Origin of the sequence: uncultured Roseibium sp. (assembly GCF_947494555.1) — a bacterium.
In the GTDB taxonomy this organism is placed as follows: Bacteria; Pseudomonadota; Alphaproteobacteria; order Rhizobiales; family Stappiaceae; genus Roseibium.
In genome coordinates this window covers 286,439-343,367 of sequence record NZ_CANLVF010000007.1, presented here as the reverse complement: position 1 = coordinate 343,367, position 56,929 = coordinate 286,439, and the positions used below count along the sequence as shown (strand labels likewise).

55 protein-coding genes (2 of these 55 cut by a window edge) are annotated in these 56,929 nt (G+C 57.0%); 35 read left to right on the top strand and 20 right to left on the bottom strand.

Annotated features, from left to right (window positions below; translation table 11 throughout):
- From Q0915_RS28915 to Q0915_RS28885, 7 genes are all read left to right on the top strand, one after another.
- Positions 1-438: the 3' end of an alpha/beta fold hydrolase gene (locus Q0915_RS28915; protein ID WP_299482477.1), read on the top strand. The gene continues 1,209 nt to the left of window position 1, outside the view; 438 of the gene's 1,647 nt are visible here — the last part of the coding sequence; the start codon falls outside the window, past its left edge; the stop codon is at positions 436-438.
- A gap of 184 nt (positions 439-622) precedes the next feature.
- The gene (locus Q0915_RS28910) at positions 623-1,996 is read left to right on the top strand and encodes a VWA domain-containing protein (RefSeq protein ID WP_299482480.1); all 1,374 of its coding nucleotides are present in this window, start codon (positions 623-625) and stop codon (positions 1,994-1,996) included.
- Complete coding sequence (locus Q0915_RS28905) at positions 1,993-2,931, top strand: hypothetical protein (RefSeq protein WP_299482483.1); 939 nt, start codon at positions 1,993-1,995, stop codon at positions 2,929-2,931. The genes Q0915_RS28910 and Q0915_RS28905 overlap by 4 nt, the downstream gene beginning before the upstream one ends.
- Before the next feature lie 7 nt (positions 2,932-2,938).
- Complete coding sequence (locus tag Q0915_RS28900; protein WP_299482486.1) at positions 2,939-3,547, top strand: LemA family protein; 609 nt, start codon at positions 2,939-2,941, stop codon at positions 3,545-3,547.
- Positions 3,548-3,551: 4 nt separating this feature from the next.
- Positions 3,552-5,231, top strand: a complete 1,680-nt coding sequence (locus Q0915_RS28895) for a hypothetical protein (RefSeq protein WP_299482489.1) — start codon at positions 3,552-3,554, stop codon at positions 5,229-5,231.
- A 21-nt stretch (positions 5,232-5,252) separates the two neighbouring features.
- Entirely contained in the window at positions 5,253-5,660 is a 408-nt protein-coding gene (locus tag Q0915_RS28890) for a hypothetical protein (protein ID WP_299482492.1), read from the top strand.
- Between the two features lie 98 nt (positions 5,661-5,758).
- Positions 5,759-6,328 carry a hypothetical protein gene (locus tag Q0915_RS28885; RefSeq protein WP_299482494.1) on the top strand — a complete coding sequence of 190 codons (570 nt, stop codon included), beginning with the start codon at positions 5,759-5,761 and terminating at the stop codon, positions 6,326-6,328.
- Between the two features lie 5 nt (positions 6,329-6,333).
- On the opposite strand, the gene Q0915_RS28880 is transcribed toward Q0915_RS28885, so the two are convergent.
- The 3 genes from Q0915_RS28880 to Q0915_RS28870 all read right to left on the bottom strand — a co-directional run bounded on the left by Q0915_RS28880 (position 6,334) and on the right by Q0915_RS28870 (position 9,400).
- On the bottom strand, positions 6,334-6,495 hold the full coding sequence (locus Q0915_RS28880; RefSeq protein WP_299482497.1) for a hypothetical protein: 162 nt from the start codon (positions 6,493-6,495) through the stop codon (positions 6,334-6,336).
- Positions 6,496-6,609: 114 nt separating this feature from the next.
- Positions 6,610-7,944 (bottom strand): MFS transporter, encoded by a 1,335-nt coding sequence (locus Q0915_RS28875; RefSeq protein WP_299482500.1) that lies wholly within the window; start codon positions 7,942-7,944, stop codon positions 6,610-6,612.
- 193 nt (positions 7,945-8,137) lie between these two features.
- A complete protein-coding gene (locus Q0915_RS28870; RefSeq protein WP_299482503.1) occupies positions 8,138-9,400 on the bottom strand; it encodes a urate hydroxylase PuuD in 1,263 nt (420 codons plus the stop codon).
- Between the two features lie 103 nt (positions 9,401-9,503).
- On the opposite strand from Q0915_RS28870, the gene Q0915_RS28865 reads away from it, so the two are divergent.
- Complete coding sequence (locus Q0915_RS28865; RefSeq protein WP_299482505.1) at positions 9,504-10,421, top strand: LysR family transcriptional regulator; 918 nt, start codon at positions 9,504-9,506, stop codon at positions 10,419-10,421.
- A gap of 87 nt (positions 10,422-10,508) precedes the next feature.
- Here the strand turns inward: Q0915_RS28865 and Q0915_RS28860 are convergent, their stop codons facing one another.
- The gene (locus Q0915_RS28860; protein WP_299482508.1) at positions 10,509-11,087 is read right to left on the bottom strand and encodes a YceI family protein; all 579 of its coding nucleotides are present in this window, start codon (positions 11,085-11,087) and stop codon (positions 10,509-10,511) included.
- 153 nt (positions 11,088-11,240) lie between these two features.
- Here Q0915_RS28860 and Q0915_RS28855 point away from each other — a divergent pair, with 153 nt between their 5' ends.
- The 3 genes from Q0915_RS28855 (at position 11,241) to Q0915_RS28845 (ending at position 13,989) form a co-directional block, all read left to right on the top strand.
- Positions 11,241-11,717, top strand: coding sequence for a MarR family winged helix-turn-helix transcriptional regulator (locus Q0915_RS28855; RefSeq protein ID WP_299482511.1), 477 nt, complete (start codon positions 11,241-11,243; stop codon positions 11,715-11,717).
- Positions 11,718-12,079: 362 nt separating this feature from the next.
- The gene (gene puuE / locus Q0915_RS28850; RefSeq protein WP_299482514.1) at positions 12,080-13,495 is read left to right on the top strand and encodes an allantoinase PuuE; all 1,416 of its coding nucleotides are present in this window, start codon (positions 12,080-12,082) and stop codon (positions 13,493-13,495) included.
- Entirely contained in the window at positions 13,492-13,989 is a 498-nt protein-coding gene (locus Q0915_RS28845) for an ureidoglycolate lyase (protein ID WP_299482517.1), read from the top strand. The genes puuE and Q0915_RS28845 overlap by 4 nt, the downstream gene beginning before the upstream one ends.
- Positions 13,990-14,072: 83 nt before the next feature.
- On the opposite strand, the gene Q0915_RS28840 is transcribed toward Q0915_RS28845, so the two are convergent.
- From Q0915_RS28840 to Q0915_RS28825, 4 genes are all read right to left on the bottom strand, one after another.
- Positions 14,073-15,056 carry a glyceraldehyde 3-phosphate dehydrogenase NAD-binding domain-containing protein gene (locus Q0915_RS28840; RefSeq protein WP_299482519.1) on the bottom strand — a complete coding sequence of 328 codons (984 nt, stop codon included), beginning with the start codon at positions 15,054-15,056 and terminating at the stop codon, positions 14,073-14,075.
- 125 nt (positions 15,057-15,181) lie between these two features.
- Positions 15,182-16,027 carry a bifunctional allantoicase/(S)-ureidoglycine aminohydrolase gene (locus tag Q0915_RS28835; protein ID WP_299482522.1) on the bottom strand — a complete coding sequence of 282 codons (846 nt, stop codon included), beginning with the start codon at positions 16,025-16,027 and terminating at the stop codon, positions 15,182-15,184.
- Positions 16,028-16,163: 136 nt separating this feature from the next.
- Positions 16,164-17,114, bottom strand: a complete 951-nt coding sequence (locus tag Q0915_RS28830) for a LysR substrate-binding domain-containing protein (RefSeq protein WP_299482525.1) — start codon at positions 17,112-17,114, stop codon at positions 16,164-16,166.
- Between the two features lie 216 nt (positions 17,115-17,330).
- Entirely contained in the window at positions 17,331-18,143 is an 813-nt protein-coding gene (locus Q0915_RS28825) for a creatininase family protein (protein ID WP_299482528.1), read from the bottom strand.
- Positions 18,144-18,327: 184 nt separating this feature from the next.
- On the opposite strand from Q0915_RS28825, the gene Q0915_RS28820 reads away from it, so the two are divergent.
- The 3 genes from Q0915_RS28820 (at position 18,328) to Q0915_RS28810 (ending at position 21,312) form a co-directional block, all read left to right on the top strand.
- Entirely contained in the window at positions 18,328-19,263 is a 936-nt protein-coding gene (locus Q0915_RS28820) for a putative metalloprotease CJM1_0395 family protein (protein WP_299482531.1), read from the top strand.
- A 140-nt stretch (positions 19,264-19,403) separates the two neighbouring features.
- Positions 19,404-20,546 (top strand): MFS transporter, encoded by a 1,143-nt coding sequence (locus Q0915_RS28815; RefSeq protein WP_299482534.1) that lies wholly within the window; start codon positions 19,404-19,406, stop codon positions 20,544-20,546.
- Between the two features lie 232 nt (positions 20,547-20,778).
- A complete protein-coding gene (locus tag Q0915_RS28810; protein WP_299482537.1) occupies positions 20,779-21,312 on the top strand; it encodes a MarR family transcriptional regulator in 534 nt (177 codons plus the stop codon).
- A gap of 33 nt (positions 21,313-21,345) precedes the next feature.
- Here Q0915_RS28810 and chrA read toward each other — a convergent pair whose 3' ends face one another.
- Positions 21,346-22,677 (bottom strand): chromate efflux transporter, encoded by a 1,332-nt coding sequence (chrA, locus tag Q0915_RS28805; protein ID WP_299482540.1) that lies wholly within the window; start codon positions 22,675-22,677, stop codon positions 21,346-21,348.
- Between the two features lie 165 nt (positions 22,678-22,842).
- Between chrA and Q0915_RS28800 the strand changes: the two genes are divergently transcribed.
- Complete coding sequence (locus tag Q0915_RS28800) at positions 22,843-23,076, top strand: hypothetical protein (protein ID WP_299482543.1); 234 nt, start codon at positions 22,843-22,845, stop codon at positions 23,074-23,076.
- 38 nt (positions 23,077-23,114) lie between these two features.
- Here the strand turns inward: Q0915_RS28800 and Q0915_RS28795 are convergent, their stop codons facing one another.
- The gene (locus tag Q0915_RS28795) at positions 23,115-23,978 is read right to left on the bottom strand and encodes a LysR family transcriptional regulator (protein WP_299483415.1); all 864 of its coding nucleotides are present in this window, start codon (positions 23,976-23,978) and stop codon (positions 23,115-23,117) included.
- A gap of 77 nt (positions 23,979-24,055) precedes the next feature.
- Between Q0915_RS28795 and Q0915_RS28790 the strand changes: the two genes are divergently transcribed.
- Together Q0915_RS28790 and tmpT are read left to right on the top strand one after the other, a co-directional pair.
- Positions 24,056-24,826, top strand: coding sequence for a sulfite exporter TauE/SafE family protein (locus Q0915_RS28790; protein WP_299482546.1), 771 nt, complete (start codon positions 24,056-24,058; stop codon positions 24,824-24,826).
- Between the two features lie 56 nt (positions 24,827-24,882).
- A complete protein-coding gene (gene tmpT, locus Q0915_RS28785) occupies positions 24,883-25,527 on the top strand; it encodes a thiopurine S-methyltransferase (protein ID WP_299482549.1) in 645 nt (214 codons plus the stop codon).
- A 76-nt stretch (positions 25,528-25,603) separates the two neighbouring features.
- Here the strand turns inward: tmpT and Q0915_RS28780 are convergent, their stop codons facing one another.
- Both Q0915_RS28780 and Q0915_RS28775 read right to left on the bottom strand, forming a co-directional pair.
- Entirely contained in the window at positions 25,604-26,584 is a 981-nt protein-coding gene (locus Q0915_RS28780; RefSeq protein WP_299482552.1) for a DUF808 domain-containing protein, read from the bottom strand.
- 226 nt (positions 26,585-26,810) lie between these two features.
- Positions 26,811-27,266, bottom strand: coding sequence for a methylated-DNA--[protein]-cysteine S-methyltransferase (locus Q0915_RS28775; RefSeq protein ID WP_299482555.1), 456 nt, complete (start codon positions 27,264-27,266; stop codon positions 26,811-26,813).
- 131 nt (positions 27,267-27,397) lie between these two features.
- On the opposite strand from Q0915_RS28775, the gene Q0915_RS28770 reads away from it, so the two are divergent.
- The 4 genes from Q0915_RS28770 to Q0915_RS28755 all read left to right on the top strand — a co-directional run bounded on the left by Q0915_RS28770 (position 27,398) and on the right by Q0915_RS28755 (position 30,857).
- On the top strand, positions 27,398-28,303 hold the full coding sequence (locus tag Q0915_RS28770) for a DMT family transporter (RefSeq protein WP_299482558.1): 906 nt from the start codon (positions 27,398-27,400) through the stop codon (positions 28,301-28,303).
- Positions 28,304-28,465: 162 nt separating this feature from the next.
- Positions 28,466-29,110: a L,D-transpeptidase gene (locus tag Q0915_RS28765; protein WP_299482561.1), complete on the top strand. Its 645-nt coding sequence runs from the start codon at positions 28,466-28,468 to the stop codon at positions 29,108-29,110.
- 43 nt (positions 29,111-29,153) lie between these two features.
- Positions 29,154-29,687, top strand: coding sequence for an OmpA family protein (locus tag Q0915_RS28760; protein WP_299482563.1), 534 nt, complete (start codon positions 29,154-29,156; stop codon positions 29,685-29,687).
- Between the two features lie 78 nt (positions 29,688-29,765).
- Positions 29,766-30,857, top strand: a complete 1,092-nt coding sequence (locus Q0915_RS28755; protein ID WP_299482566.1) for a LacI family DNA-binding transcriptional regulator — start codon at positions 29,766-29,768, stop codon at positions 30,855-30,857.
- 87 nt (positions 30,858-30,944) lie between these two features.
- Here Q0915_RS28755 and Q0915_RS28750 read toward each other — a convergent pair whose 3' ends face one another.
- Together Q0915_RS28750 and Q0915_RS28745 are read right to left on the bottom strand one after the other, a co-directional pair.
- Positions 30,945-33,104, bottom strand: coding sequence for a diguanylate cyclase (locus Q0915_RS28750; protein ID WP_299482569.1), 2,160 nt, complete (start codon positions 33,102-33,104; stop codon positions 30,945-30,947).
- Positions 33,105-33,271: 167 nt separating this feature from the next.
- Entirely contained in the window at positions 33,272-34,441 is a 1,170-nt protein-coding gene (locus Q0915_RS28745) for a pyridoxal phosphate-dependent aminotransferase (protein WP_299482572.1), read from the bottom strand.
- A 234-nt stretch (positions 34,442-34,675) separates the two neighbouring features.
- Between Q0915_RS28745 and Q0915_RS28740 the strand changes: the two genes are divergently transcribed.
- The 5 genes from Q0915_RS28740 to Q0915_RS28720 all read left to right on the top strand — a co-directional run bounded on the left by Q0915_RS28740 (position 34,676) and on the right by Q0915_RS28720 (position 38,943).
- Positions 34,676-35,734 (top strand): GTP-binding protein, encoded by a 1,059-nt coding sequence (locus Q0915_RS28740; RefSeq protein WP_299482575.1) that lies wholly within the window; start codon positions 34,676-34,678, stop codon positions 35,732-35,734.
- Positions 35,735-35,747: 13 nt separating this feature from the next.
- Positions 35,748-36,725 carry a WD40 repeat domain-containing protein gene (locus Q0915_RS28735; protein WP_299482578.1) on the top strand — a complete coding sequence of 326 codons (978 nt, stop codon included), beginning with the start codon at positions 35,748-35,750 and terminating at the stop codon, positions 36,723-36,725.
- A gap of 31 nt (positions 36,726-36,756) precedes the next feature.
- On the top strand, positions 36,757-37,257 hold the full coding sequence (locus Q0915_RS28730) for a DUF2937 family protein (protein WP_299482581.1): 501 nt from the start codon (positions 36,757-36,759) through the stop codon (positions 37,255-37,257).
- Positions 37,258-37,356: 99 nt separating this feature from the next.
- The gene (locus tag Q0915_RS28725) at positions 37,357-38,253 is read left to right on the top strand and encodes a LysR family transcriptional regulator (RefSeq protein ID WP_299482584.1); all 897 of its coding nucleotides are present in this window, start codon (positions 37,357-37,359) and stop codon (positions 38,251-38,253) included.
- Positions 38,254-38,403: 150 nt separating this feature from the next.
- The gene (locus Q0915_RS28720) at positions 38,404-38,943 is read left to right on the top strand and encodes a TetR/AcrR family transcriptional regulator (protein ID WP_299482587.1); all 540 of its coding nucleotides are present in this window, start codon (positions 38,404-38,406) and stop codon (positions 38,941-38,943) included.
- Positions 38,944-39,016: 73 nt separating this feature from the next.
- On the opposite strand, the gene Q0915_RS28715 is transcribed toward Q0915_RS28720, so the two are convergent.
- Entirely contained in the window at positions 39,017-40,093 is a 1,077-nt protein-coding gene (locus tag Q0915_RS28715; RefSeq protein ID WP_299482590.1) for a Glu/Leu/Phe/Val dehydrogenase dimerization domain-containing protein, read from the bottom strand.
- A gap of 251 nt (positions 40,094-40,344) precedes the next feature.
- On the opposite strand from Q0915_RS28715, the gene Q0915_RS28710 reads away from it, so the two are divergent.
- On the top strand, positions 40,345-42,246 hold the full coding sequence (locus Q0915_RS28710) for a DUF1007 family protein (protein WP_299482593.1): 1,902 nt from the start codon (positions 40,345-40,347) through the stop codon (positions 42,244-42,246).
- A gap of 94 nt (positions 42,247-42,340) precedes the next feature.
- Here the strand turns inward: Q0915_RS28710 and Q0915_RS28705 are convergent, their stop codons facing one another.
- From Q0915_RS28705 to Q0915_RS28695, 3 genes are all read right to left on the bottom strand, one after another.
- Positions 42,341-43,099, bottom strand: coding sequence for a gamma-glutamyl-gamma-aminobutyrate hydrolase family protein (locus Q0915_RS28705; RefSeq protein ID WP_299482595.1), 759 nt, complete (start codon positions 43,097-43,099; stop codon positions 42,341-42,343).
- A 67-nt stretch (positions 43,100-43,166) separates the two neighbouring features.
- Positions 43,167-43,835, bottom strand: coding sequence for a response regulator transcription factor (locus Q0915_RS28700; protein WP_299482598.1), 669 nt, complete (start codon positions 43,833-43,835; stop codon positions 43,167-43,169).
- Between the two features lie 7 nt (positions 43,836-43,842).
- Positions 43,843-45,204 (bottom strand): cache domain-containing protein, encoded by a 1,362-nt coding sequence (locus Q0915_RS28695; protein WP_299482601.1) that lies wholly within the window; start codon positions 45,202-45,204, stop codon positions 43,843-43,845.
- Between the two features lie 191 nt (positions 45,205-45,395).
- Here Q0915_RS28695 and Q0915_RS28690 point away from each other — a divergent pair, with 191 nt between their 5' ends.
- The 4 genes from Q0915_RS28690 to Q0915_RS28675 all read left to right on the top strand — a co-directional run bounded on the left by Q0915_RS28690 (position 45,396) and on the right by Q0915_RS28675 (position 50,819).
- Positions 45,396-46,496 carry a TRAP transporter substrate-binding protein gene (locus Q0915_RS28690; protein WP_299482604.1) on the top strand — a complete coding sequence of 367 codons (1,101 nt, stop codon included), beginning with the start codon at positions 45,396-45,398 and terminating at the stop codon, positions 46,494-46,496.
- A gap of 76 nt (positions 46,497-46,572) precedes the next feature.
- Complete coding sequence (locus Q0915_RS28685) at positions 46,573-47,607, top strand: TRAP transporter small permease subunit (protein WP_299482607.1); 1,035 nt, start codon at positions 46,573-46,575, stop codon at positions 47,605-47,607.
- A gap of 21 nt (positions 47,608-47,628) precedes the next feature.
- On the top strand, positions 47,629-50,295 hold the full coding sequence (locus Q0915_RS28680) for a TRAP transporter large permease subunit (protein WP_299482610.1): 2,667 nt from the start codon (positions 47,629-47,631) through the stop codon (positions 50,293-50,295).
- 125 nt (positions 50,296-50,420) lie between these two features.
- Positions 50,421-50,819, top strand: coding sequence for a GFA family protein (locus Q0915_RS28675; protein WP_299482613.1), 399 nt, complete (start codon positions 50,421-50,423; stop codon positions 50,817-50,819).
- Positions 50,820-50,855: 36 nt separating this feature from the next.
- Here Q0915_RS28675 and Q0915_RS28670 read toward each other — a convergent pair whose 3' ends face one another.
- Positions 50,856-51,590 (bottom strand): response regulator transcription factor, encoded by a 735-nt coding sequence (locus Q0915_RS28670; RefSeq protein ID WP_299482616.1) that lies wholly within the window; start codon positions 51,588-51,590, stop codon positions 50,856-50,858.
- Positions 51,591-51,612: 22 nt separating this feature from the next.
- Complete coding sequence (locus tag Q0915_RS28665; RefSeq protein ID WP_299482620.1) at positions 51,613-53,565, bottom strand: PAS-domain containing protein; 1,953 nt, start codon at positions 53,563-53,565, stop codon at positions 51,613-51,615.
- Between the two features lie 186 nt (positions 53,566-53,751).
- Here Q0915_RS28665 and Q0915_RS28660 point away from each other — a divergent pair, with 186 nt between their 5' ends.
- From Q0915_RS28660 to Q0915_RS28645, 4 genes are all read left to right on the top strand, one after another.
- Positions 53,752-55,062 carry an extracellular solute-binding protein gene (locus tag Q0915_RS28660; protein WP_299482623.1) on the top strand — a complete coding sequence of 437 codons (1,311 nt, stop codon included), beginning with the start codon at positions 53,752-53,754 and terminating at the stop codon, positions 55,060-55,062.
- Between the two features lie 125 nt (positions 55,063-55,187).
- The gene (locus tag Q0915_RS28655) at positions 55,188-56,075 is read left to right on the top strand and encodes a sugar ABC transporter permease (protein ID WP_299482626.1); all 888 of its coding nucleotides are present in this window, start codon (positions 55,188-55,190) and stop codon (positions 56,073-56,075) included.
- Positions 56,076-56,888 carry a carbohydrate ABC transporter permease gene (locus Q0915_RS28650; RefSeq protein WP_299482629.1) on the top strand — a complete coding sequence of 271 codons (813 nt, stop codon included), beginning with the start codon at positions 56,076-56,078 and terminating at the stop codon, positions 56,886-56,888. It abuts the gene before it with no gap.
- Positions 56,885-56,929: the 5' portion of an NAD(P)-dependent oxidoreductase gene (locus Q0915_RS28645; protein WP_299482632.1), read on the top strand. It continues 1,002 nt past the right edge of the window; only the first 45 of its 1,047 coding nucleotides appear in the window; it begins with the start codon at positions 56,885-56,887; its stop codon lies beyond the right edge, outside the window. Before Q0915_RS28650 ends, Q0915_RS28645 begins: the two co-directional genes overlap by 4 nt.

Here is a 56,929-nt window from a genome sequence, read left to right as displayed (position 1 = left end):
CTTTTTGCAATCCTGCCGCGCGTTTCCGTTTCGCTGTTGAGCTACATGGCAAAGCTAGGGGACAAGAGGTTGAAGCGCGACGGGCCCGGCGGTTTCGCGCAAACAGTGTTCGGCGGAGCACCAGCGGATCTGGACGCGTGCCGGGATCCGCATTTGCTCGACCTCTTCTGGCAGGGACACTTGTTCCATGTGGAAGAGGGGTCGGAGAGTTTCATCAATGACTGCCGCTTCGTCGCGTCGGACTGGGAACGGCAACTAGCGCCGACCGAGGTACCGATCCATTTTGTCCATGGAACGCAGAACCGGTCGATCCGGCCAGAAAGGATCCTGGCGTTTGCTGACCGGCTGAATGCACGGGTAACCCTTGTGGAGAATGCGGGACACAGTCTTCCATTCAGTCACTGGAAGGACTGGGTTCGCTTTCTTTCGCTCAAATGAACTCGGCAACCTAATGAAATCCACAGCTGTCCTTCGATAAACCTGCGTGCTCTTCTTGCGTCGGCAGACGACACAAGGATGTTTGATAATGCGCGTTTGTTGGATCAAGATTTTTATTTTCGTTTTTACAGTTACTTGCATCGCCACGATCTCAAAAGCACAAGACGCCGCGCCAGGGCGCGCGATGATCGTTTTCGATGGCTCGGGTTCCATGTGGGGACAGATCGACGGGACCGCAAAGATCGTCACGGCGCGTGAAACCCTTGCTGGCGTCGCCAGACAATTGCCGCCGGACCTGGATGTCGGCCTGATTGCCTACGGCCACAACCGGAAAGGCGATTGTAATGATATCGAGACGCTGGTGCCGATCGGCCCGGCTGCGACCCGGTCAGGCGCGCTGATTTCGTCCGTTCAGGCGCTGAACCCGAAGGGCAAGACACCGCTGACGGAAGCGGTGCGGCGTGCAGCCGGAGAGCTTCGGTATCAGGAAGACAAGGCGACAGTCATTCTGATCACAGATGGGATCGAAACCTGCGAAGCAGATCCTTGTGCAGTGGCGTCAGAACTGGAGTCGCTTGGCATCGATTTTACCGCGCATGTGATCGGTTTCGGTCTCAGCGCGGATGAAAGCCGGCAGGTTGCCTGCCTGGCTGAGAATACGGGCGGTCTGTTCCTGAATGCGTCGAGTGCATCCGATCTGAGCAAGGCGCTTCAACAGACGGTTGCCCTGGCGCCGGTGCCGGCTCCCACGGCCGCGCCGGCGCCTCCCGCCGTATCTCTTTCCAAGAACCTCACCGCAACGGTCAGTCTCGAAGAAGGAGCCCCCTCGCTGACGGACGCCGATGGCGTCCGGGTGTACTGGAGCGCGGTGAAGGAAAGCGGCGAGGAGATCGATCTGGTCGCCGTGTCGCAATACATCGGACGGCTCGATCCCGGTGCGTACCGGCTGGTCGCACGCACGGACCGGGGCAGTTCCGCATCGGCCCAGATTGTCGTTTCGGATACCGAGATGACGGAGGTCAATCTCGTCCTTGGTGCCGGAAAGCTCGACCTCGCCGCGATCCTGATGAACCAGGACTTGAAGCTGTCCGACGTCGATTATCGCTGGGACATCGAAAACACCGTAACGGGTGAGGTCTTTTCCGCTTATACGAAGAACCTCGTCAAGGTCGTCCCGAGCGGAAAATACCGGGCAAGACTGGTCATCACGCGTCTCGACAAAATGTCGCCCGGAAGTGTCGACATCGACGTGGAGACCGGTCAAACCGCACAAGCGGAGATCATTGCGCCCACATCGAAAGTTCTTTTCCGCGCGCTCAATCGCGACGGCAGCGAGCTCACAAAATTCGATGTCAGGATCAACATATACAAAGGGGCTTCGACCGAGAACAAAGACGATTTCATCGCCATGCGCATTGGCGGCGATCCGATATTGCTGTTGCCGGGACAATACGCGGTGCGCGTTGAAGCCTGGGACAAAAGCAAACGGGACCCGTTTATCGAAGTGGTCGAAGTCGCGCCTGCATCGGACCAGACAATTGACCTGGAGTTCCCGTGAGTGCTCAAACCACTTTCTGGGATCCGTTCGAAGCGCGTATTCAGCCTGCGACGGAAACACAGCTCGAACGCACCAAACCTCTGTTGCCGGCGTCGTTCAAGAAGCTTGAGGTCCCGTTCTTCTTGCTGTCGCTGCCGGGGTTTTTACTCGCGATCTTCAGTGAGAGCCTTCGGCCGATTGGATTTGTCCTTGTGACCATCGGCATGGGCGGTGGCTTTGCCATCGATCACTTCACCGGTGCGTCGAAGGACCGGTTGAACCGGTTGCGCAGCGCTGCCGAACATCTCGGCTTTCGGTTCCGGTCCAAAATTCCTGACGTGCGCATGCGAAAGATCCGGCAACAGATCCCGGAGATTTTCAAGCTGCGGGTCGGGGGATCCATCCCGCTCGTCATCGAGAGTGAGATGTGGGGCACTGCGGAAAACGGCAGTCCGCTCTGGGTGGGACTGGGTGCTCATTCCTCGACGGCCCTGTTCGGTGGTCCGAAGCAGAATACAAAGTCTGCCGGGAGTGGTTCGCAGGGCAACGTCATCATGATGGTTGCGGCCTACAAACTCGATCGGGACGCTCGCATCCGGCTTGTGCTGATGCCTGAAAACCAAAGTTCGGTCGGACCGCTCGACCGTGATCTCAAAACCGAAAGCATCGCGTTCAACGATGCTTTCAACATTCGTGTCACTGCGCGCGACGATGAGGGTCAGCTCGACAGGGTCTCCGTCGAAGTCCTTCAGGTTCTGACACCTGCGCTCCAGACAACCCTGCTTGATCTTGCGGAGAGGTTCGCAGCACGGGTGATCATCGACCGCGACACGGTTTTCTTTGCCGGATTTCGAAATCTGCAGGGCCTGGACGACACAATATTGCAGTCCTTCGTCAAGGATGCGGTGACCGGATTTTCGGAGGCCGCCGTTTCATTCAAACACTACGCGGAGTGAGCCGGATATGTCGGTTGTTTTGACTTTGATACTCCTCGTCGCAGTTGTCGTGGGTACATATGTCCTTTGCTATAACTCGCTCATGGCCGCCAAGTTTCGCGTTGACGAAGCCTGGTCCGGCATAACGGTTCAGCTCAAGCGCCGTCACGCGCTGGTTCCCAATCTCGTTCAGGCAGCGCGCACCGCGCTCGGGCACGAACAGGCGATCGTCGAGAAGATCGTCGCTGCGCGGGCAGCCGCTCTTGAAGCCTTAGCAACCGAACGTCACGCAGAGATCGCCAAGGCTGAAGCTGGGCTCACTCAGGCCCTTGGTCAGCTCATTGCCTATACCGAAGACAATCCCGAGATCACGGCGACCGAAAATCTCGTCGTTCTGCAAAAGCAGCTTGAGGAAACCGAAGATCAGGTGGCGGCTGCGCGTCGGATCTTCAACGGCAATGTCCAGGCCTTCAACACGCGTGTCGCCTCGATCCCCTGGAACATTGTTGCCGGCGTCAATGGGCTCAAACCTTCCGAAATGTTCACGTTGGACGAGGCCGAGATGAAGGCGATTTCAAAAGATCCCTCGCTAGATGGTCTGGAAATGGCGGTTCCCGCGCCGAAAGAGAGAGGCTGACCCCATGAAGTTTTTGCTGGCCTTTATCGTCTTGATGGGCTTGGCCGTTTCCTCAGGAGTTGCGGCGGGCAATACCTGCGTTGCGTCTGCTCCAAACGGGAATTCGCTGCGCGTCTATGATGCGCCGACGACGAACGGGCCGGTGATCGGCGGCATAGGCGTTGGTACATGCGGGATCAACGTGACCAATCAGTGCGAAGGCACGATGTGTGTCGTGGCCTTGCCTGGCCTCAATGGCTGGGTCGATATGCGCCATATTTCGAACAGTCCGGTTCAGGCACCTGGTCTCGGTGCGGAGCAAGCCGATTTGGGAAATTATGTCTACGCGGTTACTGGCGGCAGCGGCACTGTGACTGCGGCAGGCATCACGCAGCCGACGCCGGTCGATGCAACGGGCACGGTCAGTCTCCGGAAATCGTCACCGACAGCGGCGACGCTCACCCTGCCCAGGGAAGTGACGGATGCACCAATTGGATTGACCGGCCGGGATGCGGGGCCATGGTCCGGTGGTTTCGGCAGCTGGGGTGGCATGCCGATGAATGTCGGCGTGACGTTTACCGGCCTGGGAAATCAGACAGCCCAACTGGTGCTTCAGGGGACGAACCAGATTGCCTCGATGAAAATCACCTTGGCTCTGCGTGCACAATCTGTCCCCTCGGCACAGTCATCCGGCACAAACGCTGCCGGGTCTCCCGCCAGCCAGGGACAAGCTGCGGCGCCCGCAGATCCGGCGTTCAACGCTTGCACCGAGCTGGATCGGATCACGAAGATCATCAATGCTCAGGCGGGCACCAGACAAATCCAGGACATGCGCAGCATTTACGTTCTGGCAGGTGTTAAAAGCACCGAGGCGACAGCGGACCAGGCTGCCTGCCGGAAAGCTCTCGACTTGATTGCCCAGGATGAAGGGCTGTGGAAGCTCGCCGAAAACGGGTTGGGAGCGGGTTCCGGCGGTTCAAAGGCCGCTGCGGTTCCTGTGCCGTCACCAAATCCGGGTCCATCTCAAGCTGCACGGCCAGCGCCGCAGGCGCCCGCTGCGCAAGCCGGCGGGACGCCAAACGCGGCTCCCGGCGGGCAGCCCGCAAACGAGCGGCTGCTTGAAGAGGCCTGCATTATTTTGCAACCCCAAATCAGCCCCCTGTTAAGGGGGCAGTCGCGCGCAGACCGCGACGCTGTGCTGCGGGTTCTGGCAGCGCAGGGTGTTGTCAGCGTTGCGTCTGCGCAGCCGCGGCAATGCGCGTTCATTATGGCTGAGCTGATTGCGGTCGGACTGATTGTGAACGACAACCGGCCATGGGTCACCATTGCCCAAGGGGTCCCGCTTGCTTCAGGAGCAGGTGGAGAAGATCCGGCGGCAATGATCGCCGGGGGAGCCGAGATCGGAATTCATCCTTCCGATTTCATTCCGGAGTTTGATCCTGCGGGTCAGCAGGCTGCATCCGCGGGACCGGCAGCGCCAGGCGCCGGTGTGGCCACAGCGAACGCTTCGACTTTTCAGCCAGGAGATCCCTGCCTCGCGCTCGGCGATGCGATGATCGTCACCATTCGTCTTGGGTTCGCGGCGGATCTCGATGCCTTTGCCGCAATTTTAAAGAAGCACCGCGTGGAAACCCTGGCACCGTCTTCGGCCCAGATCTGTGCAAGTGCCCTGAACGATGCCCGGCAGGCCGGGCTGGCCCGCTGAATGTTGCCCGGGAGAAGACCGATGACCATGCCCGCCTCGAAATCACTCTGGGTGATCCTTTGCATGCTCCTGGCGGGGGTCGGCTCGCAGCAGGTGAACGCAAGCAGCGATGATCCTGCGGAAGTCAATGATCTGCCAGGCTTCGGCATCTGGGGTCCGGCCTACAGGCTGCGAAATGTTCCCGAGGGCATGCGGCTTGTGGTGCGCTCTGCGGGTCACCGGAACGCTGCAACTGTCGGAAGCCTGACCAGGTCCGCCAGCGAAATCCTTGTTCTGAACTGCGCCCCGGAAATCGTGCCACTGACATTCGAAGATGCGAGCGTGGAGGCAAAGCGCGAACTGCTTGGTGGTGTCTGGTGTCAGATCGATCACTACGGCATGACCGGTTTTCTACCCGGAATCTATCTCGATCCGATCCTGAACCGTTAGGTGAAACGTGGGCGACAAAGCAACCCGAAGAAAGGTTTTGAACTGAACTGCAATTGCACGACCAAATTATTGATTTTACAGAGAAAAGTGAGCTGGACATGACTGCTTTGTACATTCACGACGCGAATATTTACGATGCCGGACTGAGATTCAAGCAGGGCCCTGCCGCCCGGCATCTCAAAATCCCGAAGAACCAGTCGATTGGTCAAATGACAAAGGCCGTTCAAGCGGTTTGCGGGCCAAGAAATCACTACACTGTTGTCGTTTTCAACGCCCACGGCAACAAGGATACGATCAATATCGGGGCCGGGATAACCCACACGCATACCTGTTTCTGGAAGGCGGTCGGCGATGCGTTGTTCACGAAAAACAGAGATATTGAAATCCATTCCTGCCTGTTCGCCGCAACCCGCCGCGCACGCAATATGACGGATGCGAGAGCAATCGAAAAATATGACACTGCCAACAACGCCTACAGCTCGCACGCTCTCAAGGTGATCGCCAAATCGGCGGGCTGCATCGTGAAGGCAGGCACGGGTTTCCAATTGGGTCAGAGTGCCTCTGGTGAAGGCGACACCGATGGACGGTTTGAAACGTCCTGGGTGAAGGTCAACCCGGTAGGAACGTCGGCGTTGCTTTCAGCAGATGCCCATCCGCGTGAGCACTGAGCATTTCACACCTTGATGAGATCCATGCTTGCAAACATGATGATGAATGTCCCTGCAAGCAGATCCATCACGCGGGAAACCTGGGTGATGTTGGGACCGGCACGCGCCATGGCCTCGAGAAGTATTTTCCTTGCCACAACGGCTGTCAGGGCAAATACCGCGAGCATCAGCGCGATGCCGACCAGCCTTCAAACCCGGTCAGATCGATTCTTAATTCTTGAGCTTGGTATGAGCCCGCACTTCATCATTGATCCACCGTTGCAGGGAAATAAGCGGGTCTATCAGAACCGGCCGTTCGGCCAACCGGTGTGGAGATCGTCGATCACATAGGTGTGGGCGTGCTGCTTACCGTGGGCACTTCTAATATGCGGATGGTCGGCCGGAAGTTCAGGATGTTCGTGAATGAGGACGCGTGCGTCCGACGATGGCCAAAGACGCAAAGCGGCCAGAGTTCCGATCACCGCGAGCACTGCCAGTGTCACGACGGTTGCTGAAAGACCAGCCGCGCTTCCGAGCCAACCCGCAAGCGGATAGGTGATCAGCCAGCAGCCGTGGGAGAGAGCGAACTGCGCGGCAAAGACCATCGGACGGTCTTCTGTATGCGCCGAGTTGCGCAAGAGGCGTCCGGACGGTACAAGCACCGCCGAATTGGCGACGCCCATAAGGAACCAGATCATCAAGAGATAGGGCCAGAGATCTGACGGCTCGAGCCCCGTTATGAGGGCAGACAGCAGGATCAGCAAAAGCGGCATGAAAATCGCGCCACCAAGCATGAGGCTCCGGTCCTTGATCGAGGACAAAAGGCGTGGAATGGCGAGCGCCATCGCCATCGAGCCACCGCCATAGGCGGCCATCGTGAGAGCAAGGTCGGCATCACTTCCGCCAAGCAGTGTTTTGACGATCACGACAGTATTGACGATCACAATCGCACCCGTGGCGGCCACGGTCAGATTGAGCGCCATGAGGCCCTTGAGGCGCGGTGTGCCCAGATAGATCCGCATGCCCTGTGAAATGCGTTTGAATGGCGAGCGCTGTGAGAGATTCCGGACGGTTGGAAGCGCCACGGACACAATCAGTGCCGCAGACAGCAAAAAACCTGCGACCGTGCCTGCGAAAAGCCAATGAAATCCGATCAGGCCGATCAATAGCGCCGCTATGACTGGGCTTAGAAGATTTTCAAGGTCGTATGCCATCCGCGAGAGCGACAACGCGTTGGTGTAATCCTCCTCGTCAGGAAGAATGTCGGGGATTGTCGCCTGGAAGGTCGGTGTGAAGGCGGCCGATGCCGATTGCAGAAGCGCGATCAGAAGATAGATCTGCCAGACCGCATCGACGAAGGGCAGAGCGATCGCCGTTCCGGCCCGTATCAGATCGAGGATGACCAGAAATGACCTTCGCGGAAGCCGTGCTGCAAAGCCACCCGCGAGTGGCGACAAGGTGACATAGACAACCATCTTTATGGCAAGAGCTGTTCCGAGCACGGCACCGGCATCCGCGCCAGCAAGGTCGTAGGCAAGCAGAGCAAGTGCAACCGTCATGAGCCCCGTGCCGAAAAGGGCTATGAACTGGGCTGCAAAGAGATGCCGGTAGGTCCTGTTGGCGAGAACTGAGAACATGTGTCGGGTGCGAAGCTGGCTGGAATGGATCCTCAGGATAGAAGTATCACGCTTCTTTCGTCACCTCCATGGAAGTTGAAATTCAAACGTCTCCGTGTTCTGCAAAACGCGGTACCCTGGAATGGATCAAACGGTCGAAACGGACCGGCTTGCAGCGGACAACAAGCGGGCCAATCAGTTTCGCTGAACCGGATCACCTGGCAGCAATGCCAAATGGCATCTGCTCGCGGGCGTTTCGGTACCATTCCACGATTTTCCGTCGTTCCCCGGGTTCCATGTGCGAGACATTGGCGGGAGGCATCGCATTGGTAACGCCGGACTGCAAGTAGATCTCCCGCGCAGCGCGAACGATATCGGCTTCCGTTTCCAGAACCACACCTTTCGGCGCCCAGTAGATTCCCTCGTAAAATGGCTCCCGGGCATGGCACATGGCGCACCGTCCAGGAACGATGGCCTTCACGTCCTCAAATCCGGCGGCACTTGCAAAAACCTGCTCCGTCGCGTTTAAGGGACGGCTTTCGGACGCCTCATAGCTGTCCTCAGACCACATCGGCGCCATGCTCAGATGGATGATGGCCACGAAGAGAATCGAGGTCACCAGCCAGGTCCACTTGGGCGCGGTGCCTCCAGCATGCTTGGTGTTGAAATAGTGGCGGATGGAGACGCCCATAAGGAACACGAGAGCTGCGATTACCCAGTTATATTCGGACGCAAACGCGAGCGGATAATGATTGCTCAGCATCAGAAACACGACCGGAAGCGTCAGGTAATTGTTGTGCATTGACCGCAGCTTGGCGATCTTGCCGTATTTGGCATCGGGCGTGCGTCCGGCCTTGAGATCCGCCACGACAATCTTCTGGTTTGGAATGATGATCATGAAGACATTCGCCGTCATGATCGTGGCCGTGAAGGCCCCCAGATGCAGCATTGTCGCGCGGCCGGTGAAGATCTGGTCATAGCCCCAACCCATGGCGACCAGCATGAAAAACAGCAGGATCATCAGCAGCGTCGGACTGTCGCCGAGCTTCGATTTGCAAAGATAGTCGTAGATCAGCCATCCGACGGCCAGGGATCCGCCGGAAATCAGGATGCCCTGCCAAAGCGACAGATCCGCCTTTTCCGGGTCTATGAGATAAAGCTCGCCACCGACCCAATAGACGATCATCAGGAGCGCTGCACCGGAAAGCCACGTGGCATAGCTTTCCCATTTGAACCAGGTCAGATGCTCGGGCATGTTTTCAGGCGCGACCAGGTATTTCTGGATGTGATAGAAACCGCCGCCGTGGACCTGCCACTCCTCACCAAAAGCGCCTGCGGGCAGATGGGGTGATTTGCGCAATCCCAGATCCAGGGCGATGAAGTAGAAGGATGAGCCGATCCAGGCAATGGCGGTCACGACGTGCAGCCACCTGACCGCAAATGCCAGCCAGTCCCAGATAATGGCAATGTCCAACATAGTTTCCCTCCGGTCGTCTTTCAGCCACCCTAATCTACCTTGAAATTTTCTGGTATCTCGACATAATTCCAAGCAGTTTCAAAAAAAACGGAATAATGGGTTTTTGGCGTATCTGGAGAATATTCGGACGTTCCTACGCGTTTATGAATTGGGAAACATGTCCGCCGCCGCACGCGATCTGCGCATTTCATCCGCCGTTGCATCCGCTCGCGTGTCGCAGCTTGAAGAACACCTGAATGTGCGCCTGTTTCAACGCACGACCAGAGCGCTCAGCCCAACCGAGCACGGGAACCTCTTTTACCGCGGGGCGACGAAGATCGTCGAGGCTGTCGAGGAAGCTGAAGCCGATATCAGTTCCATTACAAGCTCGCCGCGCGGAACGCTGTTCATCGCCGCACCTATCGGCATGGGGCAGCGGCTGATCGCCCCGGCGATCCCACTTTTCAAGGAGGCCAATCCGCTGATCGACATCCGTCTTCGCTTGTCGGACAGGAAAGTGGACCTGGCCGGTGAAGGGCTCGACGCTGCGTTTTTCCTTGGTGTGCCGGAAGACTCGACCCTGAAAATCAGGAAAATCGCCGACTGTGAACGGGTTCTGTGCGCAGCGCCGGACTATATCGCCCGTAAGGGAGATCCAAAGAGCCACGAAGACCTGTCCTCAAGCCGCCATGACTGCCTCAACATGCGTTATCCCGGCGCACCGGAATTTCAGTGGCCGCTCGTTACGAAGAACGGGGTGAAGAAGGTTGCGGTGACCGGGCCGTTTGAATCCGATCATGGCGATGTGCTGACGAGCTGGGCGCTGGATGGACACGGGATTATCTTGAAGCCGGTTTTCGAGATTTCGAACTATCTGACTTCCGGCCAGCTTGTTCCCGTTTTGGCGGATCAGCCGCCGGTACCCGCGCAAATGGCCTGCCTTTTCACGCACAGAAAACGGCAGGACCCCAAAGTGCGCCTGTTTCTTGATTTCATGGTCGGGCATATTCAACGAGCCTTGGCCGAAATGCCGATGCGCTAGGGCAGAGAGCAGCCGAGGTCTCAATGAAAAAAGCCGCCATAGGGCGGCTCTTTGTGTCTTGAATGGCGGTTATTACTACTGAGAGGGTTATTCAGCCTTCATTTCAGTCACGATGCGGATGGCAATAGGGCCGGTCGAGAAGGGACCAACGCCAAATTCCATGTGGTCGATCGTGGTTGAGGCTTCAAAGGCAATCCAGTCACCCTTGTAGTAATCAATATTGCTCCCGAGCGGGTGCGGACCGATATGGGTGAGCTTGGTGTCCAGCGTGACGGGTTTGGTTGTGCCCTGTATGGTCAGGTCACCGGTCACCTTGGCGGTGTCGTCTCCCGTTTTCTCAACACCCGTGCTGACGAAGGTGATTTCCGGATAGGTTTCCACTTCCAGGAAATCCGCGCTGGACAGGTGATCGTCGAGAGGCTTGAAGCCGGTTGCGACGCTATTGGTGTTGATTGTCACATTCAGCTTTGCGCTTTCGACGTTTTCCGGATCGATATCGAGGGTTCCGTCAACGACAGTGAATTCGCCGCTCTGCGTCGAAACACCTGCATGCGACCAGCTGAACTGAACTTCTGTGTGTCCCTGGTCCGTCTTGTAAGTCGTTGCCATGGCGGCTGGAACGGTCAGCAGCGTTGCAGCAATGCAAATCGGGGCAAGTCTGATCATCGGAAAATCTCTCCTTTTCGTGGTCAGGCAGGATTGCCTGTGGGCATACGACATCGTGATTTTCACAAGTCTCAAAATAGATGCTATGACATCTATCAGATTGGCGAACCGGAAAAAACAATTCCGATCCCCGCTCACCGAAACTTGAAGACGATGCATCCGAGTCACCACGAAACCGACATCTGGATCCTTCTTAACCGTGCGCACCGCCAGGCACACCGCAACATGGAAGCGGAATTGCGCGAGAAGGGTCTGCCCTCGTTGCGCGTTTACGACCTGCTTTGGGGTGTTGAAATGTCCGGCGAAGACGGCGTAAGGGCATTTGAGCTTACGGATTGGCTGCTGTTCGAGCAATCCAACCTGTCACGTCTGCTGGCTCAACTGGTCTCAAAAGGACTGATCCGGGAAACGGTTCTGGCCGAAGACCGTCGCGGCAAGATCCTGCACATCACAGCCGACGGCGCTGCCCTACGAAAGCAGATGTGGGAAGTCTATGGCCCCGGCATCCATCGACACATGAAGGCTCTGGCAACGGCATCGGAGCTGGAGACCTTTCTGGAACAGTTAGGCGATATTGGCGGGGGCCCGATCAGGCGGCCGGATCGTCAGCCACCGCCTGATGAAACATGATGGAAAGACTGTTGCTTGGCCGTCGCCTATTCCGGCCGTCAAAAGCGTTGCGGCAGAAGTTCCCTCAAGGTGCACCAGTTTCCCAAAATTTTCGCCTGGATTGATCCTGCTGTCCGCACCCGGACATCCTCTTGCCGTGTCCAACACATGGCTCGTCAAACGTCCTGCCATAAGGTTTACTCGCGGTGCGAACCGGTGTTTGGATACGCGATGGGTCAGCGACGGTCCTCGAATCTGTTACCAGATAATCGCAAAGAGGAAGGAGCGCAAAGGGCCCGACCCCCTAATGCTCCTGCTTAACAAGCCTGGAAGTCAACAATGTCGTTTTGTTGTAAAAAGCAAAAGAAAATCGGAGGTTTGACTTGAATCGCTATGCGCGCAATCTCAGGGGCTACGGATCTAATCCGCCCGACCCGAAGTGGCCCGGAAATGCCCGCGTCGCCGTCCAGTTCGTCCTGAACTACGAGGAAGGCGGCGAGAACAATATACTGCACGGTGACGCCGCTTCCGAAGCGTTTCTGTCGGATATTCCAGGTGCAGCGCAATGGCCAAGTCAGCGCCATTGGAATATGGAATCGATGTACGAATACGGCGCACGCGCCGGCTTCTGGCGGATCCATCGTCTTTTCACGCGCGCCGGCATACCCTTGACGATATACGGCGTTGCCTCTGCGCTTGCCCGCAATCCGGAGCAGGTCGAGGCGATGAAAGACGCCGATTGGGAGATCGCAAGCCACGGGCTCAAGTGGATTGAACACAAGGACATGCCGGTCGAGGAGGAACGCGCAGCCATTGCCGAAGCGATCCGGCTGCATACCGAAGTTGTCGGTGAACGCCCGCGGGGCTGGTATACCGGCCGCTGCTCCGAGAACACGGTTCGGCTCGTCGCGGAAGAGGGCGGGTTCGATTATGTTTCCGATACCTATGACGACGATCTGCCATACTGGCTGGAGATCGGCGGGCGGGACCAGCTGATCATTCCCTACACGCTTGAAGCCAATGACATGCGTTTTTCGGTGTCTCCCGGATGGAGCGATGCCGACGATTTCTTCAATTATCTGAAGAACGCATTCGATACGCTTTATGCAGAAGGTGAAAGCGACACGCCGAAAATGATGTCGGTCGGCCTGCATTGCCGCCTGGTCGGGCGTCCGGGCAAGATTGCCGCGCTCCGAAAATTCATCGAACACATCAAGTCGTATGATGATGTCTGGTGTCCGCGCCGAATCGAGATTGCAGAGCACTGGACCCGACATCACCCACCGCATAACGGCTTGCAACCGAGCCGCATGGGCAGAGACGCATTTGTCGAACATTTTGGCGGGATCTTTGAGCATTCCGCCTGGATTGCCGAGCGTGCCTTCGAGCTTGAACTTGGGCCCGCTCATGACTGCGCCGCGGGCATCCACAACGCGCTCTGCCGTGTGTTCCGGTCCGCGAGCGAAGACGAGCGTCTCGGCGTATTGAACGCGCATCCGGATCTTGCCGGCAAACTTGCGCAAGCAGGCCGGCTCACTGCAGACAGTACGTCTGAACAGGCAGGGGCCGGGCTTGATCTTTTGACCGACGACGAACGACAATCCTTTAACGGCCTAAATTCAGCCTATGTCGCCAAGCACGGCTTTCCGTTCATCATTGCCGTTCGAGACCATGACAAGGCCTCCATTTTGGCCGCGTTCCACCGCAGGATCGACAACGATCGGCAGACGGAATTCAAGGAAGCCTGTCACCAGGTGGAGCGGATCGCGCGTCATCGGCTCGGAGATTTGTTTTCGTGAGCAATCTCGTGATCATCGCAAAGGTTCTGACGGCTGAAGATTTTGCGCCTTTCGGAGATGTTCTGGAGGTAGACGGTCCTCCGGACAAGATCATCAACCAGGGCATGTGCGGGCGCCATCACGACCTGGCCAGGCTCGACTTCTCCGAAGGCCGGGCAGGTATCAGCCTTTTTGATGCAAAAGCACGAACGCTGCCGCATACCGTGGATATGGTTGAGCGGCACCCGGACGGCAGTCAGGCGTTCATCCCTGTCGATGGCGTGCCGATGCTGGTTGTTGTCGCCGATGATGCCGACGGCGAACCGGTCAATCTCAAAGCTTTTGTCAGCCAGCCCGGCCAGTCCATCAACCTTCACCGGGGTACCTGGCACGGCGTTCTGGCACCGCTTGGCGGCCCGGGCAGATATATGGTCGTCGACCGCATCGGCGATGGCGCTAATCTGGAAGAGCACTGGTTTCCGGCGCCCTATGTTGTCGAAGCGCCGGAAAGCTGAAATGCGACTGGTTTGACCATTGCCCGCCAATCCGGGTCAGTGCTTTCAATGTACCGACCGAGGGGACCGATGCGATTGTGATGTCACCGGGCTGTCATCAGGCCGGCCATGTCAAGCATTCGCCGGGAAAACCCCCATTCATTGTCGTACCAGCCGAATATCCGGGCCTGTCTGTCACTGCTCGACAGGGTTTCGGACAGCGCGATTACCAGGGACTCCGGCCGCGCCCGCATATCCGTGGACACAACGCGGTCATCGGTAAAGCCGATGACGGGGCTGTTGGAGAAGATCTCCTGCAAGAGATCGTTGACGGGCCTTTTAACGGGCTCAGCCCAGGTCACGGTGAGGTCAACCGCGGACACGCTGATTGTCGGAACACGCACGGCGGCTCCCGTGATCCGGCCTTCGATCTGCGGCAGGACCTTGCCGACAAGCCTGGTTGCACTTGTTGTGGTGGGCACCATCGAAACGCCGCCTGCACGGCTGCGTTCCAACGGGCCGCGCGGTGCGTCCACCATCGGCTGGCTGCCGGTGTAGCAGTGGATTGTGGTCATGTGACCGGCCTCCACACCAACGCGGTCCTCAAGACCCCGCAGCAAGGGGGCGAGGGCGTTCGTCGTGCAGGAGCCATTGGAGACAACACGGTGCCCATTGAGCTTTTCTTCGTTGGCACCGAGCACAAGCGTGATTTCCGCCGCATCGGACGGGCCAGATATCAGCACGTTCTTTGCGCCGGCCTGAAGTCCGCGCGAAGCGACCTCTTTCGTGCCGGCCTTGCCGGTGCATTCCAAAACCACGTCGATCCCGGAAAGATCCAAAACCGAAAGGTCCGGTTCACTGGTGAACTGAATCTCCCGGCCGCCTACGTTTAGAATTCGCTCGCCCGCTGTGATGTTGCCGGGATAAGGGCCGTAGACGCTGTCGTATTTGAAAAGGTAAGCGCAAGTGTCCAGCGGTGCGATGTCGTTGATCAGAACAACATCCACATTCTGCTCTTTTGGACACGTCAGGATCTGACGCAGGACAGTGCGGCCAATCCGGCCGAACCCGTTGATGACAATCCGCATGGTGACGACCTGTCTCTCAGTGTTTGGATCTTGGCCTTCGTGCAAAAAAGGCTTTCTGAAAAACTGGGTATCATGCTTTAAGGCATTGATCTCATTTATATTGTCCCTAGGGACAATCCTTGCCCCTAGCTCCCCGGATCAAAGCGCCCGGCTGGCCTGAGCGGCATGTGTCGGTTGACATCCTTATAAAGCAGATAGCGGAAGGGTCCCGGACCACCGGCGTAGCAAGCCTGCGGGCAAAAGGCGCGCAGCCACATGAAATCACCTGCCTCGACCTCGACCCAATCCTGATTAAGACGGTAAACGGCCTTGCCCTGAAGCACATAGAGGCCGTGCTCCATCACATGGGTTTCGGCAAAGGGAATGACCGCGCCCGGTTGAAAGGTGACGATGTTGACATGCATGTCGTGCCGCAGATCCTCCGGTTCGACAAAGCGCGTGGTTGCCCATTTGCCGTCCGTTCCCGGCATCGGCACCGGCGCATGCGCGCTTTCGTGCGTCACGAAGACATCTGGATGGTCAATGCCTTTGACCGGTTCATAAGCCTTTCGAATCCAGTGAAACCTGACGTGGTCCTTACTATTGTTCTTGAAGGTCCAATCGGTCTCCGGGGGCAGGTAGGCATAGCTTCCGGCTCTCAGGGCATGGTTTTGGCCTGCCACGGACAAAGAGGCCTCACCTTCCACGACAAACAGCACGCTCTCCGCCGAGCCGTCGGTTTCCGGCCGCTCGGATCCGCCATCCGGTGCGACCTCCATGATGTATTGCGAAAACGTTTCGGCAAACCCCGACAAGGGCCGCGAAAGCACCCAAAGCCGCGTTCCGTTCCAAAAAGGCAGAAAGCTGGTAACGATGTCGCGCATCGTTCCGCGCGGAATGACTGCGTAGGCCTCGGTAAAGACCGCGCGATCCGTCAGAAGTGTTTCCTGACCGGGATGGCCGCCCTTGGGTGCAAAATAGCTTTCTGACACGGTCTGCCTTTCTCGCTGCCTTTCAAGTTCTGCCTGCGACTATGCGCTTCGCGTGCGGTTTGCACCAGCGCGCTTGAGGCTGAAAACCTGCTTGGTTTCCAAGAAAATAGGGATGTTTTTCAAGTGGGCGGGAAATTCAGAGGCCCGGTCGGGCGGATTTCTTGATCATTGCCGTGCGCATAGTCGCCAGTTCCAAACTCAGAAACTCGCAGAAATCCTTGGCGACGATGGAAATCGGGCGATGGGTCGGCGTGAGGATGGACAGACCGTTCTGAATGCGCGGACGGAAGGGACGGAAGACCATCATGGGCGGTCCCATGCCGCTGCGGCCGTCTTCCTGGGCCTTGTAGGCCGTCAGCATGTCACAGATGAGCGCGCACAGCCCTGCCTCGACGAATCTCAGGCCCGCCAGGGCGGTTTGCAGCTCGAAACGCTGGTTGAACCGCACGCCTGCGTCACGGAAACGCGACAGCGTCTGTTTGTGACTGCGGTGCTCGGAATGAAGCAGCGCCAGCGGATAGCCATCGAGCTCTTCGGGCGTGATGATTTCTTTTGCGGCCAGCGGGTCGGTGGCAGGCACCGCGCACATGCATTCCAGATCGAAATCAATCTGGTCGAATGAATTGCGTACCCGGGGCGTTTCCGTGAACCCGATGTCGAACTGCTGGGCGGCAATCAGTTCTTCGATTTCCGAGGATGTTCTGCTTGCAAGGGCAACCTTGACGCTCGGTTTGTCGGCGACAAATTTGGACAGGCTGTTGGGAAGAAAATCTGCAACGGCTTCCGGGATGCCGGCAATGCGCAGCTGGCCATGTTCGCGATTGGCCAGACCGCGAAGCGTCCTTTTGGAGATTTCCAGCCGTTTCAGTATGGCTTCGGCTTCTTCGAGAAAAAACTCGGCCTCCGGCGTCGGAACAAGGCGCCCCTGTTCCCGCATGAACAGCTTGAGTTCAAGCTCGGTCTCAAGGCCGGCGATCGTTGAACTGACAGCAGGCTGCGTCCGGCCAAGCGTGCGGGCAGCTTCCGAAATGGAACCGCTCCGCATGACCTCGCGAAAGGTCGCCAATTGCCGTATCGACAGGTTCATTGATACTCGAAAAACGCCCCCTTGATCTCAATACAAATAATGTGCCGTCGAAGGGGGTAAGGTCAACTGCTGGAAATAAAAGCCGTTGAGATTCACAGATTTAGCAAAAAAATTGGCTAGAATTTCACGGATTTCCGGTTGGATTGAAAGTTTCAATCCTGGATTGTTGCCGGGTTGCTGTCGGCTTTTGTCAAGTTTACCCTGATTTCGGTGAGCCTAGCTGCCGTCTGATCCTTCTTTCCAGAGGCGTTCGAGATCAAAGGCATCGACGTCTTTCAACAGCTCAACGAATTCTCTGGCGGCATGATCGAGCGATTGACGCCCTTTCTCAGCCGTTGCGCGCAACGCGTTGCCGAGTGCGCCAAGTTCGTTGAGATCCTGGGCCTTCCAGCCATACTGCGCCTTGCCGTGAGCGCGCAGATGCCTGAATTCTTTCAGATAGCTTTGCTGCTCAGACGTGAAATCCTGGGCAAGGTCCATCCGCACGAGGTCAGGATAAAGATGAAGCATCAGCGATGTTTCAATGTCCCCGCCATGTATGCCGTAGGTGAATTCGTCTTCTGGAAAGAGGCCGTCCGGTTGTCCGAAACGCAGCCAGTTGGTGGCCAGAACAAACATTTCGTGTTTGAGGCGCAGTTCGCGTGAAACGATATCCAGTATCGGGACGTTGCCGCCGTGCGAATTGATCAGCACCAGCTTGCGAATGCCTGCGCGGGCAATACTTTCTCCGATTTCGATCCAGCATCGTGCAGCGGTTTCCCAGGACAGCGTCAAAGTGCCCGGTGACGAAATGTGCTCATCCGATTTGCCGATCGCCTGCGTGGGAAGAAAGCAGACAGGCAAGCTCTCGGGCAGGAGTTCCAGGACGCGGCGGACCTGACCATCTGCGATAGCTGTATCTGTCCAGACCGGCAAATGGGGACCGTGCTGCTCTATCGCGGCAATGGGAAGAACGGCAATCCAGTTTTCACGCGAGGGGTCCTTGAAGTCTTCCGTCGTCATTTCATGCCATTGGCGCTTGGGAAGCATCGGGTTTTCCTGTAAAAGTCCTGTTGCCGCCTGCTTTGCACAGCATGACCGGTCAGGCAAGGGCAGACGGTTTTGCGATAATGCGGCGTAAACAGCTCACGAACAAATGATCGGCCGCTGTTAACACCCGTTTAGAATTTAATGACGCCTTTCTGCGAAGCTTTTGCACATGATCGGCGCCTTGATGTCCAATACGCCGGCGAACCTTTTGAGAAGCAGTGGTGTCGCGGGTGAACTGGAACCGGACGCGGGAGTGAATCCTGCCGGCCGGGATCGGGAAAGTGCGCGCAACAGCCTGGCGAGCGCACCTGTTCAATCGGCGCAAAGAGGCAATGGCCCAATCCTGACGTCACAAGCTGTCCTGGCGCTTCAAAGCACTCAGCAGACAGGGCAAACGAATGCCAATGCCACTGCCGATGGCTCGGGAGATGGCGGAGATGGCACGGGCGCGCCCGCACAAGGACAAGGTGCGGCAATCGCTGCAAACGCGGCAGCAGCCGGACTGGCATCCGGTAACCCCGCACAGGCCCAATCCGGGAACGGCGAGAAAGACGATCCCGACGGCGATGGGCTAAACGAAGCGGAAGAAAAACAGGTTCAGGAACTCGCCAAGCGGGACCGGGAAGTCCGTGCGCATGAACAGGCTCACGCTCGGGTCGGAGGTGCTTACGCGGGTGCGCCCAGTTACACGTTCCAGCAGGGGCCTGATGGCAAACGCTATGCCGTTGGCGGCGAAGTCCAGATCGACACTAGCAAGGAAAAGTCGCCTCAGGAAACGATCCGGAAAATGCAGATCGTCATCCGCGCTGCGCTTGCACCTGCTGAGCCGTCATCTCAGGATCTGAAAGTCGCCCAGCTCGCCCGTTCGCAACTTTCGGAAGCTCAAGCCGAATCGCGTCAGGAGAAGGCTGACGAGTTGCAAGGCGGTGACGAAAGCCCACCCGGTGCGGTAGCGGACAGCTCTGAAAGCGCTCCGAACGGCGGTGATCGGAAGGGCGACGAAAGCCGGGTAGGTGAATCCGGTGCACAAGCACAGTCCGCCGAGGCAGCATCCGCTTATCGTTCCGCAGTTCAACAGGCAAGCGAAGCCGAAGCCCTCCTGGCCTCCATTCTCGCCTAGCACATCACTCCGGACCGGTCCGGACCGATTTCCTGCCTCAAATCCTGTTTCCCGGATTGAACGGCAATCATTAACGCGCTAGAGGCGATAGGAGACATGTCTTTCAGAGATCTGTTTAGATCTCAACATCAGGTCACCTAATGCAAGCCATTGCCGCGCGTCGCGTTGTTTCGGCAGTTTTTCTCATGTGCGGGGGGTTCTTTGGTCTTTGGGCCTCGAGAATCCCGGACATCAAGGCTGCGACAGGATTGAGTGAGGGATGGTTCGGCGTTTTGCTTCTGGTCATGGCGCTAGGTGCATTCACGGCGTTTCCCACCGCGGGTGCTTTAATGGACCGGCACGGTCCGGCACGCGTCACCAAAGGGGCCGCACTGGGAACTGCAGTCGCTTTTACCCTTCTTGGACTTTCGCCATCGATTGTAACTCTGGTGGCCGCGTTGTTTTTTGCAGGGTTCGCCTTCGGATCGCTGGACGTTTCAATGAATGGATGGGGCGCGGAAGTCGAGACTGCTCTCGAACGCCCCGTCATGTCGTCCTTCCACGGTTTGTTCAGTCTTGGTGCCGGGGTGGCGGCTGCGGCAGGTGGTCTGGCTATCGAGTTCGGTTTTGGTGTCGCCCTGCATTTCTGTCTATGGGGTCTTTTGTCGGTTCCCATTCTTATCCTGTGCTGGAAGCAGCACTGGCCCCAGTCGGTTGGTGGGGCCGAGACCCAAGACAAGGCACCGCTTTTTGCGTTTCCTGAAGGTGCTCTTCGGTTTGCAGGGCTCATAGCGCTGATAGCGGCGTTGGGAGAGGCGGCTGTAACTGACTGGGCAGCACTCTACCAGATACTGGATCTCGGCTACTCGGAGGCGATGGCGCCAATAGCGTTCACAGTTTTCTCCGTCGCAATGGTCATCATGCGATTGGCCGGTGACAGGATCATCGCCAGGTTTGGGCCTGTGCCTGTGGCAAGAGTGAGCGGGTTTGTTGCCTTTGTCGGCTGCGTCCTGCTGGTCTCCGGATGGAATATTTTTGTGGTCTGGACAGGCTGTTTCGTCATGGGGCTCGGATATGCCGTTCTGTTTCCGCTTGCAATGTCTCGCGCGGCAGCCGATCCGCATATGTCCAAAGGACGTGCTTTGGCGTCCGTGGCGACGCTCGGCTATGGCGCTTTTTTGTTTGGGCCACCCGTCTTGGGTTTCATTGGCCAGTTGTTTTCACTCGGCGCTTCCTTTGCGGTGGTCGCGTTTCTCACACTGATAATTCCGTTCCTGGCAAGTGCGCTCAGAGTAAAGGCCTGATGTTCAAGCCCGCAGCAGCGATGCGAGGTTCACTGAACGGGTGGTGTGTATAGCGCTCCGTTTTGACCTAAAGACGCGTATTTAGATGGCTAATTTGATCTTTCTTTCCATGAGCATGAAAAAAACCGTATCAATGCACGTAGTGTCATTTGACGGTTAAATACTCCGGCTACGTTTCCACCACGTCACGAAATATGTTGATTCGGGCTGATCCAGGAATAGGTAGTAAGCGATGGCTTTTAACTACAAAAAGAGCATAACTTTTCGGCTTGTCCAGGCGGCGAAAGCACAAAGAGCCCGGTCCGGTGCACATCTCATGCGGATCGGTCTGCATCCGGGTCAAGAACTTGTATTGAAGGTTCTTGCCGATGCTGACGGCCGAACCATGAGCCAATTGGCGCTTGCTCTCGGTGTTCAACCGCCCACAGTCACAAAAATGGTTACCCGCCTTTCCAGCCAGGGATATGTGCGCCGGCAAGTATCCGACACAGACGGGCGGTTGGCGCGCGTCTATCTGACAGACAAGGGCAGCGAGCTTGTCCTTTCGGTGGACAAGGCTTGGAAACGCCTGGAACGGGAAGCAATGTCCGGTCTCGACGACAAGGACCGGAAGAAGTTGCGCAAACTGCTGCGGCAGGTTGAAAAAAACCTTTCCATCTCAATTGATGATGATCCCGAGCACGAGAGTGACTTTGAGCCGGACAATGAAGAAGCCGCAGAGGCAGAGAAAAAAGGCGGTAAAAACAAGGAACTGTCGGCAGCCTGATGGCTTCGGCCGGCCACTTAACCGGTACCTCGTTTAGACAAGCAGGGTTTTTGCGATAAGGCCCAGTGCGGCAGTGACAGCAAGGACGACTGCGATACCGCGTCTTGCACCGAACACGAGAAACGCAGCCAGCAAAGCAATTCCGGCAAGCACCGGATCCAGGCTTTCCGGGACTGGTCTGAGAATATCCAAAGGACCTATCCTCAGCATCTTTGTTTCAGTGAAAAGCACATTCAACGCAAACCAGACAGCCAGGTTCAATATCGTTCCGGCGACTGCCGCCGTGATCGCGGACAGTGCCTTTGCCAGTATCTTGTTGCCGCGAAGTCTTTCCATCCATGGTGCGCCTGCAAGGACGAACAGGAAGCTGGGGGCGAACGTGACCCAGGTCGTCATCGCGGCGGCAAGGAGCGCGCCAGGTAGCGGTGAGAAGGGGGCGGGATCCTGCCAACCGCCCAGGAAGCCAACAAACTGCGTGACCAGGATGAGGGGGCCGGGCGTCGTTTCGGCAAGCCCGAGGCCATCCAGCATTTCACCAGCGGAGAGCCACGATTTCGTCTCCACAGCGACTTGAGCCATATAGCTCAACAGAGCGTAAGCCCCTCCGAAGCTGACAACCGCCAGAAGCGAGAAGAACTCGGCAACTTCCGTATAGACGTTGCCGGGGGCCAAAACGAGTGTGGCGGTAACAGGAGGCGCTATCCACACGAGACCGCCGACCAGTAGGGTTCTCAAGGTTTTTGTGGCTGTTGCGCGTGATCCTGTGGCCGCGCTGTCTTCCATGGGCTGCGCTGGAGCGTTGCCGAACAACAATCCGATGATGGCGGCGCTAAGGATAACGAAGGGGAAAGGGATCGACAGGAAAAACAGCGCGCAGAAACTTGCCGCGCAAATGATCCAGGCGAGCCGGGATTTCAGGGCCTTTTGACCGATCTTCATCAGAGCCTGAAGTACAATGGCGAGCACTCCTGCTTTGACACCGTAGAAGATTGCGGCAATCAGGGACGTGTCGCCGTAGGCGGCATAGACATAGCTGACGGCAGCCATCGCGAATGCGCCAGGCAGAATAAACAAAAGCCCTGCTATAAGCCCGCCCAGCGTTCTGCCACTGAGCCAGCCGCAGTAAGTGGCCAGCTGTTGCGCCTCCGGTCCAGGCAGCAGCATGCAGTAGTTCAGAGCATGCAGGAACCTGTCCTCGGAGAGCCACTTGCGGTTTTCGACGAATTCCTGATGCATGACGGAAATCTGTGCGGCCGGACCCCCGAAAGACAACAGCCCGACTTTCATTGATACGCGGGTGATTTCGGCAAGTGACGGGGATACGTGCTCGCGTGAAAGGCCTGTTTCTTTCGAGAAATGATCCAAGCGCATGTCCACCCGTATTTGCCAGTGATGCCGTTTCCTACGTGCTCTTTGTAACGGCTGCAAGACGAGGCCCGTGCACGGGAAGATTACAAATCGCTCATTTGTAATGGTCCGGAACGAAACCCACTTTTCTTTCCAGAAGAGGTAATCTGAATGGAGATCGGAATGACGACATCTTATCAGACAATCAATGAGGAGCGGGGTTCCCGCAAAGCAGCCGAATTGCGCAAACGGTTTCGGAACGCTTCCAGAACGTCAGGCGTTGTACCGGGGTTCGGAGCGGACAAGATTGATGCGCTGCGCAACGGTTTCGGGTCCCGCCGGGCCTATTTCAACGCCTTCCTGATCTGGGTCACAATGGCCGCGGTGATTGCGTTTTTCGGCCTTGTGCTTTTCTAAATCGAAAATCGTCTGGTTTGACAGAATGTTGTGCCGGCTTAATTGATCGCGAGGCCTTCTTTGAGTGCTTCGGCAATCGCGCCTGTAATGTCGGGTGCAGCTGTTTCAGAAACCAGAAGAGACTGCGCCATTGCCGGGAGATCGGGCAGGCGGCGTTGCGGCCCTGAAATGCGCATTCCTTCTTGAATCGCCCGTGCCGGCAATACCCCGATGGCCAGTCCGGACCTGATAGCGCAGCGGAGATTGGAGAAACTCTCGCTTCTGAATTTGATATTGAATGCACGCTGGTGTTTTGAAAGCAGGTTCAAAGGCAAGTTGCTCCACCAGCATCCGCGATCAAGAATTCCCAGCGGAACGGGTTCGTTTGCATCAGCTTCGAAGTCCTCGCTCTCTACCCAATGGTTCGGTTCTGTTTCGAGCACCTCCCCATGCTCGGCCATCTGTCCGGATACGACGGCAACATCAAGACGTCCTTCCCTGATCGCGGCGGCAAATCCCGCCGAGCAGCCCGATTTCACGTAAATGTCCAGGAGCGGATAGGTCTTGCCGAAATCGGTGAGCACACGCTCGAAAACCGTGTCGTCATAGTGGTCGGGTATGCCGACATGCACTTTCCCGCGAAGCGGTTTTTCGAAGAGTGTCTGCGCATGCAACAGGTCGCTCAGAATACCTTGTGCGACCGGAAGAAGCTTTTCGCCGTCCGGTGTCAGTTTCATTCCTTTCGCGTGCCGGTGAAAAAGCTTCGTATCCAAGCTGGTCTCAAGCTTTCGAAGCTGAACGCTTAAGGCGGATTGCGTACGACTTAGCCGTTCCGATGCAAGCGTCAGATGTCCTTGCTCGGCTATCACGACAAAAGCACGCAACAGGTCACTGTTCAGTGTAATTCGTTCGAATTTTTTCATGCTGATCATAAACACTATTCATTTTATAAATGATCATAGCCGTCCTAGCGTCCCGGTCAATCGTTGGAGGCTGGTGTATGACTTTCCCGGATGTGATCCTTCTTCTTTTTGTCGGACTGATCGGTGGTGTCTGGAATGCCATTGCCGGTGGTGCGACCCTGTTCACCTTTCCCGCATTGATGGCCGCCGGTTTGCCGCCTGTCGTTGCCAATGCCACCAATTTTCTCGGTCTGTTGCCGTCCAATGCCGCCGCCTTGGCGGCTTATCGGGATGAACTGCGCAAGGCGGGGCCGGATCTGGTCAAGCTGAGCCTGGTGTCAGGCGCAGGGGCGGCAGCCGGTTCACTGTTGCTGCTGATCTCGGACCCGAGGACATTCCTCGTACTGGTTCCGTTTCTGCTTGCCGCCGCGACTGCCCTGTTCGCATTCGGCGAGCGAATGCGCCGCGTTTTTGTACGCTTGAGCGGACCATCCACAACGTCTGCATCGGTCTACGCGATACTCTTTCTTGTTTCCATTTATGGAGGCTATTTCGGTGCCGGTCTCGGGATCATTCTGCTCGCGATCGCCCAGGTGATCGGGCATACGGATTTCCATGAGGCGAACAGCATCAAAAACCTTCTTGCCACCAATTTCACGATCATCAGCATCGCGATTTTTGGCGCTGGCGGGCTAATCGACTGGCCTGCCGCGCTTGTCATGATGGCGGGAAGCACAATTGGCGGGTTTCTGGGCGGGCGCTGGGCGAAAAAGGTCAATCAGAACCACTTGCGGGTTCTGGTTATTTCTTTTGGAGCGGTTCTGTCAGTGGTTTACTTCTGGCGGACGTTTGTTGGCGCTGATCTTTAGACAGAAATCAGGCGGTGCGCCTTGCAGCCGACTTTCACTACGGAGTTTTCAAAGTCATGGAAAAAGCGTTCTGGCAGCAGCGTTGGCAGGAAGGAAAGATCGGCTTTCATGAAGGCGCGCCCAACCGGCATCTCAGCGAACATTTCGACGCTTTGGGACAAATGCCGGGTGCACATGTATTTGTGCCGTTGTGCGGAAAGGCCGTTGACCTCGACTGGCTTCTCGCGAGGGGCTTGCGCGTTAGCGGCGCTGAGATCAATGTCGACGCAGTCGAAGCAGTCTTCGATCGTTTTGAGGTGACGCCGGACATAACGCAGTACAGCGCGCTTGTACGATATTCAAAAGGCAATCTCACACTCTGGGCAGGCGATCTGTTTGAGCTGACCGCAGATGATCTCGGGTCCGTCGATGCGGTTTACGATCGCGCGGCGCTGGTTGCGCTCCCGCCGCAAATGCGTACCGCCTATGTCACTCACCTGCGTAGGCTGTGTCCTCAAGTGCCGCGTCTGTTGGTGACCTACGACTACGACCAGTCGCAGATGGATGGGCCCCCCTTTTCAGTTCCGGAGAATGAAATTCGCAGTCTTTTTGAGGATGGATTTTCGATCGAACACCTCGCAAGCGTGCCGATTTCCGGACCACTCGCAGAGCGGTGCTCCGGCAAGGAGCACGCCTGGTTACTACAGCCTCCCGGCTCGTGACGTCGGACACAAGAGAGAGATTGCTACGCCAGCGCGAGCGCCTTTGCCGGGTCCCGACGGACCCGGCGGATCATGTTCAGTGCTCGCTGACCTTGTCTGAATCTTTTCGGAACGAATTCCAGATCGGCAGGATCACCTTGCTGACCACCGGTATCAGGATCAGCCCCAGGATCAGCCCGAAGACACCGTCTAGGGAGGCGGTCGTTGCCCAGGCTATGAAGCCTTCGATCTGGCCGACAGAGTGGGCAACGGCGTGGGCGATATCGTGGATCGTGCCGTAGAGCCACTTCACACCGAGTTCCTTGAGGCCGTGGATAACGATGGAACCTCCGACCCAGAGCATCGCCGCCGTACCGACGACCATCAGGAGTTTCAAGAAGCCCGGCATCGCTTTGACGATGCCGCGTCCAAGCGCACGGACAACCGACAGACGGCCCTTTGACGACATCATCAATCCGACATCGTCGGCCTTCACGATCAGGGCGACCGACCCGTAGACCATGACCGTGATGCCGATCGCGACCACAGCAAGTGTTGCTGCTTCCATCCAGATATTGCTTTCCGGGATTTCCGAGAGCGCAATCGTCATGATTTCGGCCGACAGGATGAAATCGGTCTTGATCGCGCCCGATACCTTCTGTTCTTCCAGATGGACGGCGTCGACCGCTTCTTCCAACGGCAGATCCGCGACATGGTTTTCCTTGTGCGCGAACAGGTGGTGCACCTTTTCGGCGCCTTCAAAACACAGATAAGCGCCGCCAAGCATCAGAAGCGGTGTGATTGTCCACGGCGCGAATTCGTTCAGGGCCAAGCCAACAGGTAACAGGAACAGCAATTTGTTCTTGAGCGAGCCCCGTGCGATGCGCCAGACGATCGGGAGTTCACGTGCAGGACTGAAGCCCGTGACATATTTTGGTGTCACGGCCGCATCGTCGATGACGGCTCCGGCTGCCTTGGATCCTGCCTTCGCAGCTTGACCCAGCACATCGTCAACGGATGCGGCAGCAACCTTTGCAATAGCTGCGATGTCATCGAGAAGGGCAAGTAATCCGCTCATGGCCGCTCCTTAGCAGGTGATAGATTGCCGGACGAAAACGTATGATGTGTTTGCGACAGGCCGACTGCACTTGCAAGTGTCTGCCCGTATTCGGATGAAAAAAGAGCTGACGGCAGCGCTTTCCCGAGACAAATCGCCGTCGAAACCAGTTGGCGAAGAGTGGCCACCAACCAATCAGTATCCAATAGCCGATACCGCTCGGGTGTCGATTCGGGACCCTCCTCGTTCAAACGAGAAACGGATATCCGCCTTCCAGTTTGAGCAATGCGATTTTTGTATCAAGACCGCCTGAGCCTGAATAGCCACCAAGTCCGTTGACTGACAGGATACGGTGGCAGGGAATGATGATGGGGATCGGATTGGCACCGCAGGCCTGACCGACAGGCTGACCGTAGGTATTCAGTTCTTTCGCGACGTCCCCGTAAGTGCGCGTGTTGCCATAGGGTATTTCAAGCATTGCCTTGAAGACCGCCTGGTGCAATTCCCCGCCCCTGGGTGCAAGCGGCAGATCGAATTCCTTGAGTTGTCCGTCAAGGTAGGCCGTAACCTGCGATGCTGCTTCCCGGAGCAAGGGGGTTTCTTCTTGGCGTTTTGCGCCGTCCCATTGTAATTGGGTGATTGCGCCTTCGGTTTCGTGAATGGAAAGGCGTCCCAGCCATGTTTCGATATCCGTGACAGGCATTCCGGCTCCCGCTTCGCTAGATAAATCTCTAGAGGGTTGCCGGTCCGATCTCAAGCGGACACTCTCATTTGCCGGTGTCCGGCCTTCCTCGTGTTTTCATCTGCGGATGATTTGGACAGGATCAACTGCTGATGAGGGACGAGTCCCGGGGCGTTCAGGAAAAGGTATCGGTGCCGCAGGTGGCGCCTCTGGCGGGGATTGGTCTGATCGTCCTTGCCTGTCTTTGCTTTTCGCTGCTGGACGCAACGGCAAAGTATCTTATCGAAACGGTTCCAACGCTGCAGATCGTCTGGCTGCGCTTTGTCAGTCATGTGCTCCTGTCGTTCGTTCTATTTCGCGTTTGGAGCAACACATCTCTTTTAAAAACCAGAAGACCGGTTCTGCAGATCGTCAGGTCTTTTTGTCTTCTGGGCATTACCATTTTCAATTTTCTCGCGGTCCGGCATCTGCAACTGGCTGAAACCACTGCAATCATGTTCGCAGCGCCGTTTGTCATCACAGCGCTTGCGGGACCTGTCCTGGGCGAATGGGCAGGGCCAAGGCGCTGGGCGGCGATTGCCGTCGGCTTTTTTGGTGTCCTCGTGGTGACGCAACCAGGATTGGGCGGCATGCACTGGGCTGCCATCTATTCTGTTGCCTCCATGGTCTTTTACGCGATTTACGCAATTCTTACGCGTCAGCTGACCGCGACCGACAGTTCCGCCGGGATGCTTATCCTCTCTGGTATCGTGGCGGCCGTTGCGATGACGCCGGCAGGGTTGTCCGTCTGGGTGACACCGCCGGATATCTGGAGCTGGGTTTTGTTGTTCGCGACTGGCGTCTTTGGCGGTGGGGGACATTTTCTCTTCATCATTGCCCACAGAATGGCGCCCGCGCCCGTGCTGGCTCCCTTTATCTACACACAGATCGTTTGGATGGTGGGCCTTGGATATCTGGTATTCGGCGATGTGCCTGGGGCGCTTACGCTGATCGGTGCCTCTATCGTTGTCGGGTCGGGTCTCTACATTCTCTACCGGGAACGTATTCGCGGGATCTGAAGGATTGCATCCGTAATTTTGACGATAATCGTTCTTTCTCCGGGTTGAAGTTCAACACATTCTCAGCTTGGCGGTTGACGGCTCGCGAGAGTTTCCCTCTTAATGACGGCTGGCGTGGACCCTAGGTGAATTTCGCTCACCAACCTGTCTAGGAGGAATGGGATGGCAATTGATCGCCGAACTTTTTTAGGAGGAGCCGCAGCAGTTGCGGGGACCTTTGCGTTGCCGCAACTGGCGCAGGCCAATGCAGCCGCAAACGCGTATTTCAACGGCTATCAGCAGGACAATGGACATCAATACCGTCGGACAAATCTGAAGCGTATTGACCCTGTCTGGCGTCGCCAGATGGTCAAATATTTCAGCCCGGAACCTCCCGGGACTGTGGTCGTGGATACCAAGAATCACTTTCTCTATTGGATCTGGGAAAACAACACCGCGTTGAGGTACGGCGTCGGCGTTGGCCGCGAGGGTTTCAAGTGGTATGGCCGTGCCCGGATTGACCGAAAAGCGCTCTGGCCGCGCTGGGTTCCGCCGCCTGAAATGCTGAAGCGTCAGCCGGAACTGCCGCGCCGGGTCGAAGGCGGTGCGGCAAACAACCCCTTGGGTCCGCGGGCACTCTACCTTTACAACAACGGTGGTGATACGGGCTATCGCCTGCATGGAACGCTCGAGCCCTGGAGTATTGGACACGATGTGTCCAGCGGATGCATCCGCATGCTGCCGGAAGACATCATCGATCTTTATCAGCGTTGTCCAAAGGGAACCGCGGTTCTTGTTCTTGAACATTTGGGTGCAAATGCCGGCTGATGCCGGCACGTGTGTGGAATAAGGGAAATTCTGGGGGGCATTCTTGGGAAATTGGATTGGCCTATGGGGCCGGAGTGCGTTGATCGCCGCTTTCTGCGTGTTGGGGCTGGCTGCCTGTAACACGGCGGGAAGCCTGTCATCGCCGGATGTCACAAATGCACCGGCCGCGGGTTTTGGCGAGATTTCTACAGGCTCTGAGGAAGAGTTCATCATCAATGTCGGTCGGCGTGTTTATTTCGACCGCGGATCGGCGGTGGTCACTGAAGAAGCCAAGATGACAATCAAGAACCAGGCAGACTGGCTCAAGCGGAACCGTAAGTGGCTGGTGAAGGTACAGGGTCATTCGGACGATCCGGGCAGCGAAGCCGCTCAGAAAACACTTTCTGCGCAAAGGGCCGACGCGGTCATGGCCGAGTTGGTCTCGCTGGGTGTCAGTCCGAAACGCCTGTGGTCGAAGGGCTACGGTGTTGAGCGTCCGGTAACCGATTGTGCGTCCATCGAGTGCCAGTCTCAGAACCGCCGGGTGGTTGTCAATTTGCGGGAAGAATTCGACGAATCGGCGCCCCAGGCGCGATAGCCGACAAATTGTCTGTTTACCGCAGCGGCTGGGGGATATATCGGTCCACCCAACCGCCGCGGAAATAGAGACTGTTGAATGTCAGAAGACAAAGACTCCACGACATCGCAATCGGACTTGCCACCGAAGCCCGGAAAAAGGCTGACGCTTGGCCATATTGCCGATCAGCTCGGAATATCGACGGCGACGGTCTCGCTTGCGTTGCGTGACAGCCCGCTTGTGGCCGAAGAAACCCGGGAAAAAGTAAAGCAGACTGCCGAAGAGATCGGTTACATCTATAACCGGTCGGCGGCTTCGCTGCGCACGTCACGCAGCCAGATTGTCGGCGTTGCGGTCCACGACATTCTCAATCCGTATTTTGCAGAAGTCTTTTCGGCGCTGGAAGATGTGCTCGAGGAGCAGGGACAGATGATCTTCATCTGCAACCACCGGGATGACGTGAAGCGTCAGCGGGGTTTTGTGAACACGTTGCTCCAGCACAGGGCGGACGGTTTGATTCTGTGTCCGTCGGTCGGTACAACGGCTGAAGAAATCAATCGGCTCGTTGACCAGGGGATACCGGTGACGCTGGTCGCGCGTGAGGTCCCGGGTGTCTGGGCACCTTGTGTGCGTGGCGATGATCTTGCCGGAACCTATCAGATCACCAAGCACCTGCTCGCACAGGGACACACCAAAATCGGCATGGTAGGCGGGCGCCGGGACAGCTCGACAGGCCGCCACCGGAATGAAGGATGGCGCAAGGCCCTGAAAGACGCCGGTATCGATCCGGACATGCAGGTGGATCTGCCGGAACTCATGACTCAGGCCGACGGGCGCGCGGCTGTTCCTGCCATCATGAACGCCGACGAGCGGCCGACCGCGATTGTCGGCTTCAACGATCTGGTCGCTTTCGGCATGATGACAACGTTTCGGCGCGCCGGTATCGAACCGGGACCGGACATGGCGATTACAGGTTACGACGACATCGATGGCGCGGACGCGAGAACGCCCGCCCTGACGACAGTGGCCAATCAGCCGGACAAGATCGGGCGCCTCGCGGCGCTGACCCTTCTAAGGCAGGTTGCCGGCGACCGTGTTCCGAATAAACCGATCGTCATTGAACCTGAACTGCGGATCAGAGAGAGCTCGCCGCCGCCAGGTGTTCGTCTTGCGCAAAGGCTGGCGGACTGATCGCTGTCCGTGCGTTTAAGCGTTGGCGCTCCGTTTGTTGCCAAAAAGCATGCCGCCGCCGCGCCGGACAATAATCTCGCATGAAATTTATGCGGAAACAGCGTCAGGGGCCGACGCATAGACCACGCATTTGTTGCGCCCTGTCGTCTTCGCTTCGTACAGCGCCGTGTCGGCTTTTTGCATGAGCGATGAAAAAGCAACGTCTTCACGGGTCGAAAGCGCCAGCCCCATGCTGCAGGTCACGGTCTGCTTGACCTGTAGCTGGCAACCATGGACAATCCGCTTCCGGAGCCGCTCACAAACGTGCAGCCCATCCTGGAGGTTCGTGTCGCTCAGGATCAGGCAAAACTCTTCACCGCCGACACGGCCGAAGATGTCAACGGAGCGGAGTTCGTTGGCGATGGTGCGTGCAAACAGTTTCAGGACTTCATCGCCGGCGGCATGGCCATGCAGATCGTTGATGCCCTTGAACCTGTCGATATCCATCATGACGGCGACAAACGGTGTCTTCGATCGGCGGAAGCGCTGGATTTCCCTCTCGGCATATTCCAGAAAGGCCCGCCGGTTAAAGATCTGGGTCAGATCATCAATACTTGCGATGCGCTCCATTCGGATTTTGGCATCCATAAGCGCCTGGTGATCTCGCTGGCGCGCAATTTCGTGGCCGATCCAATCGGCAAACTGGCGAATGATCTGTATGTCGGCCGTTGTAAAAGGGCGTTTGCGGATCTCATGGGCCGTAAAATTGATTGTTCCGTGGACGATCCCGTCCACCAATAGCGGGGCACCGATATAGGTCTCGACACCGAAGAGTTCATAGCACGGATGACCGGCGAATTCGGACTCGGCCGCATGAGCCGTTGCAATCGGTTCATCTGCCTTGAGTGTCAGCGTGCAATAGGTGTCCTTGAGTTCGAACGATTTCCCGGGAGCGATGGTGTTACCGGGACTTTGCGCGTGCGTTATCGTGTAGTTCTCGCCGATCACCCGGCTGATGATCCCGAAGGGAAGCTCAAAATGCTCGCAGCCGAGGCGCAAGATCTCTGCGATCTTGTCTTCATGGCCGAGTTCCCTGGTGGACGTGATCGCATAAAGCTCGGCGAGCGTCCGCTCGGTTTTCTTGCGATTTGTAATGTCTGAGATGAGGACAACAAGGCCATCGACTTTGCCTTCATCATTGAAACGCGGGTTGCAATCCATCTGGCACTCACGAAAAACACCGTCCGGAAAGTGAAGGCCGATTTCCTCCGACGCTTTATGCCCGCTGATCGCCTGCTTGAAGAGAGAACTGATGGCATCGCGTTCTTTCCACGGCAGCCGTTCTCTCAGACGCGTACCCAGGAGGTCTTCTGACGTTCCGTGGAACCACTCGCACCCGGTCTTGTTGAGGAACAGGCATTTGCCCTCAAGGTCGACCTCGCCGACACATGCAGACATGCTGTCCGCCATGAGATGAAGGTTCTGATAGGCCTTTTCGGCAAGCGCCTTGGCCTCTTTCAATTCCGTGATATCGGCGCGAATGCCAACGATTCCGCCGGTGCTCGTGCGTGTTTCGGAGATTCTCAGCCAGCGGCCGTTGTCCAGTTGCTGTTCCAGCACGCGACCGTCCGCAGCCTGGTGCTGTTCCAGCCGTTTGGCAAGCCAGACCTCTTTATCCAGTGTGCCGGTGTCGTACTGATCGTTGCTCAGGCCGTAGCGCAAGATGTCTTCAAACCGGTTGCCGGGAAACATGGCCGGTGCAGACGATTCATAGATTTCACGGTAAGTGTCATTGCAAAGAATCAGCCTGTCTTCACTGTCGTAAATCGCGAATCCTTCGAGAATGGCATCCAGCGCGTCCTCGAACGTCACGACAATGTCACTCAACTGGGCTTCGAGTTTGTTCCGGTCGCTGACATCATGTGCCAGAAACAGGAGACCGCACATCTGCCGGGATCCGTCGAACAACGGTGCGCTGACGACCTCAAGCTGTTTGCGGGTGCCGTCACCCAAAACAGCTTCAATAGGATAGAGTTTGCGATGACGCTGGTCTTCCGGACGATGATAGAGATCGGCCATCCCATCAAATTGAGCCGGGTCGGCAAAAAAACGCCTTGTTGTCTTGCCGATCAGATCGTCCTGTCCGACCCGCAAAAGCCGTTCAATCGCCTTGTTGGCAAAAACAATCGTTCTTTCGGGATTTGTGACAAGAACCGCTTCGTTCAAGTCCCCGAAAGACTGCTCCAGATCGAGCGTGATCGACTCCACCAATTTCCTCCCGTCATTGCATCAACGGTTTTCGCTCGAGTGCAAATGAAAACAAGAAATGTTTAAAAAACAGATACGTAAGGTAAGCTTATGATCGTCAAAGAGATTTTCATAAGCTCATCTCAGCGCTGCTGACCAGGCTGGATCAGTAACTTAAAAAATACGGCTCACTGTTCGAGGAATTTTTCTATGCGGGCAAGTGCGATCTTGATGTTTTCTGTGGAGTTCGCATAAGAAAGGCGTATGTATCCTTCACCTAGTATTCCGAAGTCTGGCCCACCAATGGTTGCAACGCCTGCCTCCTCCAGCAAGGCCGACGCGAGTTTTTTGGCTTTCCACCCCGTGCCGGCGATGTTCGGGAAGGCGTAGAACGCCCCCAGTGGTGTCCTGCAGGAGACGCCGGGCAGCCTGTTTAGTCCCTCGACGATCACTTTCCGCCTGCCGTCGAACTCCGCCACCATGTCGCGAACTGCGTCCTGCGGTCCGGTCAGCGCTGCAAGGCCCGCAAATTGCGCCGGCGCGTTAACGCATGACCAGGCATTGACCGCGAGCTTGCGCGCCTTGTCGGCAAGAGCATCCGGCCAAAGGGAGAAGCCCATACGCCAACCGGTCATTGCGTAGGTCTTGGACCAACCGTCCAGAAGGATAAGCCTGTCCCGGATCGAGTCGTATTTCAGGAGCGAAACATGCTCCATGCCGTCATAGGTCATCTGTGAATAGATCTCGTCGGATAGGACAGCGACGTGCGGATGACCTTCCAATCCCTTGACGAGCGCCTCGATTTCAGAACCCGGCGTGACGCCGCCTGTCGGGTTCGCGGGAGAATTGAGGATCAGCAATCGTGTTTTCTCGTTCAGCAACGAAAGGGTTTCCTCGGCCGAAAAGGCGAAGTCGTTTTCCTCCCGGATTGGAACAGGCACGGGCCTGGCGCCGGTAAATTCGATCATCGATCGGTAGATGGGAAATCCAGGGTCCGGATAGAGGATTTCGGTACCGGGTTCGCCGAACATCAAGATGGCCATGAACATGGTCACCTTGCCACCCGGAACGATCAGGACATTGCCAGGATCTGTTTCAACACCATGCCGTTTCGCCAAATCGGCGGCGACCGCTTCTCTGAGCGGAGCAATTCCGGTCGCCGGTGTGTAACCGTGATGACCGTCGCGAAGTGCCTTGATCGCGGCTTCGACAATATGGTCGGGCGTACGGAAATCCGGCTGACCAATACCGAGGTTGATGATGTCACGCCCCTGACCTGCAAGTTCGGTGGCTCGGGCGAGAACGGCGAAGGCATTTTCCTCGCCGATGCGGTCGAACCCGCTGATCGTTTTCAACATCGGTTGCTCTCTTTCTTTTGTCGGCAAATTTGCGACACGTTACCGTGCGAGTGCGCGGCCTGAAAAGACCGGATAGCATTGAAGCAGTTCTCAGTTGTCCTGATTGAATTTGGGCCGTCACAGGAAAATTTCCCGTCTCTCTCCCAAACCGCCGGGTTTGTGATTATATACGCGGCAACACAGCCTGCCCTCACGCAGGTGATCGACACATCAACAAAGCCAGGAAGTTGCGCAATGTCTGCGACCCAGGACGCCCAGGCACAGATTCCGGTCACGGTCCTGACCGGATATCTCGGTGCCGGCAAAACCACTCTGCTGAACCGTATCCTCACGGAAAACCATGGACAGCGGTACGCCGTCATCGTCAACGAATTCGGCGAGGTGGGTATCGACAACGATCTCCTCGTTGAATCGGACGAAGAAATCTTTGAAATGAACAACGGTTGCATCTGCTGCACCGTGCGCGGCGACCTGATCCGAACCGTCCAGAACCTGATGAAACGCAGGGGAGCCTTCGACGCCATTGTCGTGGAAACGACCGGCGTTGCCGATCCAGCACCCGTGGCACAGACTTTTTTCATGGATGACGATGTCAGAGCGGCCGCGCGCCTTGATGCGGTGGTTGCCGTGGTTGACGCGCGCCATGTCCTGCAGCGTCTGGAAGACACCGAAGAAGCGGAGGATCAGGTTGCTTTTGCCGACGTTATCCTGATCAACAAGACCGATCTCGTGACACCAGATGAACTGGCAGGCGTAGAAACGCGCATCAGGTCGATCAACCCCTACGCGGTCATGCATCGGAGCGAACGTTGCGGGGTGGAGATCGCCAAGGTCCTGGATCGGGGCGCATTCGATCTGGACCGTATTCTTTCGCTCGACCCGCACTTTCTGGAACATGGCCACCATGAACATGAATGCGGACCGGACTGCGATCACGACGAGCACGGCCATCACCATGATCATCATCATCATGATCACCATCACCACGATGACGCTCCACACTCGGTAAAAAGCATTTCGTTGACTGCCGGCGACCTGAACCCGGACATGTTCTTCAAATGGATCAATCAGGTCACGCAGGTACAGGGGCCCAATATTCTGCGATTGAAGGGCATTCTGGCATTCAAGGACGATCCCCAGCGCTATGTGATCCAGGGTGTTCACATGATCGTTGAAGGCGACCATCAGCGCGACTGGAAAGGCGACGAACCCCGCGAGAGCCGGCTTGTGTTCATCGGGCGGGACCTTAACTGGGACGTTCTGAAACAGAGTTTCCAGGCCTGCGCCGCCTAACAAGGACGACACAGTGCCAACAATAGCTAACGTGGATGTAAAAGGATTTGTCGTCCGCGCAGGTTTCTTGAAAAGCTGCGCCTATTTCGCGACAGGTGAAGGAGACATCACGCTTTCCGACCAGGGCATACAGGTGCTTCGGCCGCATAAGGACGGCCTCCTGGCGGCCGAACCGATGAATGAGGGCGCCGGTCTGATTACATCGGGCGACGATGGTTGCATTTACCGATGTTCTGCCGACGGGTCTTTCGAGTTGGTCGCCGAGCGCCCTCGCAAGTGGATCGACCTGATTGCAGCCGGACCCTCAGGAGCGGTTGCCTTTGCGAGCGGCCGCACGGCGTGGGTTCATCTGGGTGATAGGCGCACAAAGGAATTTCAGCACGAACGCGCAGTAGGTGGCCTGGCCTTTGCGCCAAAGGGGCTTCGCCTCGCCGTATCCCGCTACAACGGAGCCACATTGTGGTGGCCTGGAACAGATGGCGCTCCATCTGAATTGAGCTGGGCCGGTGCACATCTTGGCGTCAGTTTTTCACCAGACGGCAAATATCTTGTTACAGCGATGCAGGAAAATGCTCTTCATGGCTGGCGGCTTTCCGACAGCCAGGACATGCGCATGAGCGGCTATCCGGCGAAAGTGAAATCACTCAGTTGGTCCGCCAAGGGACGCTATCTTGCAACATCGGGTGCGAACGCTGCCATTCTCTGGCCGTATTATGGCAAGACCGGTCCGATGGGTCAGACGCCGCTTCAGCTTGGAGGTCGCCCCGATATTCTCGTCACAAGCGTTGCCTGTCATCCGAAGGAGGACGTGGCTGCAGTGGGATATCAGGATGGGTCGATCGTGATGTGCCGCTTCGAAGACAAAGCCGAAGTCCCGCTCCGCCGTCCGGGGAAAGGGCCTGTTTCTTCGCTGGACTGGGACAGTGACGGCATGCGCCTGGCCTTCGGGTCGGAAGCGGGAGAAGCAGGGATCGTCAGCCTGCAGGAATGACGGCTGAACACGCCGTGGCCGGGAGATATTCATGGTTCGGATCTTGATGTTCATAGTCATGCTGACGAGCGGTACGGCCACGTCGCAGCTTCCGGAATTCTCGCAGCAATATCGTCAGCGCATGGGCGGGGCGATCGATGCGCTTGAGGAAATTCTCGCCGACTTCCGACGGGATGCCGCGGCCTATGGCATGTCTGTCACGGAGGCGATTGCCCGCCAGAAAGCGTCGGACGACCCCTTCATCCAAGCGCGTGGCGACAGCATGGCTGTTGCCGATACGCGCCTTGGACGTTTGAAACAGCAGCAGGAAGAGCTTGAGACGGCGGGTCCGCTGGAACGTCTGTTTGTGTTCGCGCACGGATTCGACCGGCAACTGGCTCAGGCCACCGCCGAAGATTACGAGCCGGCCATTCCGGTCACCATCGCGGGCCTTGCCAGTGCAGGGGCCGGTGCCCTGGCCGGGCTCATTCTTTTCAGCGGGTTGCTTGGATTCCTGCGTCTTTTCTTGCGGCCTTTGCGTGCGAAGACCTAGTGCGGTGCGGCGGTGTTTGCATTCCGCCGTCTTCTTTGACCGCCTCACATCAAATCATGTAATCAGGTTGAATGATGTGCAAAGCGGAAAGGGAGCCGGATGGACGCAATCACGCGCATGCGCTGTTTTATTCAAGTGGTCGATTCCAACGGATTTTCTGCTGCTGCGCGGGAAATGGGCCGGTCCAAGGCTCTGGTTTCAAAATATGTCGGTGAACTGGAAGACGAACTTGGCGTGCGTCTGCTCAACCGCACCACACGCCAGGTCTCCCTGACGGAGGTTGGCGAGGCATATTACAAGGAGGCTGCCGAAATCCTGCAGCGGATCGATGATCTTCAGGCGTCGGTCCAGTCATCCCACCAGGAAGTGCGCGGCCGTTTGCGTGTCTCCGCGCCGCGGTCGATGGGAGACGACATGCTGAACAAGGCGATGATGCATTTCCTGACGCGATATCCCGATATCAATCTGGATTTGCGCCTGGAAGATCGTTTCGTTGATCTTGTCGAGGAAGGATTCGACCTTGCGGTCCGGGTAACGCAGCTGGAAGATTCCAGTCTGATCGCGCGCAAGATCGCGCCGTTTCGCACCATTGTGTGCGCAACATCCGAAGTCATCGAGCGCCATGGTGCGCCGAATGTGCCGGCGGATCTTTCAACGCGGCCCTGCATTATCGATACAAATTATCGTTTCAAGCAGAATTGGGCGTTTCAATCCGAAGGTGAGCGGCTTTCGGTGGCGGTCAAAGGACCTCTCGAGGTCAACAGCGCTGCGGCCGCGCGCGAAGCAGCTCTGGCACATCTGGGCTTCTTGCGAACACCGCTTTTTTTCGTTGCCGACGACGTAAAGACCGGCGCTCTGGTGCCTCTTTTGGAGACATTCGAGGAGCCGATGCGCGGTATTTACGCGGTTTATCCGCACCGGCGTCACCTGAGTGCAAAGGTTCGCGCGCTTGTGGATTTTCTTGTTGAATGGACAGCCAAGAACCCGGCCAACTAGCAATTCGGACGTTACGCGTCAGGGGTGATTGAGCTTTAAGAGGCTTCTGTCTTTCATTGCGTTCACCAATGCTTATATTTTCCGCAGATGCCGGAAGATGGCACTGATATTTTTGTTGCAAATTTAATGTATACATACCAGTGTGAAGCGATGAATGACGCACAGAAACAAATAGCCGCCGGCCTGGAGCAGGTGTTCTGGAGCCGAGGATTTGCAGAGCCGAGTGTCCCGGAACTGCGTGCCGGCGTCGGCGTCAGCATGCGCACGCTCTACCGCCATTTCCCTTCACGTGAGGCGATGATCCTCGGTGCATTGGAATACAGGCATCAAAGGTATCTGAAATATGTGCGCGAAGGCGTTACGGAACCGGGTTTGGCCGCGGCGGAGCAGCTCTTCGATAAGCTCGGCGGCTGGATGAGAGTGACGCAGGGCAAAGAGTGTTTCTTCCGCCAGGCCCTTGCTGCAAACCCGGACAGCACCGAGATCAAAGCGACGGTGAACCGGCACAAGGGTGAGCTTCTGGAGTTTTTCGGCGTCTTGAGCGGACAGGAACAATTCGCTTCAACGCTCTATCTGCTTCATGAAGGTGTTACCGCCTGCTACGCCGAAATGGACGAGACGGCAGTCGACGATGCCAAGAAGCAGGTGCGGTTGATGTTCAAGGCGGCGAGCGAAAGCCGTTATTCCTGAAATCCCGATCTATCCAAAGCTTAAGACGGCAACGCTGATTTGAAGCGTTGCCGCTCTTGAATATCGCGGTCGTTCAGTTGGTTTGGCCCGATTTTGCCAGGCGTTCTTCGGCGATTTTGTCGGCAATTGCCTCCGGGGTTGTTCCTTCCCTGGAAGCCCTTTCAAAGATAAGCGTCAGCGTTTCGCCGATTGCCAGCGTCTTTTCCCGGACACGGGTATCGCTGCCACCCGGTTGCGCCAAAGCGATGGAGATCACGCCACCGGCATTGATCGCGTAATCGGGTGCGTAGAGAATTCCACGCCGCTTGAGGGCCGTGCCGTCTGCCGGTGTCTGAAGCTGATTGTTTGCGGCGCCGGCAACGACACGAGCCTGGATCTGGGGGATCGTGCGCGCGTTCAGTCCGGCCCCGAGTGCGCAGGGGACGAAAATGTCAGCGGCTGCAAGATGCGCTTCAGAGGCATCGACTGCAGTCGCGCCGAACTCATCGAGAGCGCGAACGACCGCCGGACTGTGTATGTCGGAAACAATGAGCTGCGCCCCGGCCTCGTGCAACTGCCGGGCAACATCAAAACCCACATGACCCAGACCTTGTACGGACACGGTTTTGCCTTCAAGGTCGCTCGTGCCGAAGACATGATGCGCCGAGGCCTTGATGCCTTCGAAAACACCAAGAGCGGTATAGGGTGACGGATCTCCAAGCCCGGTGGAGCTTGTTCCGCGCACATGATCCGTGTGCCGGGCGACCGCCTCCATGTCGTCCGGTGATACACCCACATCCTCTGCCGTAATATAGGTGCCCGAAAGTCTCTCGACGTGACGGCCGAACGCTTCCATCATCTCGGCGGACTTGTCCTTGCGCGGGCATGCCATTATGACCGCCTTGCCGCCGCCAAGATCGAGACCCGCCAAAGCGTTTTTGTAGGTCATTCCCCTGGAGAGGCGTAAGGCATCTGTCAGCGCATCCGCCGGATTTTCGTAGGGCCAGACACGGCAGCCGCCAAGTGCCGGCCCCAGAGTGGTGTCGTGAACGGCAATGATGGCATTCAATCCACTTTCTTTGTCTTTGGCGAAAACGACATTCTCATGTTCGCCCATCTCCGGGTGGTCGAAAACGGCACTGTGGTGAACAGATGTGTGCAAGGCATTCATGGTTGGCTCTGTCAGGTTATTGTCAGTACAAATAATTTAGTTTCTTTTTGAAGAATTTAGTCTCTTTTTTCCCGCTTGATGAAGCTAAGTGAGAACAGACATTCCTGTTTCTTGAAAAAAACGTCAAAAATGTCCCCCGGGCATTTTGCGGCGCAAGATGATGTTCAGCCATGATGCTGCCGTCTTCTCTGGTCACAGAGGCCATTGAATGTCATTTAACCTTGGAACAGCCCTAGAAGCAGGTGATTCCGTTGCGTTGTTTTTCCTCCTTTCTGCCGGAGGCCGCATGTTCGATCCTAACGCGCGTGACAGCTGCGCTGATCCTGCTTGTCATGATGATCGCCGGTGCGCTGGCGCATCCGCATGTGTTCGTGGAGGCGAGATCGAAGCTGATTTTTGACGATCAGGGACAGGCTGTTGCCGTGAAGCATGTCTTCCGCTTCGATGACGCGTTCACGGCGTTTGCGATCCAGGGTTTCGACACAAACCAGGACGGTATTTATTCAAGGGAGGAGCTCGCGGAGCTTGCGAAGGTCAATGTGGAGAGCATGGCCGATTTCGGCTATTTCACCTTTGGCGACAATTCGCGTGTCGAACTCGACTTCACGACACCGACCGAATTCTGGCTGGAAGTGACCAATGTCCCGGTAGAGGACTACTGGGTCATGAAGCCGGAGGATTTTCAGGCCATTGAGGAAGACATCAAGCTGAATGGCGGGGCGATGCTTGAAGATGTCGACCTGCTGGAGTTGCATTTTGTGCTACCGCTGAAGGACAGCACCGATGCCAGTGCGCCGATCACGCTCGATATCTACGATCCGACCTACTATGTCGATTTCAGGTTCGGCCGGGAAGACGATGCAGTCGGGACCGTCAATGCACCGGGGGCATGCCAGGTCACGCGCAAGGAACCGCCGCCTCTGGACGCGGCAACCGCTTATGCGCTTGCGCAGATCGGTCCCGATCAGCGCGATTTGCCTCCGGAGCTGCAGTCTGCCGCTGCGACCCAGGTCAACCAGATGATCATCAATTGCGCGAGCGCGGACAGTTCCCTTGCTGTTCCCGCAGTCGAACTGTCCAGCGACCAGGGGGGATCCGGCGGGAGCCCGGTCGAGACGGCGAACGCGGCGGATTTGCCGGGCGATGCGGCCCAAGGTGCGAACGAGCGTGCGCAGGAAGTCGCCGCGTCGACGCAAGTTGCCGTTATCGAAGCGCCTGCGACTTCAACGGTCCAGGCCGGAATTCTGGATCAGTTTTTCGGCACGATCGCGGTGAAGCAGAAGGAATTTTACCAGAAGCTCGTCGCCAGCCTTCGTGCGTTCCGAAGCAATCCAAATGCAGGCTGGCTTCTGATCGGATTGTCCTTCGCCTATGGCGTGTTTCACGCCGCCGGGCCGGGCCATGGAAAGGCGATCATCACGTCTTACGTCGTTGCCAATGATGAAACACTGAAGAAGGGCATCTTGCTGTCGTTCGCTTCGGCTTTTGCGCAAGCCCTGACCGCCATCGTTCTGGTTGGAGGGCTTGCTGTGGTCTTCAACCTGACCAGCATCGCAATTCAGGATACCGCCCGCTGGTTTGAGGTCGGGTCCTATGTGTTGATTACCGGCCTCGGTGGTTGGCTGCTTTGGCAAAAAGCGGCGCGGCCGCTTGTTGTAAGCATCGCGAGTCGACTGGCGGGCGATCGTCTCGCATTAGCGGGAGCAGACGCGCATAGTCATCATCACCACGATCATCATCACGATCATCACCACCATATTGGACCGGACGGCATCTGTACGTCTTGCGGGCACGCGCATGCACCAACCCCTGACATGGTCCAGGGGAAAATCACCATGGCGCGCGCAGCATCGATCATTTTTGCGGTTGGCCTGCGCCCATGCACCGGTGCGCTGGTGGTGTTGGTCTTTGCTTTGTCACAGGGGATGATTGCGGCCGGGATCGCTTCCACACTGGCCATGGCGGTTGGCACCGGCATCACTGTTTCCGTTCTTGCCGGACTTGCAGTGGGCGCAAAGGACCTTGCCGTGAGGTTGTTTGGCGAAGGCAGCCCCATGTCCATGCGCATTCACCGGTCTATCGAAATCATCGGTGCGACGATCGTGTTCCTGCTCGGAGTGACCTTGCTGATCGCCACACTCGGTTGGGGTTAGCACTGCGATTGCCCGGTGGTCCCTGGCATGCTCAGGGCTCGGCCGATTGTCATGGTGATACGCCGACTGAAGGCCAGGGCAGCTGAAATTTCATCTAATGACCGAGTCGTTTTTCCCTGTAGGCGCGTACAGCGTCGCCAAATGCGCTGAACAGCTTCTGTGACGGACCATCCGTCGAGACCCAGTATTCGGGATGCCATTGCGTTGCGAGAACATAGCCGCGGCTGTCCTTGACGGACATGGCCTCGATCGTTCCGTCCTCTGCGTTGGCTTCCATCACAAGCCCCGCGCCCAGGTCACCGACCGCCTGACGGTGCAGTGAATTGACTTCAAAAGGTTCGGAGCCAAGCACCTTTTCCAGGCAACTGCCATCTGCAACCTCAACAGGATGTGCGATTTGAAACCGCTCGTCCTGATGCTCAGAGACCGGCGCCCTGTGATCCTTGCGTCCGCTGATCGTCTGGATTTCGGTTAGCAGCGTGCCGCCAAGCGCAACGTTCAGTTCCTGCATACCCCGGCAGATTGCAAAAACGGGAATGCCGCGTTCAATGGCGCGCTTAAGCAGTGGCAAAGTCGTTGCGTCGCGATCCGGATCGTAAGGTCCGTTTTCTTCCGTCGGCTCCTGGCCGTAAATTGCGGGATTGACGTTGGACCGTGAGCCCGTCGCCAGGACGCCGTCGACCTGATCGAGCGCCGCATCGATGTCCAGCTCTGCGCCAAGAGAGGGCAGGATCAACGGTATTGAATCGGATCCCTGCAAGACAGCATGAAGATAGGTTGAATTCACGGCGTGCCAGTTGAACCCGTCAATGGGTTTTACGTCAGCGGTAACCAGGACAAGCGGTTTCGTCATTTCGGTCCTTAATGCGAAGCGAAGAGATGGCAGAGACGGTACATGTGAATGTGTAATGGATAGCGGACTAGTCGAGCAATCCCAGTTCCTGCGCGACCTTGTAGAGTTGAGCGGCGTTTTTGCTGCCGACCTTTTCTCTCAGATTTAGGCGATGCGATTCGACCGTGCGGACACTGATCCCGAGAGCCTTGGCAACTTCCTTGTTCGGCTGGCCCTTCGCAATCTCGCGCAGTACCTGGCGTTCGCGTTCCGTCAGGCCGTAGGGATCCTCAACCGGAGCGGAAGCGCTTGCGCCAACGAGCGTCGGTCCGATTGCGGAGGAAAAGAAATACCCCCCCGAGGCCACGCTTGAAATCGCGTTGATCATTTCCTGGGCCGAGATGTCTTTCAAAATGTATCCTCTGGCACCGGCCTGCACCACACCGCGCACATATTCCGGGTTGTCATAGACCGACAGGATCAGAACGGCGACACCGGGCTGTGTCTTGCGAATCTCCATTGCCGCTTCCAGTCCGTTCATGACCGGCATGGACACATCCATCAAGAGCACGTCCGGGTTCAGGTTCCGGGTCATCAGGACCGCTTCACGGCCGTTGGTCGCTTCGCCAACGACTTCCAGATCCGGCACCTTTTGTAGACGCGCCCTGATGCCGTCGCGCACCAGTTCATGGTCGTCGGCGAGCAGGACCCTGATAGGTCGTTCAGTTGGTGCGGACGGCGGTGCGTTTTGGGTCATCTCGGAGTTACGCTGCTTGTGCGGCCGCGTTGTCGAGCGGCATCTGGACTTTGATCCTAGTACCTCCCGAGGACCGCCGGCTCAAAATCAATTTGCCGCCATATGTCTCAATTCTCTCACGCATGTTTCTGAAGCCGAGTCCTCCCGTTTTGGGCAGCGGTCGCGGTAGGCCGATGCCATTGTCTTCCACACAAAGCGTCAGGCTTTGCGCTCCGACTTTCAGGTCTATGTTGACCTTGTTGGCCTGTGAGTGCCGCGCGACATTTGTCATGCACTCCTGAACGACGCGATAAAGCGCCGTTTTGGCGCCGTCGGACAGGCGGCTGTGACACTGCTCGGCGTCTACGCTGACCTTGATGCCGGATTGATTCTGGATTTCCTTGCCGAGACTTCCAAGAGCGGCTGCCAGCCCCATGTCGTCCAGGACGCTCGGTCTGAGGTCCCGCGAAATGCGTCTCACTTCGGCGATCGTTCCATCGAGGGTCGTCAGGCATTTGGCGGCCTGCATCTGCAGGTCCGGCTCGCGCGTGGCTTCGCTGTGGATCATCTCGACCCCGTATCGGACGGAAACCAGCAGCTGCGAAATACTGTCGTGAAGTTCGGTTGAGACCCGTTTTCGTTCCTGTTCCTGAACCTGAAAGATCCGGTTTGTCAGTTCCTTGAGCTTGCTGTCGGCAAACCGTTGCTCGGAAAATCGGACCCCGGCTATCAGACTTCCCGCGATCACGATCCCTGCAAGCGTGATCAGGAAAGTGACCAGAAGAGTCTGGCGAATGCTGGTCGCAAAGTCGGCCCGAATTGCGATAACTTCTCTTGAGATATCGTCCGTATACAGACCGGTGCCGAGCATCCACCCCCACTTTTCCAGATGGATGGCGTAGCCAATCTTTCCGGCAACATATCCGACCGATGGTTTATGCCAGACATAACGATGGAAGCCACCCCCGGATTTGGCTGCGGCTATCAGGTTCTGAATGACGTAATTTCCATTGTCATCCTTCAGCTCCCACCAGTTTCCCCCTACGAGATGCGGTAACTTGGGATGCACAACGTTGGTGCCATCCATAGTGTAGACAAAGAAGTAGCCGTCGTAGTCAAAGGTCAGGTTGTTCAGTATTTCCTTGACTTCTTCCTGCGCTGCCTGGCGTCCGCCGGGTTCTTCCTCGTAGATTTGTTCAATCGAGGTGAGCGCCAGACTGATGTAGTTCTGAATTTCCTGCCGTTTTGACGAAAGGATGCGCTCTTCAACTGAGCGCGTTTCTGCCTCAATGAGTTTACGCGACTGGAAATATGTTACTCCGCCGATCAGGAAGGAGACGGCAATCAAAGGCAAGATCGTGATGAGTAACAATTTTGTCTTAAAGGTCACACGGATTGCCCTCTTATTGCGCATTTGGTTGGTTCACAGGCACTCAATTGCGCAAAATTCAGTAGTATTACCGAGAGAGTGCGCAAAATCACGAATAGCATATCAATTGATCTGTCCACTAGACATACGCCGAGATCGGTGCATGGTTGCAGTCCGATCGCAGTTCTTAGGTCCGATTAGGGAGGAAACTAATGGATCGTCGTTCGTTTATCAAAAAAGCTGGACTTGGTGTTGGCGGTGTTGCAGCCGGGTCCACACTGGCTGCACCGGCAATCGCGCAGGGCACGAAGGAAATGGTCATTGTATCGACCTGGCCGCGTGACTTCCCGGGCGTTGGTATTTCCGCCCAACGTCTAGCAGAGCGTATCGCACAGCTTTCCGAAGGTAAGATCAACGTCCAGTACTTCGCCGGTGGTGAGCGTGTTGGGCCGTTTGACGTGTTTGACGAAGTTGCATCCGGAAATGCGCAAGCCTATATCGGTGCGGACTACTACTGGAAGGGTAAACATCCAGGATTGGCCTATTTCACATCAGTGCCGTTCGGCCTGACTTATCCGGAAATGGATGCGTGGATTCGCTTCGGCGGTGGTCAAGAGCTCTGGGATGAGCTACAGGGCGAGTTCGGCCTGAAAGGTCTTGCTGCCGGCAACACCGGCTTCCAGATGGGCGGCTGGTTCAACAAGGAAATCGAGACGGCTGACGACCTCAAAGGTCTGAAGATGCGTATTCCGGGACAGGGCGGCGACGTTCTTGCCAAACTCGGCGCTTCAACCGTGTCGCTTCCCGGCTCTCAGATTTACGAAAACCTCGTGTCCGGTGCAATCGATGCGACGGAGTGGATTGGTCCGTTCAACGACTATTTCATGAAGTTCTACGAAGCTGCCAAATACTACTATGCTCCAGGTTTCCACGAGCCAGGATCACAGCTGTCCCTGACCATGAACAGAGACTTCTGGGATAGCTTGACCGACACAGAGAGAGCAATCATTGAAGCGGCGGCGACTGAAGAAAACGCCAAACAAATGGCGGAAACCAACGCCAAAAACCCTGAGTATCTCCAGAAGCTCATCAACGAGCATGGCGTGGAAGTCAAGATCTTCTCCGATGAGATCTATGACAGTTTTGGCGAAGCCTCGCAGGAAGTTATGGAAGAAGCACGCGATCACAGCCCGCTTGCTGGCCGGATCGTTGATAGCTTCCTTGCTGCGCGCAACTCTTATGGCGAATGGATGGCGATTGCGGACGTCGCCTACGTGAACCAGCGCAACCGAGTGCTTGGAGTCGGCGGGTAATCCAAGCCAACATTTGAAGAGAGGGACGGGAATTTCCCGTCCCATTTTACATTTGTCAGCAGAGGCATAGCCAACGATGACCGCCTTGAACACTGTTCAGGACGCGCCTTCGGACACGGCATCTAGTCGGGGGCCCACGTCAGATAGCGCACGTTTTTTCCGTCTATTTGGCTGGTCGATCTTAGCGATCACGGCAGCATTCCTGATCAACAACTATCTCACCTATTGGCAGGGCTTGCCCGGCATCAGTCCGCTGATTGGGGGGGCTGCGAATGGGTCTTTGCCGGTACTCTGGTCCTGGCTGCAGTTGCTGATCTACATTGCTTTCGTCTTGTGCGGTATTGCATATGTTTTGAAAAACAGCCGCACTTTGCGTGAAGACAGTGAACGCATCAGCAACATCAATACCTTTTTGATCAGGGCAGCTTTTTTTGCCGTTTTGATCGTTGGTCTGATCGACAGCGCTATCTCCTTTCTACGCGTTGAAGGCCTTCTGGCTGGTGTCGTAGGCGAAAATCTTGCGAATGAACTTGGCAAATCGCGATTTCGTGGTGCCTACGTCCATATGCCACTATTAGCTGTTTCGGTTATTATCGCTGCTTTCACCCGTACCATGGGCTTCACGTGGCTGGCGCTGCTTGTTGTCGCGGCGGAACTCCTGATCGTCATCGGCCGCTTTGTGTTTTCTTACGAACAGGCCTTTCTCTCGGATCTTGTCCGGTTCTGGTATGCGGCGCTGTTCCTGTTTGCCAGTGCTTACACCCTTAAAGAAGAAGGACATGTGCGCGTGGATGTGTTTTACGCCGGTATGTCCGCTAAGACGAAGGGCTACGTTAACGCCGTGGGTTCGGTGATACTTGGAATGTCGCTTTGTGTGGTCATTCTCGTGATCGGCATGGGCGGCAAACAGAACATTATCAACAGCCCGATTTTGGCCTACGAGACCTCGCAGGCAGGGTTCGGCCTTTACGTTAAATACCTCATGGCCGGCTTCATTGGTGTGTTCGCCGTGTCGATGATGATCCAGTTTGTCTCCTATTTCCTGGATGCTGTTGCTGACATACGCGGTGAACCCGGTGGCCGGGATCATGAAAACCACCCCGTAAACTAACGCCGGGCGAGATCTACTGAAATGGAACTCTTTTTCCTTCTTCTACTTGTTCTCCTGATGGCTTTGGCGTTGGGGTCCGGTTTCCCGGTCGCTTTCGCACTGCCCGGGTCAGCGATTCTGACGATCGGTATTGCTGCCGGCTCAGGATATCTCTTTTCAGGAGATGCAAATGCCTATTTTGCACATGGCGGCGCAGGGCAATGGCTGAGCGCAGGTGTTACCAATTTCCGGGGAATTTACTGGGAAGCCGAACGTGACACGCTGATCGCGATCCCGTTGTTTGTCTTCATGGGCATCATGCTGCAACGCTCGAAGATCGCCGAAGACCTGTTGGTTACCATGGCTCGGCTGTTCGGTCCGGTCCCCGGTGGTCTCGGTATATCGGTGGTGTTTGTGGGAGCGCTCCTTGCTGCAACGACCGGTATCGTTGGCGCAACCGTGGTTGCCATGGGGCTGATTTCGCTGCCGGCCATGTTGCGCAACAAATATTCCGTGCCGCTTGCAACCGGGACCATTGCCGCTTCCGGCACACTCGGGCAGATCATCCCGCCGTCTATCGTCCTCATCATTCTTGCCGATCAGCTTGCCAGTGCTGTTGATCAGGCAGGTTCCCTTCGTCAGTCCCTTTATAAGGCAAGCACCGGCGAAATCTCCATGCCGTCGGATTTCTCCGTGGTCTCGACAAGCGCCGGTGAAATGTTCCTCGGCGCGTTCCTGCCAGGACTGGTCCTTGTCGGCCTCTACATGCTGTTTATTCTCGGATTCGCGCTGATGAACCCGAAGGCCGCTCCGGCAGTGCATGAAGAAGGTACCTTCACACGCCAGTTTGCGGTCAAGGTCGTGATCACGCTGGTTCCGCCGCTTGCCCTGATCTTTCTGGTTCTGGGTTCCATTATCGCGGGTATCGCAACAGTGAATCAGGCCGGTGCGATCGGTGCCGTCGGTGCCATGATCATGGCCGGCTACCGGTTGCGTGACGGCGAAAAGGGTGCCTATTCGCCGGCGATCCTTGCCATCATCGCGTTGCTCGGTCTTGCGGTAATCATCAGTTTCATCGGTGCGGTCAACATCAAGCTGATCACGACCAGTCAGGACGTGCTTGGCCTCGTCCTTGCGTTGATTGCCGTCTCGCTGCTTCTTATCGCGATCTTCTGGTCGGGTTGGCGTACGCTGAAGCTGGAAGACACACTGCGCGGCGTGATGATCGAGACGGCGAAAACGACTTCGCTGGTCTTCATCATTCTGCTAGGCGCCGCGATGCTGACATCGGCATTCCGTGCTTTCGGAGGTGAAGAGCTCGTCAAGGACTTCCTGCAAGGCTTGCCGGGCGGGTTCTGGGCCCAGTTCCTGATCGTCATGCTGGTGATCTTCATACTCGGCTTCTTTCTCGACTTCATCGAAATTGCCGTGGTCGTGGTTCCGATTGTTGCCCCTATCCTGCTGGCGGATCCGTCCGCGAACGTGACTGCCGTCTGGCTTGGCGTGATGATTGGTCTGAACATCCAGACATCGTTCCTGACGCCGCCCTTCGGGTTCGCATTGTTCTATCTGCGAGGTGTCGCCCCCGCGGTCGTCAAGACGATAGACATGTACAAGGGCGTGATTGCGTTTATTGCGCTTCAGCTGGTCGCGCTTGGTATTGTCGGGTTCTACCCGCAGCTCGTGAACTACCTTCCCAACCGGTCTTCGCTGTTGTCCGAGACAGCACCGCCACCGAAAAATCCGCGCTTGCAATACTGCATGGAACAACTCATCTACGAGGACTTCCAGCAAAATGGCGATACGATCCTGGCGGCTATCGAGAAGGCAGAAAACGTCGACATGAGCTATCTGCCGGACGATCTGCAGGACGATCTTGCGGAAGGGTTCGAGAAAGCCAGAGAGGCCCTGCCGCTGATGCAGGCGATCCGCGAAGCGGAAAACGAGGTCGCGGCGGCTTCCGGCGCCTACAAGCCGATACACGTGGAGGTCCGTGCTCTTGAGCGTGATGCCCGGCGGATTGACGAGCGCATTGAAGAACTGCAGGTCATCGTCAATCGTTCGGGAGAGGGGGCCGTTTATACAACAGAGCAAGGTGAACGTGCCCAGGCCCGCATCGAGGCGCTGAAGGAGGAGCACGATGCGATCCTCGCCAATATCCCGGACAACTGGGAAGAGGTTTACGGTGCCTTTGCCGAAATCCAGAAGGCGGAGACCTCTGCGCGGCAGACCTACCGGCGCACCGTGGATCAGGCCTATGAACCGATCGTTGAGGTCAAGGCGATTCTGGCCGACGCTGATACCGTTGCCGGTTTCGGTCCGGAGCTTGAAGCTCTGAAATCTCAGGTGCCGCAGCTCGAGCCTGAGGCTGCAGTCGAAGCCATTGCCGCCATGCGATCGAAAGTGGGCGAAGCCGAGGGTACGAGCGACATCCGCAAGGGCCTGACGGAAGCGCGCAAGATCATGCGCAGCCGGCAACCCAATGCCGAAGAAGCACTCGCGGAAATCGACAAGTCGATCGCCGCTCTGGAAGCCGACCTTGCGTGGCGCCAGAAGGCTGCGACCGATTTGTTGCCGGCTCTTGAGGCCTATGACGCTGCGATCGTCAACAATGTCGGTCTTCGGCAGCAGGAGCGGCTGCCGAACGATATGGCTCTCGACGTTGCCGCCTGCCTGTCGGACCACAGGGACATCTCCCTGAGCTTCTAGGGCACCTGGCTCGTTCAAGATTGAAGGCGGGAAGTCTGTACTTCCCGCCTTTTTTGATTTCGCGATCCCCCCACACTAAGCTTCCGAGCTTGGGCGATCAGTTGACCGGGTATTGGGAGCGGCCGATGCGACGAAGCGGTAGTTGTCTTTGCGGGCAGGTGACTTTCTCAGCGGAGGCGATGCCGCGCCTGCAGGCATGTCATTGCTCCATGTGCCGAAAGTGGGTCGGCGGACCGTTCATGGCCGTTCCCTGCACGCATGCTGAGTTTGAAGGACCGGTTCAACGGTATGAGTCCTCCGACGGTTTTGAGCGTGGATTTTGTTCCGTCTGCGGCTCGAACCTCTTCTTTCACCCCGTCGACAGCGGCATCCACGGCATCCCGATCGGCCTCTTCGACGATCGGACAGAGCTTCCTTTCAAGGCGGAATTCTTTATCGACCAGAAGCCGGAGAATTATTCGTTTTCCGATGCGACGCGGAAGATGACCGGTGAAGAATTCGAACACAAATTCAGAAACGGCTGAACACGGCACCAAAGTCGTGCCGGATTCACGTCTTCGTCAGTTGCTCCAGGTCACGCCTGTCGCGAACATGTAGCCCGACCCGTAGATCGTTCTGATATGCGCCGCTTCATTTTTGCGATTGAGTTTCTTGCGCAGCCGGGAAATACGCACATCGATGGACCTGTCGAGACTTTCGTCCCTGCCGCCGTGTTCCAGCAGATAGTCCCGGGTCAGAACCCGTTTTGGAGCCCGCAGCAGCGCCTCGAGCAAAGTGGCTTCGCCGGTGGACAGAAAGGTCTCTTCGCCTTCGGGTGAAACCAGGCAGTGCGAAGAGGGACGATAGCACCAGCCCTCAAACCGGGCCTGGTCGACTGCGGCAGGTCCCGCGGACTGATCAGAGGACCTGCGCAGGATCGAACGGATCCTGGCAACGACCTCGCGGGGGTCGAACGGTTTGACAACGTAGTCGTCAGCGCCCAGTTCAAGTCCCATGACCCGGTCCGTTGAATGGCCACGGGCAGACAGGACGATGATCGGTACGGAGGATTTTCTCCGGATCTCGTTGATGAGCGCCATACCTTCCATATCAGGAAGTCCGAGATCGACGATACAGGCATCCGGTATGGTGTTTTCGAGCGCGGCCAGCATCGATTTTGCCGTCGAAAAGATTTCGCCGGTCATGTCGAACTGGGACATCGCCTCCTGCAACAACTGGCCGATTTCCGGCTCGTCATCGACGATGAAGACTGTCAGTTTCGCAGGCGGTGCGGAGCGTGTCTGCAAGTCAATCACTCACGTGTTCCAAATGGTGTGTCTAAGACAGGATTTTCCGGATTGTGTCGGCCAGTTGATCATCTGCGAATGGCTTCGCCAAGACCGGAAATTCACATTCCCGGTCATGACCTGCCAGATCCGACCAGTCCGCAAAGCCCGACATGAGCGCTATGCCGAGATCCTGTCTTTCGCGGCGGATTTCCCTTGCAAGGGCAAGACCGTTGGTCTGGCCCGGCATGATTATGTCGCTGAGGACACCCTTTAGCTCGGGCAGATCCCTGGCGAGGCTTCTTGCATCGTCCACGCTGGCGGCTCGCAGCACGGCGTATCCAAGGTTCTGAAGCTGATCGGTCACCGCAGTGGCAACATCGGGATCGTCCTCGACAAGCAGCAGCAGTTCGCCGGCCCCCGGTTGCGGGCCGGTGTCGCTTTCAAAACCGTCCGCCAGCGAACTGGACACGGCGACCTGATGAAAGGGCAGGAAGATTGTCAGACAAGTGCCCTTGCCAGGTTTGCTTTCGACCGTGATCGCGCCACCTGATTGCTGAACGAAACCGTACACCATAGAGAGGCCGAGACCACTGCCGGTTCCAAAGTTCTTCGTGGTGAAAAACGGTTCAAAAATCTTGAGTCGCGTTTCTTCATCCATGCCCGTTCCATTGTCCAACACAGCAATCCGGGCATACCGGCCGGCCGGAATGCCGAGATCATCGGCCTCCCGTTTGTCGATGTGACAGTCTTCGAGGGACATTTGCAGCGTCCCCCCCTCCGGCATGGCATCACGTGCATTGAACGCCAGATTGATCAGGGCTGTCTCCATCTGCGTCGGGTCGATGCGAGCGCCGATGCTGCAATCGGCGACGGTCGTTTTCAGCGCAATCGCAGACGGCAGGGAACCTTCAAGGAGACTGCCCGCGCTGAGCAGAACCTTTCCAAGGGAAACCGTCTGCGGGTCGATTGCCTTGCCGCGGCTGAAGGCGAGCAGGCGCTGGATCAGATCCGAACCGCGCTTCGTCGCCTCAAGCATGGGCGTCAGCTTCCTGTCGAGGTCATTCTTGTCCAGCGGTTCTTCCATCCGGCTGATGCTCAGGAGATTTCCCATAAGGATCGCCAGAAGATTGTTGAAGTCATGTGCAAGACCACCGGTCAGTTTGCCGACCGCGTCCATGCGCTGGGACTGGACCAGCGTTGCCTCAGCCTGTTTTTGCTCCGTCGCATCAAGCGACAGGACAAAGATACCGAGCGTGCGCCCGTCGGAAGTCATGTCTGGGATGAGGGTCGAGCGCATGTAGGCTCTTGAGCCGTCGGTTAGCTCTCGCTGATATTCGTAGCTGACGGCGTTGCCCTCGAAGGCGTGGTTGATGTGCGGCTCGAGTTCGGCAAACAGGTCCGCGCCGACGACGTCCGCCGCAGGGCGGCCGGCAATGGAGGCGACCGAATGACCGAACCAGTCGGCATAGCGTCTGTTGGCGAAGCGGAAAATCGGGCCCGGGGAGACGTAGGCGATGAGCGCCGGTATGTTGTCAGTGACAAGGCGCAGCCAGTCTTCACTTTGCTGGAGGGCACGCGTGCGCTCCTCCACGGTACGTTCCAGCTTTTCCTGGCGGCGCCGTTCTTCGGTAACGTCCGAGTAGATTGTAACGAAGCCGCCCTGCGGCAGCGGCGTTCCGGAGACGGCAATGATCTGCCCGTTGGGCCGAACCCTTTCAAAGAAATGCGGTTCGAACAATTTCGCGCGTTCGATCCGGCGGGCAATCTTGCCTTCGATATCGCCGGGGCCGTATTCGCCCCGTTCCGCATTCACCCGGATGAATGCTTCCAGATGGGAGCCCCGTTTGATGATATCGGGCGGCATGTCAAGCATGTCCGAAAGACCGCGATTCCATGCGACAAGGCGCAGGTCGCTGTCAAAGACGGTGAAGCCCTGATTGATGTGGTCAAGTGCAGCCTGCATCAGATCGAGCTGAATTTTCAGGTGTTCTGTCTCCTCCATGGAAAGCGAGACTAGATCAAAACGTTCAGAGACTGAACCGGAACCGCGTAATCCGAACGGTTAAGGGGTTGGTCGGCTGCGACGCGAATTTGGCGATTGATGGCAAGAAACGCCTTATGTATACGTTTACATGGCCTATGTAATCGTATACAGTTCCCAAACTGATGCTTCGATGGGAGGAGAGCCATGATGAAGTTTCTTGCCTTTGGTGCCGCATTTGGCGCGCTGGTCGCATTGCCGAGCTCACTGCTCGCGCAGACCGAAGTCGTTGTCTGGGTCGCAGGGGAACCCGGACAAACCACGATTTATGATGAGCTTGCGGACACTTTCAATGCCGACAATCCGGATGCCAAGATCACGGTCGTCAAGAATTCGTCGGACCTTTTCAATCCGGCTCTGGTCCCGGCATTGTCGGCTGGTGAAGGGCCAGACCTGTTTACGTTCGGAACCGGTCCGGGTCAGCCGGCTGCATTGATTGCTGGTGGTCTGGTCGCCGATCTGACAGATTCCTATTACGAGCACAACTGGGGTGAAACGATCCCGGAAGGGATCGTCGTCCAGACTTCGAGTGACGGAAAGCTATGGGCCTTCGGCAGTGAAGTCGAGACGACGGGAATGTTCTACAACAAGGCGATTTTCGCTGAGCACGGGATTGAAGTGCCGACGACATGGGCGCAGATGGAGGCAGCGGTCGCCAAGCTCCAGGAGGCCGGATACGACACGCCGATCGGTCTCGGTGCTGCCGACAAGTGGCCGATCTCGCATTGGCAATCGATGATGTTCGGCAGATACGCGGGACCTGAAGGCATCGAAGACGTCCTTTTCGGCGACGGCGAGTGGACGGATGCCCCCTTCGTTGCGGCCTCGGCAAAGCTTCAGGCAATGGGCGAGGCCGGCTGGTTCGGACCAACGCCGGTCGCAATTGGCTATGGCGAACTGATGGACCGTTTTTGGGCTGGCGAAGTTCCGATGACCTTCACCGGTCCGTGGGTCATCGGTGGCGGGATAGAAGCCGCAGGAGACAGGATCGGCGACTATAGTGTCTTTGCTGTCCCGCCGTTTGAAGAAGGTCAGAAAATCCACCCGACAAACTCCATCGGGAGTGGCTGGTACATTCGCGAGGGATCCGAGGCCACAGAAATCGCCGTGCGTTTCCTGAACAGCATGTTTCTCGACACAAAGGGTCGCGTTGCGCTGCTGAACGCGGGAACCGTCCCCGTCGGTCCTCTCGACGACGCCTTGGCACAAGCAGAGATGTCGCCTCTGGCAGTCGATATCTGGAAAACATCTGATGACCATGCCGCGAATGGAACCGTCCCGGCGTTCCTCGACACGATTACGCCCGGAAGCCTCACGACGGTCTCATATGACGGGCTCCAGGCACTTTTGCTGGACGTCATGACGCCGGAGGAGTTCACGTCCGAAATGCAAAGCGCCTGGGCTTCCTCCAAAGCGGCCGGCGAGATCATGCTCCCGGGCGGGATCGCGGAACGGTAGTCTTATCCGGCTGTGCGGCCCGCCTGTCTCCCTGGCAATGCGTCCAGCGGGGGCGGCGGACCGCGCTCGCTCGCTGCGGTGACGCTTCCTGAAATTGCCTGAAACCTGACCCCCGGAGTGGTTCGATGTTTCTCGATCCGGACTCGAAATGGGCACACAGGCTCAACCCTGTCCTGTTTCTCCTGCCTGCACTGACGATCTACATCGTCTTTGCGATTTATCCGACCATCTCGGTCATCGAGTATTCCTTTACGAGTTGGGATGGCATCAGCCCCGACCGTGAGTATGTCGGCCTTGCAAATTATACCCGGCTGTTCACGGACAAGATCTTCTGGGAAGCGTTCCGCAACACCTTTGTCTGGTCCGGTGTCATTATCGTTATCAATGTCGGCCTGGGGCTCGTCATTGCCGCCATGCTGGCGCGCGTCTGGAAAGCGCGCTTGCTGATCCAGACATGCATCGTGCTTCCCGTGGTCATTTCGCCGATGGCGGTCGCGACGATCTGGCGATGGATGTATCAGCCTTCGGGTGTCATCAACCAGATGCTGGAAACGATCGGCCTCGGCGGACTTGCGACACCATGGCTCGGCAGTCCGGAAATCGTCCTTTATGCCCTCGCGCTGGCCCACAGCTGGTCGACCATTGGTCTCAGCGTGATTATTTTCCTGGCCGGTCTGCAGGCCGTCGATGAAGACCTCTACGAAGCCGCCAAAGTCGACGGTGCAACGCCGGTGCAGGCATTTCGGTATGTGACGCTCCCGGCACTGCGTCCGGTGACTGCGGTCGTCTTCATCCTGACGCTGACACAGTCTTTCAAGGTCTTTGATCTCGTATGGGCAACAACGAAAGGCGGCCCGATCCGCTTCAGCGAAATTCTTTCGACCTACATGTACAAGCGCGGCGCGCTCGAAAACCAGTACGGGTACGGTTCGGCAATCGGTGTTTCGCTTCTTGTGATCGTGAGCGCAGCGACCATCCTCTACATGCAAATCCAGAACAGGGAGGACCGCTAGATGTATGGTCGCTGGATCCTTCTGTTCGCCCTGGGCGTCATTGCCGTGTTGATGGCATCGCCCCTGATCCTGACAGTTTTCACGTCGCTCAAGCCGTCGACCGAACTGGTGAACCCGGCCTGGTATCCTCCATTGAGCGTGACCTTCGAGCATTATGTCCGCGTCTGGACGGACGGAGGCTTCAGCCGGTATTTCTTCAACACGCTGCTGATCTCCGTGATCGATGCGGCTGTCATGATCGTGATTGCGTCGCTCGCTGCCTATGCGATGGTGTTCATCGAATTCAGGGGAAAGCTCGCGCTGCAGATCCTGTTTCTGATCGGCCTCATGATCCCGGTGACGGCGATTGTGCTGCCGCTCTTCCAGATCGTTCGATCCTTCGGGCTTTTGAATACGCATTTCGGTGTCATCCTTGCCGACCTTGCGCTTGCCGTCTCCGTATTCGTCTTCATGTTCACGTCCTATTTCGTGGGGGTGCCGAAAGCGCTTCATGAGGCAGCGCGCATCGACGGCGCGACGGAGTTCCAGATCTACCGGCGCGTGATCATGCCGATTGCCATGCCTGCCGTCGTGACGACAGCTCTGCTTGAATTCCTTTGGAGCTGGAATGACTTGCTCTTACGCCTGCTGCTTTTGACGCAGGACGAAATGCGTACCCTTTCAGTCGGGCTGCTCAACTTCCAGGGAACCATGACGCGCGACGTGACGGGGCTTTCGAGCGGCACGGTGATCATGGCGATCCCCGTCGTCATCCTGTTCCTGTTCTTTCAACGGCATTTCGTCCGCGGAATGACGGCGGGAGCAGTCAAATGAACCACAGCGTCAAAATGTCGAAGCCACTTCTTCTTATGGAT

What these genes read in the sequence shown, in the direction of transcription:
- Q0915_RS28685 (WP_299482607.1), top strand. Translation starts at nt 46,573, where the DNA reads ATGACCGCCTTGAACACTGTTCAGGACGCGCCTTCGGACACGGCATCT.
- Q0915_RS28860 (WP_299482508.1), bottom strand. Translation starts at nt 11,087, where the DNA reads ATGATCAGACTTGCCCCGATTTGCATTGCTGCAACGCTGCTGACCGTT.
- Q0915_RS28875 (WP_299482500.1), bottom strand. Translation starts at nt 7,944, where the DNA reads ATGTTCTCAGTTCTCGCCAACAGGACCTACCGGCATCTCTTTGCAGCC.
- Q0915_RS28740 (WP_299482575.1), top strand. Translation starts at nt 34,676, where the DNA reads ATGTCTGCGACCCAGGACGCCCAGGCACAGATTCCGGTCACGGTCCTG.
- Q0915_RS28725 (WP_299482584.1), top strand. Translation starts at nt 37,357, where the DNA reads ATGGACGCAATCACGCGCATGCGCTGTTTTATTCAAGTGGTCGATTCC.
- Q0915_RS28770 (WP_299482558.1), top strand. Translation starts at nt 27,398, where the DNA reads ATGAGGGACGAGTCCCGGGGCGTTCAGGAAAAGGTATCGGTGCCGCAG.
- Q0915_RS28890 (WP_299482492.1), top strand. Translation starts at nt 5,253, where the DNA reads ATGACCATGCCCGCCTCGAAATCACTCTGGGTGATCCTTTGCATGCTC.
- Q0915_RS28705 (WP_299482595.1), bottom strand. Translation starts at nt 43,099, where the DNA reads ATGACGAAACCGCTTGTCCTGGTTACCGCTGACGTAAAACCCATTGAC.
- Q0915_RS28745 (WP_299482572.1), bottom strand. Translation starts at nt 34,441, where the DNA reads ATGTTGAAAACGATCAGCGGGTTCGACCGCATCGGCGAGGAAAATGCC.
- Q0915_RS28885 (WP_299482494.1), top strand. Translation starts at nt 5,759, where the DNA reads ATGACTGCTTTGTACATTCACGACGCGAATATTTACGATGCCGGACTG.
- Q0915_RS28730 (WP_299482581.1), top strand. Translation starts at nt 36,757, where the DNA reads ATGGTTCGGATCTTGATGTTCATAGTCATGCTGACGAGCGGTACGGCC.
- Q0915_RS28800 (WP_299482543.1), top strand. Translation starts at nt 22,843, where the DNA reads ATGACGACATCTTATCAGACAATCAATGAGGAGCGGGGTTCCCGCAAA.
- Q0915_RS28720 (WP_299482587.1), top strand. Translation starts at nt 38,404, where the DNA reads ATGAATGACGCACAGAAACAAATAGCCGCCGGCCTGGAGCAGGTGTTC.
- Q0915_RS28870 (WP_299482503.1), bottom strand. Translation starts at nt 9,400, where the DNA reads ATGTTGGACATTGCCATTATCTGGGACTGGCTGGCATTTGCGGTCAGG.
- Q0915_RS28755 (WP_299482566.1), top strand. Translation starts at nt 29,766, where the DNA reads ATGTCAGAAGACAAAGACTCCACGACATCGCAATCGGACTTGCCACCG.
- Q0915_RS28815 (WP_299482534.1), top strand. Translation starts at nt 19,404, where the DNA reads ATGCAAGCCATTGCCGCGCGTCGCGTTGTTTCGGCAGTTTTTCTCATG.
- Q0915_RS28665 (WP_299482620.1), bottom strand. Translation starts at nt 53,565, where the DNA reads ATGGAGGAGACAGAACACCTGAAAATTCAGCTCGATCTGATGCAGGCT.
- Q0915_RS28650 (WP_299482629.1), top strand. Translation starts at nt 56,076, where the DNA reads ATGTATGGTCGCTGGATCCTTCTGTTCGCCCTGGGCGTCATTGCCGTG.
- Q0915_RS28715 (WP_299482590.1), bottom strand. Translation starts at nt 40,093, where the DNA reads ATGAATGCCTTGCACACATCTGTTCACCACAGTGCCGTTTTCGACCAC.
- Q0915_RS28675 (WP_299482613.1), top strand. Translation starts at nt 50,421, where the DNA reads ATGCGACGAAGCGGTAGTTGTCTTTGCGGGCAGGTGACTTTCTCAGCG.
- Q0915_RS28690 (WP_299482604.1), top strand. Translation starts at nt 45,396, where the DNA reads ATGGATCGTCGTTCGTTTATCAAAAAAGCTGGACTTGGTGTTGGCGGT.
- Q0915_RS28780 (WP_299482552.1), bottom strand. Translation starts at nt 26,584, where the DNA reads ATGAGCGGATTACTTGCCCTTCTCGATGACATCGCAGCTATTGCAAAG.
- Q0915_RS28765 (WP_299482561.1), top strand. Translation starts at nt 28,466, where the DNA reads ATGGCAATTGATCGCCGAACTTTTTTAGGAGGAGCCGCAGCAGTTGCG.
- Q0915_RS28900 (WP_299482486.1), top strand. Translation starts at nt 2,939, where the DNA reads ATGTCGGTTGTTTTGACTTTGATACTCCTCGTCGCAGTTGTCGTGGGT.
- Q0915_RS28680 (WP_299482610.1), top strand. Translation starts at nt 47,629, where the DNA reads ATGGAACTCTTTTTCCTTCTTCTACTTGTTCTCCTGATGGCTTTGGCG.
- Q0915_RS28895 (WP_299482489.1), top strand. Translation starts at nt 3,552, where the DNA reads ATGAAGTTTTTGCTGGCCTTTATCGTCTTGATGGGCTTGGCCGTTTCC.
- Q0915_RS28830 (WP_299482525.1), bottom strand. Translation starts at nt 17,114, where the DNA reads ATGAACCTGTCGATACGGCAATTGGCGACCTTTCGCGAGGTCATGCGG.
- Q0915_RS28660 (WP_299482623.1), top strand. Translation starts at nt 53,752, where the DNA reads ATGATGAAGTTTCTTGCCTTTGGTGCCGCATTTGGCGCGCTGGTCGCA.
- Q0915_RS28825 (WP_299482528.1), bottom strand. Translation starts at nt 18,143, where the DNA reads ATGCTTCCCAAGCGCCAATGGCATGAAATGACGACGGAAGACTTCAAG.
- Q0915_RS28700 (WP_299482598.1), bottom strand. Translation starts at nt 43,835, where the DNA reads ATGACCCAAAACGCACCGCCGTCCGCACCAACTGAACGACCTATCAGG.
- Q0915_RS28820 (WP_299482531.1), top strand. Translation starts at nt 18,328, where the DNA reads ATGTCCAATACGCCGGCGAACCTTTTGAGAAGCAGTGGTGTCGCGGGT.
- Q0915_RS28810 (WP_299482537.1), top strand. Translation starts at nt 20,779, where the DNA reads ATGGCTTTTAACTACAAAAAGAGCATAACTTTTCGGCTTGTCCAGGCG.
- Q0915_RS28655 (WP_299482626.1), top strand. Translation starts at nt 55,188, where the DNA reads ATGTTTCTCGATCCGGACTCGAAATGGGCACACAGGCTCAACCCTGTC.
- Q0915_RS28910 (WP_299482480.1), top strand. Translation starts at nt 623, where the DNA reads ATGATCGTTTTCGATGGCTCGGGTTCCATGTGGGGACAGATCGACGGG.
- tmpT (WP_299482549.1), top strand. Translation starts at nt 24,883, where the DNA reads ATGGAAAAAGCGTTCTGGCAGCAGCGTTGGCAGGAAGGAAAGATCGGC.
- Q0915_RS28790 (WP_299482546.1), top strand. Translation starts at nt 24,056, where the DNA reads ATGACTTTCCCGGATGTGATCCTTCTTCTTTTTGTCGGACTGATCGGT.
- Q0915_RS28840 (WP_299482519.1), bottom strand. Translation starts at nt 15,056, where the DNA reads ATGCGGATTGTCATCAACGGGTTCGGCCGGATTGGCCGCACTGTCCTG.
- Q0915_RS28775 (WP_299482555.1), bottom strand. Translation starts at nt 27,266, where the DNA reads ATGCCTGTCACGGATATCGAAACATGGCTGGGACGCCTTTCCATTCAC.
- Q0915_RS28880 (WP_299482497.1), bottom strand. Translation starts at nt 6,495, where the DNA reads ATGCTCGCGGTATTTGCCCTGACAGCCGTTGTGGCAAGGAAAATACTT.
- Q0915_RS28795 (WP_299483415.1), bottom strand. Translation starts at nt 23,978, where the DNA reads ATGAAAAAATTCGAACGAATTACACTGAACAGTGACCTGTTGCGTGCT.
- Q0915_RS28855 (WP_299482511.1), top strand. Translation starts at nt 11,241, where the DNA reads ATGCATCCGAGTCACCACGAAACCGACATCTGGATCCTTCTTAACCGT.